Below are 57671 nucleotides of genomic sequence, written 5' to 3' on the forward strand. Positions count from 1 at the left end.
TCATGGGCGTCCTCGAATCGCTCGCGATGGGGATCACCCCGCTCGGTTTCGTGTCGTTCGGGTTATTGAGCGAATGGATGTCGGTCACGTCACTTTATGCGATTTGCATGGTATGCCTGCTTTCGATCACGCTGTTCGCGATGCATCGCATCCGTCACGATATCGCGGCTGAAAAAGCGACGGTACTGGCTGAAGTCGAAAGCGCGCCGACGCGTCAATGAACGAAAAAAAGACATCGAACGTTTTTCAGTTCGATGTCTTCTCTGTTGATGGAAGGACTCGTTTCTCTAACAAGAACGGTCCGAACGGGATGACCGAAGCCATGACCGCGAGGACTAACACTTTGAAGCCCCAGTTGAAGCGCCACGCCATGTAAACCGCTGCCGCCACGTAAGCGACGAACAGGAAACCATGGGCCGCACCGACGATGCTGACGGCTAGCGGCATGCCAGCCAAATACTTGAGCGGCATTGCGATCAACAATAAGAGCAGGAATGACATCCCCTCTGTATAACCGAGCCATTTGAATCGAGTTGCGTTCATATCCGTTCTCCTTTTTAATCGATGCTACGTTCATCGTAGCCGATAGAGGTGAAGTTTGTCACAGGGGAACGTTAGAAAGTCGTTAGGCTATTTGACGATTTGGTGAACGATGCGCAATTTTCGTTTCGACGAAGCGGCGAAGGAACAAGCCGTCGACGCCGATTTTGCCTGCGTTGTAGCCCGCGACGAGAATCAAGACCGACACGATCAACATCGTTGGGTTCGTGCTGACCGTTCCTGACAATAAGAACGCCATGTTCATGACGAGTCCGAAGAAAGCCGCGCTGCGTGTGAGGGCGCCAAGCAAGAGACCGAGACCGACCAAGAACTCACCATACGGAATTAAGATATCGAAAAGTGCTGCGTTTGGGATTGCGAAGTTTTCAAGGAAAGCTGCCCACCATCCGGCGACCGCCGGGTGATCTCCCGTCGCGAGTGAAGCTGCGTTTTGAAGGTAACCGCCTGATCCGAAGCCGCCCGTGATTTTACCCCATCCGGCTGTGAGCCATTGATAGCCGAGCCAGATCCGTAACACCGTCAAGATGCCGGTTGCGATGTTGTGGTTTTGCCAAAACTTTGTGAACATGATAATTCCTCCTTTTGAATGGTTGAATGATGGCTTATATGTGATTACATTCACAATATACCATCCATGTTCATGCTTTCACATAGCTTGAGATAATAGTTCACGTTTCGGTCATATGTGCGTCACAGGTCAGTCACTTTTTGGAAATTGTACCAAAAAAAGCAATGTCTGCTCGAGACATCGCTTCCATTGCTGTGAACTACTCACCACTTATTTGCTTCGCAACTTGAAGTGGGAGCTTCTTGGGAAGACCGTGCTTTGACCAGCCACGGTTGTGGACCAAGCTCGTCGGGCAGTCCCTGCCCTGGAGTGTTTCAGTCGGCGAGACCCAACAGGTTGAGGCTCGCGTTGACGTCGCGGTCATGGTGCGTGCCGCATACGGCGCATGTCCACTCGCGGACGTGCAGGTCCTTCTTGCCGCCGTTCCCGCCACAGGCCGAACAGACCTGGGTCGAGGCGAACCACGGGTCGGCCTGGATCAGTGTGCGGCCGTGGAACCTGCATTTGTAGGCGAGCTGGCGGACGAACTCGCCCCACCCGGCGTCCCCGATCGACTTTGCCAGGCGGCGGTCCTGCATCATCTCCCTCGGCTTCAGCGTCTCGACGACGACGACTTGGTTCTCGTCGACGATGCGTCGTGACAGCTTGTGGAGGAAGTCATGTCGGCGGTTCCGTACCTTTTCATGCTTTTTGGCCAATAGGAGCCGCGCCTTCTCGCGGTTCCGGCTGCCGGGCTTCTTGCGGGAGAGCGAGCGCTGCGCCCGTCTCAGCCGTTCCTCGGCCTCGCGCAGGTTGCGCGGGTTCGGGACCCACGGCTCGTCGGGCTGCTCGACGAGGAGCGACACGAAGAACTTGCCCGTCCGTGTCATCGACACGGTCGCCGACCGGATCTCGCCGTCGAAGATTCGGTGCTGTGTGAAGCGGATGAACCCGACCTTCGGGAGCCGGACCCGGTCTCCCTCGATGCGGATCGTGCCGTGCTGGTTGTTCGTCGTGTAGGAGGCGCGCGATTTCCGTCTCGACTTGAACACCGGGAAGCCGGCCGTCCCGGCGAAGAACTTCGCGAACGCCGTGTCGAGGTGCAGCTTCGCGTTGGCGAGCGCGAGGCTGTCCGCCTCGGCGAGGAACGGGAACAGGGGCTTGTACGAGGCCGGTGTCGGCAGTTTTCGCTTCGGGCCGGTCCCAGCCTTCGCCTCCTCGTGGAGGGCGATGCGGTCCTCGAGCAGCTTGTTGTAGATGAACCGGGCACAGCCGATCGTCCTGACCAGGAAATCGGCCTGTTCCGCCGTCGGGTGGAGCCTGTATTTGTAGCCCTTCAGCATGTCTCCCCCTCCTCTCGGCCGATGATCGTGATGAACGTCTTCCTCATCCGATACCCGCGGCGGGGGAAGGGAAATCTGACGGAATCACGAACTTATGTTCGTCATATCTGTCACAGGGGTGGCCAAGAGGTTTATGTACGGGCGATTCATCTCCCACCTACGCTGGGCCTCGCCCCAGACGCTTAGAGGTGGGAGAATTCTCGCTTAATTATGTTAAAGATCAACTTGTTGTGGCGGTTGGCCTTTTTTATTCATCACACGCATCGATTGCGGTGAGATTTTTAAAATGACGAGTTTTGGATCATCCGGGCCGTCGAACCAGCCCTCAAGTTTTTCGTTCCACACTTTTTCTTTCATCGACTCGTCATCAGACACCGACGTCTCTCCTAAAATCTCTAGGTACGTGTCGCCGACCCCGTCCCCGTCGTAGCCGATCAAGACGTGCGTATACGGATTGTTCTTCAACTCATCGACTTTATCCGTATCTTTCGAGGTTGCCGTATAGAGTGTCAGACCGTCATGGAAAAACGTCATGTATCGGCTGTGCGGCTTCCCTTTGTATACCGTGGCCATCGTTCCGACGTTGCTTGCATCTAAAATTTGTTGTGCCGTTGTTTTAGCATCCATTTAAAAAGCCCCCTTATCATAGTCACTCGTATAATCATTCCCTTGCGGCACTTGATTAAACACGAAGACACGAAAAAACCTGCTCGCCGAAGCGAGCAGGTTATAAAATTCCTTAGAAAGGAAGATTAGATTTTTTCAACGTTAGAAGCTTGTGGGCCACGAGCTCCGTCAGTGATTTCGAAAGTTACTGCTTGGCCTTCTTCAAGTGTCTTGAAGCCGTCGCCTTGGATTGCTGAGAAGTGTACGAATACGTCGTCTCCGCCTTCCATTTCGATGAAGCCGTAACCTTTTTCTGAGTTAAACCATTTTACTTTACCTGTGTTCATAATGAACCCTCCTGAAATAAACGCTGTGCGTTCTAGTAGTGCCTTACTAGAAAAAACTGACCAAAAAAAAGCACAAAACTTGTTGGATTATCTTTCATGAAAAATAATCCCAAGCGATTGTGAATTATGTTTCCAGCTATTCTTAATTAAGCACATATGTAATATACCATGGATAAATGCTTCTGTCTACTAAATACTTCGGTTTGCTAAAAATAATTTCAAAACGGGTACATCACATGTAGTGAACGTTAGGAGGACGACTCATATGATGAATCAAATTGACCGCACGCATATCGCTGCCACCATCGCCCGTCACGCGGCCTGGTCGACAGATGAGCTATTGACGGAGACGCTCGCTTGGCATCAAACGACGCGACACGACCATTATCCTGATCAATCGAAGTCGTACCGCTCCCACTTGCCGATGACGGAACGAATCACACCGGTGACGAGCGCGCTCCCGCTCGAGGTCGTCGACGATCTCGTCCGGCCCGTCTGGATGCGTCGTCTCGACGCGGAACATTTGAATTTACTGCAGACGACACGCCATCACGTCGACGTGACCGATTACGGGGCCGTCGGGGACGGCAAGACGGACTGCACGCTCGCATTCCGGCTCGCGCTTCGGTCGAACCGCCACGTCCACGTGCCGGCCGGTGTCTATATCGTCCGTGGCGTCCGGATCCCCTCGAACTGCGTACTCGAAGGTGCGAGACAGCAGGACACGGTATTACGCTTGGCCGACGGTACACCGAAGCATCGCCGGCTGCTGCGAAATGCGACACCGTTTTATGGGAACCATCACATCGAGGTCGCCCATCTGACGCTCGACTGGAACGTCGAGCGCCTTGGCGACGTCGATCGGACGTCGAGTGGAGACACGGCTTCGAGCGCGTTGACATTCGCCCACGTCAAATTCGCCTGGGTCCATCACGTCACCGCCAAAGGTGCCGGGCTGCACGCGTTCGATATCACCGCCCCTCACTACCATTACCTCGGGGACGGGTTGCGTGCCAAAAAAGGCAGCCGCTACATCTGGCTCGACCGCTGCGAGGCGACGAATTATGGGGACGACGGCATCACGACGCATCATAGCGACGCCATCTACATCACGAACTGCTACTGTCATCACCCGCACGGACGTACGCACGCCCACGGCTTCGCCAATTCAAACGGCATCGAGGTCGATGACGGTTCGCGTCACGTCGTGCTCGTCAACAATATGACGGAAGGTTGTTTTGGAGGCGTCGAGGTGAAAGCCCACGGTACGTCCTCAGCCGCCCATGACGTCCATATTTTTGGGCACGTCTCGTATCGTGATAATCGGTCCTTCAATTTTCGCCACATCGGACACCACTTGGCCGACGATCCCGAGTCGAAGACGGCGCGGTTCATCTCGGGGACGAATTTACTATCGATTGAACCGGTCCGCTCGAAGCTATACGCCAAGTCGTCGCCCCGTAGCCTCGTCATATCGGCGTATCAAGACGTATTGATTCATGGCTTTACGGCCATCGGTGACCCGTCCTATGATTATACAGGACATCCAGCGCTCGCCGTCCAGTATAAGTCTCGGAACGTTCAATTAAAACGAATTGCCACAAGCGGGTTCGTTTCCAGCCGCGCCGACATCGAACTGTTCGGCGGCGACAATCGGACCGATCACGTCACAATCGAAGATGTCACGTGCCGGAATTCGGCCCCGATCTCAGTTAAGATCGGCGGACAGCTCGCTAACGTCGTGCTAAAACACATCGAAGGCGAACAAAAAAGTGGAGATGTCCTCATCTCCACGAGTAGCCCGGTCGAAGCGCACGACTTATTCGCTTATGGTTTCTCAGATCGGGTGCGAAGTGACGCTTGAGCCGACTCGACGAGCTCATTCAACCGTGCTTCGTCCAAATTGAGCGAACTGACCGTCTGTTTGGCCATCATCCGGACGATGGCTTTGTCGAGGAAGCCCATCCGCTCAAAGTCATAGCCGCTACCGACGACTTCGACGAAATAGGCGTGTACTCGTAAATGTTCCCCGTACGCGCCTTCGAGCTCACGTTGCCGCTCCGCCGCGGTCGGCGTGCCGGCGCACAAGTACAATCCGAGCGGACGTTCGAGCAATTGGACTTCATTTTGCTTCAACCAGTCGGTCAGCTCGTCTTGGACTTTCCCCATCCGGATCGATCCCCCGACGATGACGTGGTCGACCGTTGCCCAATCGACGTCTGGCTCATCGACCAAGTTTTGAACGTGGACGTTTCCGGACAACCGTGCGGCCAAAAGATGGGCGACTTTCTCGCTCGTACCATATCGTGACGTATACGCAATCAACGTCTTCATCTCGTTTCCCCCTTTTAAGTCAGAGTCTACTCTTCCTATTCCCGAATGGTTTGGAGAATACTATACGCTTGAAAAAAACTCGCCGCTTGGGCGAGTTTTTTGTCATAGTTTGTACACTTGTGCCTCGTACGGACGAAGCGTGAACGGTTCGATCGGTTCCATGTTGCCGATGACGCGGTCTTTGACGTCATACGGCAACGTTCGTTCTTGGGCTTCTGCAGAGAAGTTACACAGCACGAGCCACGTCTCTCCTTCGAGCGTCCGCGTGAACGCGTAGACGGCTTCGTCTTCTGGGAGCAACAGCTCATACTTCCCGTAGACGACGACCGGATTCTGTTTCCGTAGCGCGATCAACTGACGGTAGTAATGGAAGAGTGAATTCGGATCAAGACGTGCCGCTTCCGCGTTCACGTCGACATAGTTTGGATTGACATCGATCCACGGCGTACCGGTCGTGAACCCACCTTGCGCGTCAGCCGACCATTGGACCGGCGTCCGCGAATTGTCGCGTCCGCGGGCGTGGATGCCGCGGAAGATCTCCTCGTGCGTCAACAAATCGTTCGATGTGTAATCGCGATACGCGTTGAGTGTCTCGATGTCACGGTACTTGTCGATCGAGTCGAACGCGACGTTCGTCATGCCGAACTCTTCGCCTTGATAAATGTACGGCGTCCCTTTCAACATGTGCAGGAGTGTCGCAAGCATCTTGCCAGAGACGACCCGGTACTCATCCGAATCGTTGCCGAATCGCGAGATCGCCCGCGGTTGGTCGTGGTTGCTCCAATATAGGCTGTTCCAGCCCTCTTCCTCGAGTCCTTCTTGCCAACGCGAGAAGATCGTCTTCAGCTCCGTCAGCTTCCAGTCGGTCGGATTCCACTTCCCAAAGCTGCCGTTGCCGACGTCGACGTGCTCGAAATGGAACACCATGTTGAGCTCGTCACGGTCTTCACCGGTGTAAAGCTTCGCCTCGTCGACGCTGACACCCGGCATCTCTCCGACCGTGATCGTATCGTACTTCGACAACACTTCACGATTCATCTCTTGCATGAACTCATGGATGCGCGGTCCGTTGAAGAAGAACGGCGTTCCGTCTCCGTAGCCCGTCCCGCGCGTCTTCCCGTCCGGATAGCTTTGGTCTTTCGAGATCATATTGATGACGTCCATCCGGAAACCGTCGACGCCTTTGTCGAGCCAGTAAGCCATCAAATCGTACACTTCGCGGCGCAGCGTCTCCGACTCCCAGTTCAAGTCGGGCTGTTTCTTACTGAACAAGTGCAGATAATATTCGTCGCTCGCTTCATCGTACGCCCACGCGCTGCCGCCAAAGAAAGCGCCCCAGTTCGTCGGTGGCTGACCGTTCTCGCCTTTTTTCCAAATGTAGTAGTCGCGGTACGGGCTGTCTTTCGAAGACCGAGACTCCATGAACCATTGGTGCTCATCGGAAGAATGGTTGACGACGAGGTCCATCATGATCTTGATGCCGTGACGGTGCGCCTCTTCGAGCATCGCATCGAAATCGTCCATCGTCCCGAACTCATCCATAATCGCACGGTAGTCGCGGATGTCATAGCCGTTGTCATCGTTCGGCGAATCGTACACCGGTGACAACCAGATGACGTCGATCCCGAGTTCAGCCAAATAGGACATCTTTTCCGTGATGCCCGGGATGTCCCCGATTCCGTCCCCGTTCGAGTCGTTAAAGCTGCGCGGATAAATCTGATAGACGACCGCTTCTTTCCACCATTGTTTCATAAAAGTCTCCTCCTCATCATCGGTTCAGATCTGACGTCATCATCGTACCTTGTCCCGCCGCCTGTGCCTATCCATGATATGATTAAAATATGCACAATCTTGCTATTATAAAGGAGTAATTCGATGGAAATCGGCTTTTGTGGCTATTCGTATCACACAGCAGCATATACTTTTCCGTTCGCCAACCGGTTGGACACGTACTTGATCCGCTTGCAGACTGAAGGGTCGGCCCGAATCCTCGTCAACGGGGAGACATACGTCGCGTACCCCGGCGATCTGTTGCTCGTCAAACCGGGTGACTACTATGAGTTGAATATCGATACCCCGGCGAGTGGCGACTATCATTTGTTCTGCGCTGGTCCGACGCTCGACACCTGGTGGTCGACGACTACCCGCTCACGGCTCACCACGATCTCGATTGACCCTCGCCTCCTCTCGCTTTGGCAACACGTCACGGAAGAGGCACGACGACCGACCGATGAACAGAGCACTGCGTTGATCGAGAAGTTGATCGAGGCGCTTCTGCTCATGCTCGACCGATCGATGCGAGACGTCCGGACGAATGTACGTCCCCCGGTCGTGTCTCGCATGATGCGTTATATAGAAGGAAACGTCACCGCCGACTTCAAAATTGCCGACGTCGCCGCTGCCGTCGGCTTGAGCATATCGCGGACCGTGCACCTCTTTAAGGAAGTGACCGGGATGACGATCATCGAGTACGCGCACACGATCCGGCTTCAGCTCGCCGAAGAGCAAATGCGGTATACACAACATTCGCTCGAACGGATCGCCGAGCTGTCCGGGTTTCGAACGTATCCTTATTTCCACCGGATTTTTAAACGGAAATATGGCGTCGCACCAGGGGTTTACCGCACACTTCAACAAAAAAACGAAAAAAAATAATCAAAAAGTGATCCATTTTTTGAATCGCTCCGTTAGATGGGTGTAAACAACGACAACCACTCACAAAAAAGGAGCGATTGAACATGAAGAAAAAAACAATGAACAAATTTGTAGCACCGGCACTGGCACTGGGGTTACTCGTACCATTGAACGCACAGGCAGCTGACCACTCTCCAACAGCGAGCACACCAGCTGGAGACCTTCGTGCCACGCTCGACCAATTACTATCTGAGCATTATGTCTTAGCCGTCACATCGATGATGAAAGCTTACGACGGGGCACCGGATGCCGAAGTCGCAATGAAAGCACTCGATCAAAACGCGCTTGACATGACGCCAGCCATCGCCTCAATCTACGGCGATGAAGGCGCGGCTCAGTTCGAAGACATCTTCGCCGGCCATAACGACTACTCGGCTGACTTCGTCGAAGCTGCCAAGTCAGACGACAAAGAACTTCGTGCCGATGCTGAAGCCGAAGTCGATGAGTTCGTCGAAGAGTTCTCGACATTCCTCGATGCTGCGACAGAAGGCAACTTACCGAAAGAAGCAGCCGCTGACGTCCTTGAACTTCACGAAGACCAAGTTCTCTCAGTGTTTGATAACTACGTCGCCGGTGACTACGAGTCGGCTTACATGACATACCGTGAAGGCTACAAGCTCATGTTCGACATCAGTAAAGCCCTCTCAGGAGCGGTCGTCACGCAAATGCCTGACAAATTCCCGACACCTGCTGACACGCCAGCTGTAGAGCTTCGTTCGACATTGAACAGTCTCGCCGGTGAACACTTCGCCCTCGCTGCGATCGGCATGCAAAAAGGCTACGACAAAGCGGAAGATTTCGACTACGTCAGCTGGGCTGAAGATCAAAACACGCTCGACTTTAAAGCAGCCATCGGTTCGGTCTACGGTGACGAAGGTGCGGCTCAGTTTGAAAAAGTATGGAACGGAAACCACATCACAGCACAAGGTGACATCGTCGCAGCAACACTTGAAGGCGACGAAGCTAAAATCGAAGAAGCACGCATGAAACTCGATCAGTTCGCTGTCGACTTCAGTACGTTCCTCGATGCGGCGACAGAAGGCAACTTGCCACAAGCGGCCGGTCAAGAAGCGATCATGCAACATGAGGCACTCGTGCTCCAAACGTTCGATCAATATGTAGCCGGTGACGCAGATGCAGCTTGGATGTCATTCCGTGAAGGATACGCGTTCATGTTCGGTGTTGGTGAAACACTCGGTAACGCGATCGTGACACAAATGCCTGACAAGTTCGCTGAAACAGCAATGCCGGAAGCGATGCCTGAAACAGGTCTCGGTGGTGCACAAGCACAATCAATGAATACTCTTTACGCTGGCCTTGCTATACTTGGCGGAATCATGCTCGCCTTTGTTACGCTTCGCAACCGTAAAGTATCAGAACAATAAACTAAAGGAGAGAGCCCAATGAACAAGCGCCATTTGTTTTTGGCGCTCTCTCTATTTTGTTTTGGCTTCTGGTCGTGGACGAGCGCTCAAGAATCATCGTCGCCACCTGTAGAAGAAAAACAAATAGAGGAGAGCCCAGATTTATCGGCTGAATTCTCACTTCTACAGGAAGAGGTGAAGAAACTTCGTTTAGCCGAGGAAGAGGAAAGCACTAAAGCCGCGACACCCGTCCGCATCCAAATTCCGAGCATCAATGTCGACACCGCGATTGAACAAGTTGGCGTGCTCGATAACGGACAGATGGGCGTACCCGTTGACGAGAATCAAGTCGGCTGGTTCGAACCCGGTGTCAAACCAGGCAGTAAAGGCAACGCCGTCGTCGCCGGACACGTTGATAGTAAGACGGGGCCCGCCGTCTTTTATGAACTCGATCAACTGAAGACAGGCGATGACGTGTCGATTATCGACGAGAACGGCAACACGCTGCGATTTCGTGTCACAAAAACAGAGAGTTATGACACGAAAAATGCCCCGATCGACGAGATTTTTGGCACCACGTCAAATCGCAACTTGAACTTGATCACGTGTTCCGGTACGTTCGGGGACGGCGGTTATGACCAACGTTTCGTCGTTTACACGGAGCTTGTCGATAGCGAGATCAAGTCGACAGTCGAACTCGACGCCCCGACGAACGTCACGTTAAGCGGTAACCTGCTCACATGGCACGCGGTCCGTGACGATGCCGTCATCGGCTACCGTGTCTATGAAGTCATCGACGGGAACGCGACACGTATCGAGAGCGTCCCGTCACACGCCCGGAAGAGTGTTGAAGTCACGAACGGGCAGGCAACGTATTACGTGACGGCGATCGACCGGCTTGGAAATGAGTCGAAGCCGTCTCAGACAGCGAAGTAGACACGAAACGCCCTTGGATAAAAAATCTAAGGGCATTTTTTCTGTTTTCCATATATAGTGAATGTAGCAAAAAATACATAGATTTAGGATAAGGAGTTTCAAGTCATGAGGACTCGACTTTCACAACCATTCGCAAATCAGTTAAAGAGAAGAATTCGCACCATTTGGGGTGTGAACGATTCGTATTATTGGTACCCTCTTTCCACTTCTCCTCGACTCGATGTGATTGCATTCGACAGCGATTATATTGAAGATGTTGATCAAAAAATCGAAGAAATCCGCCAATGGGTATGGGACCAAGGGACGGAGCTTATATTTGAACTGCATGAGGACCGTACACTATGGCAAATCGACACCGCTTCATTAGATCCTTGTTATGAAGGTCATTATTTAGAACGCTATTGGTTTGACCAAAAAATGAACTGGATCATTTATGCGTCCCACGAAAGTACAATTAGCTTTGGTGGGCATGGATTGATCACATCACTCCAGTCCTACTGGTCGGATTGGCAGGAGCATCTGTCCGTTTTAGACAATCGATTTTTTGAGTAATGAACTTCACAAAAAAAAGACGCACCCATTTTTGATCAATGAGTGCGCCGTACTTACACAAAGCAAGGAATCTGCGGGTTGAACGTCTTGTTGTTCTCCGTCATGACCTGCTTTTTAATTTTGCCTTCTCCGAGATAGACGATACGGTCGGCGAGCGCTTCCGCGTCTTCCTCGTCGTGCGTGACAAAGATCGTCGTCGTGCCCGTCTGTTTGAGGAGACGGCGCAAGTCGTCGCGGATCCGGTGTTGGAGCGACGTGTCCAAGTTACTGAACGGCTCGTCTAAGATCAAGAGGGACGGCTTCGGTGCGAGCGCACGCGCAAGCGCGACACGCTGCTGCTGACCGCCGCTCAGCTCATACGGGTAGCGATGCCGGAACTCAGATAAGTTCACGAGCGTGAGCATCTCCTCGACCCGTTCGTTCCGCTCCTTCCGGCTGAGCTTATGGAGGCCGAAGCGGATGTTCTTCTCAACGGTCATGTGCGGGAAGAGCGCATAGTCTTGAAACACCATGCCGACGCCGCGTTGTTCGGGCGGCATAAACTGGCAGTCGTCACAACAGACGCAATCGTTGACGACGACGACGCCTTGATTTGGCATCTCGAGACCGGCGATGAGGCGCAAGATCGTACTTTTCCCCGAACCGCTGTCGCCGAGGAGGGATACGATTTCGCCTTTCGAGATCGAGAGCGAGAACCCTTTGATCGTCTCTGCTTCTGCACCTTTATAGCTGAAGTGTAAATCGTTGATTTGAACAAACATTAGTCGGCCTCCTTATCAAGCACCTTATGGAACACAAAGATTAACAATCCGCTCATGAGAACGATGACGATCGACGCGAGCGCCGCTTCGTGAATCTTCTCATCACTGACATATTTGAACGCCTGCGTCGCAAGCGTCGAGAAGTTGAACGGCTGCAAGAACAGCGTCAGCGGCAACTCTTTCATAATATCGATGAAGACGAGGATGAACGCGCTCATGATCGCCCCTTTGATCATTGGGATATCGACCCGGAAGAACGTCTGCACCGTGCCCCAACCGAGCATACGTGACGCTTCCGTGAACGACTTCCCGACTTTCTCGAATCCGCTCTCGATCGAGTTGTAACCGATGGCGAGGAAACGGATGACGTAGGCGAAGATGAGCATGATGAGCGTCGTCCGGAACACGAATGTCTGTCCGACATCGAGCGCGAGCGCTACTTTTAGCACCCATTCGTCTAATAGTAAGAACAACGTGATGACAGCGATGGCGATGGCCGCTCCCGGGATCGAGTAGCCGAGCGTCGTCACTTTCGAGATGACGCGCGTCATGTTCGATGGGAACAACCGCGTATAGTTGGCGATAATGAGTGCGAATACGAGAATGATGATCGTCGCGATAAAGGCGACGCTCACCGTGTTCCAGACGAGGCGGAAAAATTCAGCCGTGAACACTTGCTCGAACGTCAAGAACGTCCAAGCGACGAGTTGGATGAACGGGATCGCGAAGGCGATGCCGAAGATCGTCGCCACGTAACCGAACACGGCGTAACGATGCCAGCCGTTCAACGGTCTTGGCTTGAGCGGCTTCACTTTTGTCGTCGCATAGCTGAACTGCTTGCGGCCTCGGACGAGTCGTTCCGCCATCAAGATGGCGATGACGATGATCATGAGCGTGCCGGCAAGTTTTAGCGCTGAAGACGTGTCCTTCATACCGAACCACGTGCTGAAGATGGCCGTACTGAACGTCTGGATCCCGAAGTATTTGACGACGCCGTAGTCGTTCAACACTTCCATCAAGACGAGACTGACACCGCCGATGATGGCGACGCGCGAGATCGGGATGACGACGGTGAAGAAGATATCCCACGACCCGCGTCCGAGGATGCGGGCGTTCTCGATCATCGACGACGACTGATTGTGTAGGAACGCGCGTGTGATCGTATAAATGTACGGATACAAGAACAACGTGAAGATGAAGATCGTCCCTTGGATCGTCATGATATTGAAGTACGTCTGATCCACGGTGATGCCAAACTCGTTGCGCAGCGTCGTCTGGATGACACCGGTGTAGTTCAAGATGCCATGATACGTGTAAGCACCGATATACGGCGGGATTGCGAGCGGCAAGATGAGCGCCCATTTGAAGAATCGCCGTAACGGGAAGTCATACACCGTAACGAACCAAGCGAGGCTCGTTCCGATGATGGTCGTCAAGAAACCGGTCACGAGCATGATGAACAACGTGTTCCTCACGTACGTCGGCAGCAGATATTCGCGGATGTGTTGCCAATTGTCATTGACCGGTGCGAACAGTTCTACTAAGACAACGATTCCTGGCAAGACGATAAACGACAACGCGATAAAGCTCAGGATGGACCATCCATTCAGTTGTCGTTTGATTGCATACCAGTTCATGTCTTACAGCTCCCGTTTCTTTCATTTACTTCCTGTCCCATCATATCAGTTTCATCGTCCCGGTCATACCTTTAGACTGTCAGGAAACGCAAAAACCTTCGGCCTGAACATGCGTTCAAGCCGAAGTCGTCTTATTTCCAACCGGCTTCGTTGAAGATGCGGATGGCTTCTTGCTGATTTTCACCGAGAACAGATAGGTTGATGTCTTGCTCTTTGAACTCACCCCATGATTTGAGGAGCTCGTTCGGCTCGACCGATTCGTTGACCGGGTACTCGTAGTTGGCGCTTGCGAACTGCTCTTGCGCTGACGGGTCAGACATGAACTCCATGAGTTTCTTCGCGTTGTCAGAGTTCTTCGACGCTTTCGTCATCGCGATTCCAGAGATGTTGACGTGCGTACCTGTCGTGTCTTGGTTCGGGAAGAAGACACCGAGCGCTTCAGCGACTTTCTTCTCTTCCGCGTCTTCTGAGTTCAGCATGAGACCCATGTAGTACGTGTTCATGATGGCCACATCACCTTCACCGGCGACGACGGCTTTCGCTTGGTCACGGTCGTTCCCTTGTGGGTCACGTGCCATGTTGTTGACCATGCCTTCTGCCCATTCTTTCGCTTGGTCGACGCCGTTCACTTCGATGAATGACGCGAGCAGCGAGATGTTGTACATGTTTTCAGATGGACGAACGAGTACTTTCCCATTCCACTGTTCTTCCGTGAGCGCTTCGTACGTCGACAAGTCTTCCGGCTTCACGCGATCTTTCGCGTAGACGATGACACGTGCACGCTTCGTGAGACCGAACCATTCTTTGTCCGTGTCACGGTATTTTTCTGGGATGTTCGACTCAAGCACATCGCTATCGACCGCTTGAAGATGCCCTGCTTCTTTTGCCTGGTGCAAGTTCCCGGCGTCAGCAGTAATAAAGAGATCCGCTTCCGTGTTCTCACCTTCTGTGTTCAAACGTTCAAGAAGTTCATCACCTTTTCCTTCGACGACGTTGACTTTCACGCCCGTCTCTTCTTCGAACTGTTTGTAGAGCTCTTTGTCGACATCGTAATGACGGCTCGAGTAGACGTTGACGACTTTTGATTCTTCTGCCGTCTCATTGTCCCCTGTAGTAGTCGTCTCTTCCGTGCTCGCGCAAGCCGCGAGCAGTGATGTCGTAAGTGCTGCCGAAAGTCCAAGTGCCATGTACTTTTTGTTCATTTATATTTCCCCCATGTTTTAGTCTCTTTGTTGGTAATGATAATTACTCTCAATCACTATAATCGATGATAATCATTCTCATGTCAACCTTTTTTTTGAAAACGTTACCATTAGTTATGTGTTTATAACTTAACAGTTTTGACGATATCATTTCTTGACTTCAAAATGATGAGGCGCCTATAGTTGAATTGAAAAGACCGTCTGGTCGGTACAGAAAGGAGTGAAGAAATGACAAACCGATCAACTATCACGAAACAAAAACTGTTAGATGCCGCGACCGAGATCATCATGGAGCACGGAGTGCACCAACTGACATTAGAGGAAGTCGCAAAGACCGCTGGTGTCTCAAAAGGTGGCCTGTTGTATCATTATCCGTCGAAAGAAGCGCTTTTGACCGCCATCGTCGAACGGCTTCAAACCGAACAAAACGATTTATACGAATCACTTCAGGCTGACGGCCACGGTCCGGTCGAGGCGTTCGTCCGCCTATTTGATGAGACGAAACTCTATCCGGAACGCTCGCCAATTCATATCGATGCCGAGAAGATGATCGCCTTCTTGACGTTATTCGCCGTCGATCAAGCGTATGCCGACCGTTGGAAGCATGACCTCGACACGTTCTTCGCCGAATTTCAACAGACGAGCGATCCCGTCGAGACGATGATCATCCGCTATGCCCTTGAAGGGATGATGATGTCCGAACACTTCAATGTCGGCGTCCCCCCTACCGCTTTAAAACAAGCCATTATCGCTCGACTCATCGAGCGCGCCCGACACATCGATTCGGGAAACTAGACTAATTTATTAGAGGAGAAATGAACCCCATGCAAAAGATCACGACCTTCTCCGTCAACAACAAGTTTGCCGTTTGGTTGATGACGATCATCTTAACGGCCGCCGGAATCTTTGCCGGCCTGACGATGAAACTAGAGACACTGCCTGACATCACGACACCGACCGTCTCGGTGACGACGATTTATCCCGGTGCTTCCCCTGAACAAGTGCTCGACGAAGTGAGCACCGTGCTCGAAGATCGCTTGAAGAGTTTGAACGGTGTCGAACAAGTCCGTTCGTCTTCGTTCCAAAACGCTTCGAACATTCAAATCGATTATGATTTCAGCACGGATATGGAAGCAGCCGAACAACAGGTCAAAGATGCACTCAGCAACGTCGAGCTGCCAGAGTCCGTCCAAGACCCGCAAGTGTCACGCCTCAGCTTCGACGCGTTCCCGGTCGTCGGTGCAGCCGTTTCAGATGAAAGCCTCGATTTGGCTGAGTTGACAAAACTTGTCGAAGACGAGCTCCAACCGGCCCTTGAAGGTGTCGAAGGTGCCCAGCTCGTCCAAATCGCCGGTCAAGAAGTCCGTCGCGTCGAGCTTCGCTTCGACGAGGCCGCACTTGCCGAATACAACTTGACAGAAGATACGGTCAAACAGTTGATTCAAGCAAACGATGCCCGTATCGCGCTCGGCTTGTACGAGCTCGGGGATACGGAACAGGCCGTCGTCATCGACGGGAAGTCGGAGACGCTCGAAGCGTTCCGCGACCTGCAAATCCCGTACTCACCAGCTCCAGCTGAACCGACCGTCCCAGGGGCGCCAAGCGGATTCCCGGCTGGTGAGACACCTGAGTTGCCAAGCGAAGTCCCTGGCACAGTCCCACCTGCGAATGTGCCGACAACAGTCCCGACCGTCGCTTTAAGCGAACTCGCGACAATCGAAGACCGCGGCATCGAAGAATCGATCTCGCGGTCGAACGGAGAACGTTCGATCGGGATTCAAGTGACGAAGACACAAGACGCGAACACCGTCGACGTCGTCAACGCCGTCAAAACGATTTTAGACGACTTTGAGGCTGAATATGATACGGCGAACGTCTCAATCACACTCGACCAAGGTCAGCCGATTGAAGAATCGGTCGAGACGATGGTATCGAAGGCGTTACTCGGCGGACTATTCGCCATTTTGATCATCTTAGTGTTCCTTCGTAACTTCCGTTCGACGATCATTGCTGTCATCTCGATCCCACTATCGCTCTTGATGGCGCTCATCGTCTTGAAGCAACTCGATATCACGCTCAATATCATGACGCTCGGGGCGATGACCGTCGCGATTGGACGCGTCGTCGATGACTCGATTGTCGTCATCGAAAACATTTATCGTCGACTCACTCGTCCGAACGAACCGTTACGCGGCAAAGCGTTGATCATCGCCGCGACGAAAGAAGTGTTCGTTCCGATCGCGTCATCGACAATCGTGACGATCGCCGTCTTCTTGCCGCTCGGTTTCGTGACCGGCTTCGTCGGCGAACTGTTCTTGCCGTTCGCCTTGACCGTCGTCTTCGCCTTGCTCGCTTCGCTCCTCGTCGCGATCACGGTCGTACCGATGATGGCCGATTCGTTCTTTAAAAACCGTGACAAGCTGAAGCCGGAAGAAGGACCCGGTAAACTTGCCGAATGGTACCGCGGTGTGCTCAACTGGTCGCTCAACCACAAGCTCGTCGTCTTCGGACTCGCGACACTTCTCTTGATCGGCAGTTTCGCCCTCGTCCCAGCCATCGGGGTCAACTTCTTGAACCAAGGTTCGGATAAGACGCTGTTCGTCACGTTCGACCCGGAACCGGGACAGACGCTTGACGACTCGATCGCGGCTGCTGAGATCGCCGAGACGTACTTTATGGAAGACCAGCCGAACGCGACCGACGTCCAGTTCACGGTCGGTGGCGAAAACCCGCTCAACCCGGGGAATAACAAGCAAGGGATCTTCATCGTCCAGTACGACCCGGACACAGAAGACTTTGCCGACGTCAAATTGGCAGACATCGAACAATTGAACGAACTTGCCTCAGGCGGAGAATGGAAAGAACAAAACTTCGCCGGCGGTGCCGGAACGAGCGGTGTGACGTATAACGTCTACGCCAACTCGCTCGAAGATCTTGAAGCGATTGTCCCGACATTCATCGAGACGATCGAAGAAGAGACGGACTACGTCCGCCAAGCGACGTCTGATCTTCGTGAGTCATACGTCCAGTACACGTTCAACGTCGATCAACAAGCAGCAGCTGAAGCTGGCGTCTCGGCCGCTCAACTCGCTCAAACGATCGGTCAGTTCCAAGCACAGGCCAGTCCGCTCGCCAGTGTGACGATTGATGACAAACAGCTCGACGTCATCATCCCGACGGAACAAGTCACGTATGACAGCATTGAAGACTTGCAAGCGCAAGAAGTGACGACGCCGTTCGGGCCGCGCCCAATCTCAGACTTCATCGAAGTCGAAGAAGGCACGACACCGGACACGCTCGTCCAGCGCGACGGCAAGCTCCTTGCTACCGTCAGCGTCGAACTTAGCACGGACAAGGCGACGGAAGCGTCGGCCGCCATCGAAGAACGTGTCTCTGACATCGATCTCCCGACGGGCGTCTCGTATGACGTCGGCGGCGTGACAGAACAGATTCAAGAATCGTTCACGCAGCTCGGCCTTGCGATGCTCGCAGCCATCGCCATCGTCTACTTGGTGCTCGTCGTCACGTTCGGCGGTGCCATTACCCCGTTCGTCGTATTGTTCTCGCTCCCTTATGCGATCATCGGCGGACTCGTCGCCCTCTTGATCACGGGAGAAACGATTTCCGTATCTGCTTTGATTGGTGCGCTCATGTTGATTGGGATCGTCGTCACAAATGCGATCGTCTTGATCGACCGCGTCATTCATAAAGAAGAAGCCGGTCTATCGACGCGTGAAGCGTTGCTCGAAGCAGCCGGTACGCGACTCCGTCCGATCCTTATGACGGCGCTCGCGACAATCGGTGCCTTATCACCACTCGCCCTCGGACTCGAAGGCGGCGCACTCATCTCGAAAGGTCTCGGTGTCACCGTCATCGGCGGACTCACAAGTTCGACGTTACTGACGTTGCTCATCGTCCCAATCGTCTATGAGTTCTTCGCTCGATTCCGCAAGAAACAACAAGCATAATTCAAAAAGAGATTTGACCGAGAGCCGGTCAAATCTCTTTTTGTTGTGTTCAGTAACATTGCATGATCATTTCGGTCTCCTCGAATCGTTTGGCCTGAAGCGCCTCTGTCGGAATCAAAAAGTAGAGGATCCCGACATCGCCGAACATGATATCGAGCTCTTCTGTCGAATCCATTTGGAAGAGCAGGAACGGCCGCTTGAAGCGGTCACCATATGTGTCCTGAACCTCTTCGAACACATCATTTTGAATAGCGTTCGGATGACCGCCGATTGCGTGAAATTCCTCATCGTCAATCAGCTCTTCGAACGCCTCGAACTGATCGTCATTCAATAGATAGGCGAGCACATCAACGTTCGGTGCGTATGATTCATCAAACGAGACTGCCCGTTCGTTCAGCGCCTCTCCGACTTTGACACGTTCAAGGTCTGTGTCTTCCGTGTACACAACACGCCAAAGATGACGTTCGTCCGTGTCACCCCACGGTTGTTCTTCCATATCGTAAAAGAAAGACAGCAGCCCTTTTTTTGGAAGCGCCTCGACCGACTCACAGCCGGCAAAGTCGCTTAAGCGAAATTGCGCCAAAAACGTCAAGTTCTCTCCCGGATGGTCCGACCCGATTGGTAAATCTGGATAACCGCCAAATTTCGAGTGGCCGATTGCAACCTCTTCTCGTGTCGTTCGAGGCACCATACTCAAATTGATTCGTTGTTGGAACGCGTTCAAGACGTCTGCCCCATGTTTGATTTGATGTTCTTGAATGAACCGTTCGACTGCCGTTTGTTCCATAAATACACCTCATTTGTTAGTAGTGAGCTCATTATACCACCCCGAACATACGTACCCATAATCTTTTTTGTCATAGCCTCCATCTTGACCTAGATGATAAAGTTTGAGAGAATTCATACGTTTTGAATGTATATGCGAAAGGATGAATCACATGCAACGTCTTATCAAATGGATTATCGGCCTTTCGCTCTTATTTGGCTTGAGCGCGCTCGGGAATTGGATCGTCGCCGTGCTCGCTTTAAAAGTGCCAGGGAGCGTCATCGGCATGGTCCTGTTACTGCTCTTATTGATGACCAAGATCATCCGCGTCGAATGGATCGAAGATAGCGCCGGCTTCTTGACGAAGCACCTCGCCTTTTTCTTCATCCCGATCGCGGTCGGGCTCATGTCGTATAGCTCGCTTTTAAAGGCAGAAGGCGTTCCGCTCTTCCTTGCCTTGATCATCAGCATGACGATCGGCCTCGTCGTGACGGCGCTCGTTTCCGGAAAACACGGTGAGGCGTCATGACCGTCTTCTGGATATTGATTACCATTGCCGTCTATATGTTGAGCCGGAAGCTGTCATTCAAATGGGCGTCCCCGTTCACGAACGTTGTTTTTTTGAGCACGCTCACGCTCATCTTGTTATTGCTCGTCTCTGGACAGACGTACGACACGTATGCGCCGGCGAAAGATGCGATCACGACACTGCTCGGGCCGGCGACAGTGGCGCTCGGTTTGCCGCTCTATCGCAACTTGCCGATCCTGCTCGCTCGGGCTAAACGAGCGCTCGGTGCCATCGTGCTCGGGACGTTATCAACGATTTTCGTCGCTGTCGGTCTCGGGACCGCACTCAAGTTGACGGATCACGTCTTGCTCGCCTTGTCCGTCAAATCGGTGACCTCGCCGATTGCGCTCGAGCTGGCACGACAGTTACAAGGTGACGCCGCGCTCGCCGCTTCGGTCGCCGTCGCCTGCGGCATCCTTGGCGCCATGCTCGGCCCAGTGATTTTATCTATGTTCAACGTGACCGACCCGTTCACGCGCGGACTCGCCCTCGGGACGATCAGCCACGGCATCGGGACAGCCCAAGCCGCGACCGAACATCCGCTCTCAGGCGCGACCGGTGGTGCCGCAATGGGACTGACCGCCATCTTCACGTCGTTTTTGTTGCCGTTGTTGCTCCCTATCCTTTTCTAATGCCAATCGTTCAAAATATTTCATAATATGTGACATCTCATATTATAAGTGAACTACTCACCACTTATTTGCTTCGCAACTTGAAGTGGGAGCTTCTTGGGAAGACCATGCTTTTACCAGCCACGGTTGTGGACCAAGCGCGTCGGGCAGTCCCTGCCCTGAAGGTTTTCAGTCGGCAAGGCGCAACAGGTTGAGGCTCGCGTTGACGTCGCGGTCATGGAGCGCCCCGCATGCGGCGCATGTCCATTCGCGGACGTCTAGCTCCTTCCTGCCGCCGTTCTCGCCGCAGGCCGAACAGACTTGGGTCGAGGCGAACCACGGGTCGGCCTGGATGAGTGTCCGTCCATAGAACCTAGCCTTATATTCCAATTGGCGGACGAACTCCCCCCATCCGGCGTCCCCGATCGACTTCGAAAGGCGGCGGTCCTGCATCATCTCCCTCGGCTTCAGCGTCTCGACCACGACGACTTGGTTCTCGTCGACGATGCGTCGCGACAGCTTGTGGAGGAAGTCGTGCCGTCGGTTCTTGACCTGCTCGTGCTTCTTGGCCAATAGGAGCCGTGCCTTCTCGCGGTTCCTGCTGCCGGGCTTCTTGCGGGACAGCGCGCGCTGCGCACGTTTGAGCCGCGCCTCGGCCTCGCGCAGGTTGCGCGGGTTCGGGATCTTCTCCGTGACGAGCGCGTCGTTCGTCATGACGGCGAAGTGCCCGAGGCCGAGGTCGATCCCGATTTTGTGCTCGGCGGGGACCCACGGCTCGTCGTCCTGCTCGACGAGGAGCGACACGAAGAACTTGCCCGTCTTGGTCATCGACACGGTCGCCGACCGGATCTCGCCGTCGAAGATTCGGTGCTGTGTGAAGCGGATGAATCCGACCTTCGGGAGCCGGACATGGCCCCCTTCGATGCGGATCGTGCCGTGCTGGTTGTTCGTCGTGTAGGACGCGCGCGCCTTCCGTTTCGACTTGAACACCGGGAAGCCGGCCGTCCCGGCGAAGAACTTCGCGAACGCCGCGTCGAGGTGAAGCTTCGCGTTCGCGAGCGCGAGGCTGTCCGCCTCGCAGAGGAACGGGAACAGCGGCTTGTAGGAGGCCGGCGTCGGCGGCTTCCGCTTCGGCCTGCCGTTCGCCTTCGCCTCCTCGTGGAGGGCGATGCGGTCCTCGAGCAGCTTGTTGTAGACGAACCGGGCGCAGCCGATCGTCCTGACCAGGAACTCGGCCTGTGCCGCCGTCGGGTGGAGCCGGTATTTATAGCCCTTCAGCATGTCTGTCCCTCCTTCACACCCGGCGTCAGGATGATTCTCTTCCCATTCCGATACCCGCGGCGGGGGAAGGGAAATCTGACGGAATCAAGAACTTATGTTCGTAATTATGTCACAGGGGTGCCCAAGAGGTTTATGTACGGGCGATTCATCTCCCACCTACGTTGGGCCTCGCCCCAGACGCTTAGAGGTGGGAGAATTCTCGCTTAATGATGTTAAATAGAACAGCCCTGAACCAATCGTCTCGTTCAATTCGAGTGGCGATTTGATTACCGATACAGGTCCCAAAGCCGTGCTGCTTGATCTCGCATCATCTCACGCAATTCGATCGGTGCCACGACCTCGACTTCTGCCCCGGCTGCGAGCAATTGCCGCGACAAGAAGGAAAGCTCCGTTTCCGGCACGACCCACTCATTCTTTTCCGCGATATCCGGTAATACGTCTTCAAGCAGACGTTGGCCAAGCAGGGTCATGTTGAGCCGGACAGTGACGCCGGAACGTTCATTACTTGCTTGCAGCAGCGTTTCTAAGTCGTCCGAGTCGAACGTCGTATCGAGTAGGCGCAGCGCTTCGATCCGGTCGATCCGATATTGACGCAGTCCGTAATCCGAGAGGCCGTACACATACCATTTCAAATCGAGAAGTGCCATCCCGACCGGCGCGATGGTGAACGTGCGGCTTCCTTTCGTCGTCGCGTATGTCATCTCTATGTTCTGTCGTTGTTCGACGGCACGATAGACGTCTTTCGTGAACAGGGCCGGTGGGACGGTCTTATTCCCGAGCCAAAGGATGTTCTTTTCAAGCCGTGCGATTTTCGTCTCAAGGTCGTGTGGCAACTCGTTCACGTACCAGTCGGATAGCGTGTCGCGCATGTCGCCGAACGGCACGTCCGGAATCTGTTCCATCCATTTGAGCGTGAGGTAGAGCGCGACCGCTTCTTGCTCCCGGAGTTGGAGCGGCGGCAGTAACCGATTCGGCAGCATCTCATAGCCTCCGCCCGTGCCGGGTACACTCCAAATCGGATAGCCTAGCTCCTCGAGTGTCTGCATGTCGCGCTGAATCGTCCGGACCGAGGCGCCCGTCTCATGGGCGAGTTCGTCCGCCTTGAACCGTCGTCCCCGGTTCAATAGTCGAATCAAGTGAAGATGTCGTTTTTTCATCTCATCAATTCCCGTCATGTTTTGTCGTGTTTATCATGTAAGCTGAATGTATCACGAATCAAGGAGGAATTCATTATGGCAAACGTCGTTTTATATATCGCGGCGAGTTTAGATGGAAAAATCGCCCGTACGAACAACCAACTCGATTGGTTGTTCGCGGTCGAGGGGGAAGGGAATAACGGCTACACCGATTTCTTCAAGACAGTCGGCGCGGTCATCATGGGACGGAAGACGTACGAGGAAGTGCTCAGGCTCGAGGACAATCATTATCCATATGCGAACATCCCGAACTATATTCTCACACGCAGTCCGGACCGGGAAGCCGAGCACGTCACGTTCACGGATGAACCGATTGAACAGCTCATCGAACGCTTGAAGCAAGACATCGACGGGGACATTTGGATTGTCGGGGGCGGCGAGGTCATCAAAGCAGCGATGGAGCACGACCTGATCGACAGCTATGAGATCGCCATCGCCCCGGTCATCCTAGGAGAAGGCATCCCGCTATTCCCGGAAGGCACGAAGGAGACGAAGTTGAGACTGACGAGTCAGCGTGAGTCCGGACAGTTTGTCATGGTGACGTACGAGTGAAATAGGTCGATTTTTCGAAGATATCTATAGAAAAACAGAACTTCTACGTACTAGAAGTTCTGTTCGCTTGGTTATCTTTTTCTTTTTTGAAAATGCCAACTAACAGCAGAGTCAGTCCGATTAAGAAAATAATGGGGAAGATAAGCCACATGATTAATCCGGCCCAACCATTTTCGACACTAATTGCATAAGAGAGCCCGATTGAAAATGCTAAAGCGGGCGAAATGGGAAGCATCAGAGCGATGCCCCATATTTTATATTTTTTCTTTCTCGATTCTCCCGTACTAAACCAATAAGCCACAAATGCACCTATACATGCAATGATATATCCGACAGCAATGGCCACTGAATCAATCCCTTCTCCTGATGATCATCCTTTTCATTCACTAAAACTTATAACCCTTCCAAGAGCAGTGTAGACACTTTTAACCCTATCGTTATTTTCCATATATGTAATTGAATATCCTTTCGTAATCCTGTCATTCATTCGAATGATCGTATTCTGACGATGAATAGACTCTAGCACCTCCAACTGGATCCATCAAAAAACCGAGCCCTTGAAGGACTCGGCTTTTCTCATACATGCTTCCGCTGAAACGCAGCAATCGCTTCATACTCTTCCGCGAAATGACGCGATAAGCGAATATAGATCGGGAGCAGTTCCCGGTAGATTGTCGTCGCCTCTACGTCCGGAATGTGCTCATGCGTCACTTGCGGTACCGCCGTGAAGTCGTCGATGTCACCGAACGCATACTCGCCGAGCATGACCGCACCTAAGCACGAACTCTCATGACTTTCCGGCACGACGACCGGCGTGTCGAAGATGTCGGCCATCATCTGGCGCCATAGCTTCGACTGGGCGAAACCGCCCGTCGCATGGATCCGGTTCGGTGCGCCCGTCAGTTCGTCGAGTGCGAGCATGACCGTATACAAGTTGAAGATGACGCCTTCTAAGACGGCACGGATGAAGTGCTCACGCTTATGATGGATGCTTAGGCCGAAGAATGAGCCGCGCGCGTTCGAGTCCCAGAGCGGGGCCCGTTCGCCCATCAAGTACGGATGGAACAGGAGTCCGTCCGAGCCCGGCTTGACCGTTTCAGCGATACGCGTCAGTACATCATACGCATCCATGCCGAGCCGTTTCGCCGTCTCGACCTCGCTCGCTGCGAACTCGTCTCGGAGCCAACGCAAGATGATGCCGCCGTTGTTGACCGGTCCACCGATGACCCAATGCTTGTCGGTCAAGGCGTAACAGAAGATCCGGCCTTTCGGGTCCTCGACCGGCTCACGGACGACCGTCCGGATGGCACCGCTCGTCCCGATCGTGACGGCGACGACGCCCGGTTCGAACGCCCCAACACCGAGGTTCGACAGCACGCCGTCGCTTGCCCCGATAACGAGCGGGAAGTCCCAGCCGAGCGTCTCACGCACGTCTTGCTTCAATTGAATGATCTCGGTCGTCGGCACGAGTTCGGACAGTTGGTCCGGTGTGACGCCGGCGATATGTAACGCCTCCGCGTCCCAGTCGCACGTCTTCAAATTGAACAGACCGGTCGCCGAGGCGATCGAATGGTCGACGACGAAGCGTCCGGTCAGGCGATAGAAGACGTACTCTTTGATCGAGACGAACTTGGCGGCACGCTTGAACACGTCCGCATGTTCCGCTTTTAACCAACGCAGTTTCGACAGCGGCGCCATCGGATGGACCGGTGTGCCGGTGCGCATATGGAGCGCACTCGCGTCAAAGTCGCGTTTGATCTCCTGCGTGTACGGGTTGGCCCGGCTATCGGCCCAGGTGATACTGTTCGTGAGCGGACGCCCTGACACATCGAGTGCGATCAAGCTGTGCATCGCCGAGCTGAACGAGACGAAGCGGATCGGCCCGTCGGCTTGCGCCCGGACGGCACTGACTGCTTCAAGCACCGCCCCGTAGATGACGACCGGGTCTTGCTCGGCCGTCTCCGTGTCCGGGGTGAGGAGCGGATACAGCACGTTATGTACCGCGAGTTGTTGGTGATTCTGAAACAGGACGGCTTTTGTACTCGTCGTCCCAATGTCGACGCCAATGGTGTACACACAATCACTTCCTTTGTTAAATGATGAATAGGCTGATCAAGAAGACGACCGCAAATCCGGTCAGTCCGATAATCGTCTCCATGACGGTCCACGATTTGAGCGTGTCTTTCACGTCTAGACCGAAGTAGCGGTTGACGAGCCAGAAGCCCGAGTCGTTGACGTGTGAGAGGACAGTCGCACCGGAAGCGATGGCGATGACGATCAAGCCGAGCGCGGCCCCAGTGATGTTTTGAATCTCAAGAAGCGGCGTGATGAGTCCTGCCGCCGTGACCATTGATACGGTCGCTGAACCTTGGGCGACGCGGACGACGGTCGCAATCAAGAAGGCGAGCACGATCGCCGGAAGCGGTGACCCGGCCATCATCTCCCCAAGGACGTCACCGACACCTGAGTCGATCAAGATTTGTTTGAACACGCCGCCGGCACCGGTGACAAGGATGATGATCCCGGCCGGTTCGAGCGCTTTCGTCGCAATCTCTTGCACTTCGTCACGTGTGTAACCACGGCGCGTGCCGAGGAAGATGAACGTGAGGAGCGTCGCGATCGTCAAAGCGACGAACGGATGACCCATGAACGTCAAGAACGTACGAATCGTATTTCCTTCATCTAACAGTACCGCAGACAACGTATTCGCAAGAATCAACACGAGCGGGATCGAGATGAGCGAGATGATCATTTTGAAACTTGGCAGTTCTTTCGATGTGTCGATCTCTTCAAATTCCATATAGTCCGGGATGGTGACGTGAATCTTGTTCGCGATGTACTTCCCGAAAATTGGACCGGCGAGAATCGCTGCCGGAATCCCGGCGATCACTCCGAACAAGATGACCCAACCGAGCTCAGCACCGATGAGGTTTGCGACCGCAATCGGACCTGGTGTCGGCGGGATGAAGCTATGTGTGACGGCGAGGCCGGCGAGGAGCGGGATGCCGTAGTAGAGCAGCGAGCGACCCGTCCGCTTGGCGAGGCCATAAACGATCGGAACGAGAATGATGAAGCCGACGTCGAAGAAGACCGGGACGGCGACGATGAAACCGGTGATGGCGAGTGCCCATTGTGCCTTGTCCTCACCGAACTTGTTGACGAGTGTCTGCGCGAGACGTTCCGCGCCACCTGATACTTCTAACATTTTACCAAACATGGCACCGAGTCCGACGACGACGGCGACGAAGCCTAGCGTCCCGCCCATCCCGTTCTGAATCGAGGTAATGACGTCCCCGAGCGGCATTCCGGCCGCGATCCCGACGAGCAAGCTGACGAGCAAGAGCGAGACGAACGCATGAAGTTTCGTCCGCATGACCAAAAATAAGAGCAAGAAGATGCCGGCGACGGCGATCAAGATAAGTGTAGAGCCTGCCATATGTAGTTCCCCCTTTACCGTATGTGTAACCGTTTACAAATTTTTACAAAGGAAAAGGCCACCCCTGACCTTCTCCCGAACATTATTTTTTGACGACCGCGTGGCCTCCGAACTCGTTGCGGAGTGCGGCGACGACTTTACCTGAGAACGTGTCGTCCTCGAGCGAGCGATAGCGCATCATGAGTGACATGGCGATGACCGGGGCCGCCGCCTGCAGTTCGAGCGCCGTCTCGACCGTCCATTTTCCTTCCCCTGAGGAATGCATGACGCCACGGATCTCATCGAGCTTGGCGTCTTTTTTGAACGCGTTCTCGGTCAGTTCCATCAGCCATGACCGGACGACCGAGCCGTGGTTCCAGACGCGGGCCACTTGTTCGTAGTCGTAGTCGAACGGACTCTTCTCTAAAATATCAAACCCTTCGGCAATGGCTTGCATCATGCCGTATTCGATGCCGTTGTGGATCATCTTGAGGAAGTGGCCGCTGCCGGCCGGTCCCGTATACAAGTAGCCGTTCTCGACCGAGAGGTCCTTGAAGATCGGCTCGATGGTTGGCCACGCCTTTGCGTCACCGCCGACCATCGTGCAGGCTCCGTTGCGTGCACCGTCCGTCCCGCCGCTCGTCCCGCAGTCGAAGAACGAGATGTTCTTCTCTGCGAACTGCTCGGCGCGTGCGACCGACAATTTATAGTTCGAGTTGCCGCCGTCAATGACGATGTCACCAGGTTCGAGTCGCTCGAAGAGTTCAGTGAGCACTGTCTCCGTGATGTCACCAGCCGGGACCATCGCCCAGACGACACGGGGCGCCTCAAGCTTGTCGACGACGTCCTTGAGTGTCGGGACAATCTCAAACGCTGTCGTCGCCTCGACGCTCGACGCGTCCGTACCGATGACCGTGTGGCCGTGGTCGCTCAAATTGAGCGCCAAGTTGTAACCCATTTTACCTAATCCAATCAAACCGATTTTCATAACGTCACCTCAAAAAAGAATTTTTTTCCGTCTCTAGTCCATAATATCAAATAAAATTCGATTTTCAATTTAATTTTTGAAATTTATTTCGATTTTTTTATTTGGCCGGTTTCTGACTTGACAATCCTACTCAAGCAGTTCTATAAATAGTAATGATTACGATTAAGGGATAGGAGTGGTCGAATGATTACCGTCATCGGAGCCGGACCCTCGGGCGTTGGAATGTCCATTTTATTGAAGAAGTTAGGATTACCTTTCGTCTTGGTCGACCGAGACGAAGTTGGGGCCAGTTTAGCGAAGTGGCCGGAAGAGACGACGTTTTTGACCCCGTCCTTCACGGCGCATGGTTTTGGCGCCCTCGATTTGAATGCAGTCGCACCGAATACGTCACCAGCGTATTCGCTCCATAAAGAGCGTTTCACCGGATTGGAGTATCAACGCTACTTAAAGAGTCTCGTTGCGTTTTATGAAATTCCGTTCGAGAAGCGAGGCATTTACAAAATTAAAAAACAAGGTGATGCGTTTAAGCTGAGCCACTCTGACGGGACTAGCCTGAGCGATTTTGTCATCGTGGCGACGGGTGAGTACGGTGCGCCGATCCAGCCGTTTGAGGCCGGCAAACACGTCTCGACCGTGACGGCGTATGACGAAGAGTCGACGAGTGTCATCATCGGCGGCGGTGAGTCGGCGGCAGATGCCGCCATCCATTTGGCCAAGCATCGCGACGTCCTCGTCCTAATGAAAGAACAATGGGGGACGCAGCATCATGACCCGTCGACGACGCTCTCACCTTACACGAGACAACGTTTGTTCCCGTTGCTCTCGGACGGGAGCGTCAAGACGCGTTTCGTGACCGTTCAAGCGATCACCGAACAAGATGGCATCTATTCGATCAAGACGGACGGCGGAACGGTCAAGACGGATCACGTCCCAATCGTCGCCACCGGCTATAAACCGAACCTCGGTCCGTTCCGCGAATGGTTCGAATGGGACGCCTCCGGTATGCCGGTCTTGAACGACCGAGACGGCTCGACGATTGACGAGCGTCTATTTTTAATCGGACCGAGTGTCCGGCAACGTAACGTCATCTTCTGTTTCCTTTATAAATATCGTCAGCGCTTCGCCGTCGTCGCCGAGACGATGTTGACACTGTCGGACCAGCAGGTGGACAAGGACCAGGCCGACGTCTTCAACGACTATATTGACAACGATATGTTTTTGGACGACTTGTCCTGCTGCGACGCCGGATGTGACTGCTGATGGACGTCGCACTGATCGGACTCGAATCGTCCGGCAAATCGAGCCTCCTCTATCGGCTGAGTCAGTACAAGACGGCCCGTGGCTTGAACCAGCGTGGGTCGACGACCGATGTCGTCTCGTTCGAGGCGAACGGACTGACGTTTCATGACATGCCGGGGCTGCGGCACGACACCGATTTCGAGCGCTATCGCCATGTGACGGACGAAGCGGACGTCCATGTCGTCTTTGCTCGGGCTCATCAGTTGATTCGTGAGTGGAAGCGGCTTGAACGGGTCCTCACGTCGGGCAAACGGATTTTGCTCGTCATCTCACACATCGACCGACTTGATGAGGATTCGCTGCGCCGAGTCGAGCACCAGTTGAAGAAGCGGCAAATTCCCCACGTCATGCTGCAGACGCCCGGCAGCACGTGGAAGACACAATCGTTTTTCAAACAGTTGACCGAGGCACGGGCACTGTCCTTAGCAGATGTCTCGGCCTTGACGAGTCTATACGTCAAGCAGACGGACCCGGTCAATCTGTTCTTGAAGCACCCTGTCGGCGGGGTCGTCGCAGCGGTGCTCACGATTATCCTGTTGTACGGGCTCCCGGTCGCCCTCGCCTATCAAGTGGCGAGCAGGCTCGAGCCGTTCATCGAGCGCTTCGTTGACGTCGGGTCGACGTTTATCGACGGGGCCTTTTTAACGACGATGCTGTTCGGCGATTTCGGTTTGCTGTCGCTCGGCCTCTATTCGTTCGTCTGGGCGTTCCCGGTCGTCGTCTTGCTCGGCGTGATGGTCGGTGTGACTGATGACACCGGACTGAAGGACAAGCTTGCGGACGCACTCGATCCGGTCATGCGCAAGCTCGGCTTGAGTGGCCAGGACTTGATTCCGTTCCTTGGTGGCTTCGGTTGCAACGTGACGGCGCTCGATCAGACGAAAGGGTGTCATGCGTGCACACAGAAGAACTGCGCCTCGCTCATCTCGATCGGTTCGGCGTGCAGCTATCAGATGGGGGCGACACTGTCCGTGTTCGGCGCCATCGGGAAGCCGATGCTCGTGTTCCCGTACGTGTTCAGCCTGCTCGTCATCTCGCTCGTGCACTTGAAGCTGTTTGCCCGTAAAGAAGTGCCGCTGTTCTGGCGGCATGAGACGTTCTTGCAGCCGGCCCAGGCCGCGAACGTGCTGCGCCACGTCCGCGACGTCGTCGGTCAATTCATGACGCAGGCGATGCCGCTCTTCTTGCTCATCTGTCTGGTCGCGGCGCTGCTCGATTGGACTGGGCTGATCGCGCTGCTCGAGTCGGCGATGACACCGATCCTGTCGCTCTTACAATTGCCGGCTGTCGGTGCGACCGCCTTGTTCGCGAGCATCATCCGAAAAGATGGGATTTTATTATTGAACGAATCGGCATCAGCCATGGCGACCGTCGACGTGTTCTTACTCGTCTTGTTCGCCTCGGTGGCGACGTCGTGTCTCGTCACGATGACAAAACTCGGCAAACTGTTCGGTTGGCGCCAGGCGACGCGGACGATCGCGCTTCAGTTCGCGACGGCGTTCGGCGCCGTCTTTATTTTGTCGCACCTATTATAAAAGGAGGAATACATGATGAACAAAATTCCAGTTACCGTCCTGTCGGGTTACCTCGGCGCGGGCAAGACAACCGTATTGAACCATTGGCTCAACAACCGCGAGGGCAAGCGTCTCGCCGTCATCGTCAACGATATGAGCGAGGTCAATATCGACGCCGCCTTGATCGACCAGGGCGGATTTGCGCGGACGGAAGAGAAGCTCGTCGAACTGTCGAACGGTTGCATTTGTTGCACGCTCCGCGACGACTTGTTGATTGAAGTCGAGCGCCTCGTCAAAGAAGGAGACTACGACGGGATCGTCATCGAGTCGAGTGGGATCTCGGAGCCGGTACCGGTCGCCCAGACGTTCACGTTCGCCGATGAAGAGAACGGGATCGACTTGTCGCGCTATACGAAAATCAACGCGATGGTGACCGTCGTCGATGCGTATGGATTCATGCAGGACGTCCGTTCGCGTGACGCACTCCTTGACCGTGACCAGGCCGTCGGTGACGAAGACGACCGGACGATCGCCGATCTGTTGATCGAGCAGGTCGAGTTCGCCAACGTCATCGTCTTGAACAAAGTGGACCGGATGACCCCTGATACGCTGAAAGAAGTCAGACAGACGCTGAAGGCGCTCAATCCGGGCGCGCTCGTCATCGAGTCGACGTTCGGTCAAGTGTCGACCGACATTTTAACGCTCGACTTGTTCGATTTCGAAGAAGCGCAGTTGAACGCCGGTTGGGTGCGCGAGCTTCAAGGCGGACATCATCACCATACCCCGGAGACCGAAGCGTACGGCATCTCGAGCTTCGTCTATCGGGCGAACCGTCCGTTCCACCCTGAGCGCTTCGCCGCCTTTTTAGACAAGTGGCCAATCGAGGTCGTCCGGGCGAAAGGGTTCCTCTGGATCGCCTCACGACATAACCTCGTCAGCGAGTTCAGCCGGGCCGGCTTCCATCATTCGCTCGAGCACGTCAGCCGCTGGGTCGCGACGCTGCCGATGCTCGACCAAGACTATTACTTACGGGAGATGCCGGGCTTGTCAGAGCGTTGGGACACGGAGCATGGTGACCGCTCGACCGAACTCGTCATGATCGGCATCGGTTTTGACCAGGCGGCATTGACGGCCGAACTCGATGCATGTCTCGCGACGCGTTCAGAGCTTGAGACGAACTTGAAGGCAGTCGACCGCTTACCGAGTCGGGACGCGTACGAGCGGATGATTCATGCGCTCGGGTTGGAGGCGTGACCATGATTTTATCCCGACAATCGATTGAGCGGGGCATGCAGTCAGGTTCGATTCGGGTCGACGGAGCGGATGCACTTCAGCTTCAACCGGCGTCTGTCGATTTGCGTGTCGGCCGGCACTACCTGCAAGTCGACCCGAGCCAGACTTCGATGTTGACGCTGGATGCGACTGCGGCGTATCTCGAATTCGAGACGGACAAGATGGTCATCCCGCCGAAGACGTTCGTGCTCGCGACGACGATGGAGTACGTGTCGATCCCGAACGACATGACCGCTTTTGTCGAAGGAAGGAGCTCGATCGGCCGGCTCGGTCTGTTCATTCAAAACGCAGGCTGGGTCGACCCAGGCTTTGAAGGGCGAATCACGCTCGAACTGTTCAATGCCAACCAAGTCCCGATTGAGATCGAGACTGGGCGACGGATCTGTCAGCTCGTGTTCGCGAAGCTCGATGAGGCGACTGCGCCGTATGCCGGCAAATATCGGGGACAGCCGAGTGTCACGGCGAGTCGTGTCGCGGCTGACTTTGAAGTGACGCCTTGAGAATCGTCCCTTTTCAGATTTCGTTCTAACTGTACATAAACAAACCTCCGTCACGGTTGACGGAGGTTTGTTTATTCGAGTAATCGGTCGAGCGCTTGCCACGTCATCTTCTCGTTTGAAGCCTTCTCCGGTGAATATGCGAGCGACTTTGGCCGCATAGTCCTTGTCCCGAAGAAGTGAAGCGACAAACGCAGGAACATCGTCTCGTCATTGCGGAATTTTTTTCGGAAAGGTATCGTTAAGAGAGACGAAAGGGTGATAGATGATGGAATCGATGAATGGACTGGCCCGTATCCGCGGTGCCTATTCGACACTCAGCAAAAAGGAACAACGAATTGCCGACTATATGTTGAAACAACCGGAACTGATCATTCACCATACGATCAATCAAGTGGCCGACGACTTAGATGTCGCCGAGTCGACCGTGTTCCGTTTCTGTCAACGCGTCGGCTTCAAAGGGTATCAGGCGCTAAAGATCGCGCTCGCCTCGGATATCGTCGCACCGCTCCAAGATATCCATGAAGACATCACGCAAGACGATACGCCACTTCAAATCGCTGAAAAAATTTTCGCGACGAACGTCAAGACGATCGAGTCGACCCGCCAAATCTTAGAGGAGGCGACGATGCAGCAGGCGGTCGACTTGTTGCTGTCGGCCCGCCGCATCGAGTTTTTCGGGAGTGGTGGTTCGGCTGTGATTGCACTTGACGCGTACCATAAATTCGTCCGTAGCGGCCTGCTCGTTACGGCGAATTTAGAATCACATATGCAGCTCATGTCGGCGTCACAGCTGACGACAGACGACGTCGCCGTCCTCATCTCGCATTCGGGTGCCTCGAAAGAGACGCTCGACGTCGCGCACGTCTGTCGGGATCGCGGCGTGCCGATTATCGCCATCACGAACTACGCCAAGTCACCGCTCTCGAAACTCGCCGACGTCGCCTTGTATACCGTGTCGCAAGAGACCGAGTTCCGTTCCGAGGCGCTCGCTTCGCGTATCGCCGAGCTCAGTTTAATTGACGCTCTGTTCACGGTCGTCATGATGCAACGTGGAGAGACGGGACGGGATGCGCTCCGTCAGATGCGGGAAGCCATCTCACGCCGTCGTATGTGAAAACAGCTCCGACCCAGGACGTTACGGGTCGGAGCTGTTTCATCGTTCACCCGACGTGGTATCGGATAAGGACAACCGAACGCTACGGGAGGAGAGAGGACGATGTCGCTCAACACGACGATGCTGGTCGTACTGCTCATATTGATGGTGCTTTTGATTTCGATGCCGTTCCTGCTGCTGTTCTACTTATGGATGAAAGACCGCAATCAGCGCGAGCACGCCGTCCTCCGCAACTTCCCGCTCCTCGGTAAGGTCCGCTACATACTCGAGATGATCGGCCCCGAGCTGCGCCAGTACTTGTTTTTGAACGACAACGAGGCGACGCCGTTCTCGCGGAACGAGTACGAGTCGGCCGTCATTTCCGGGAAATATAAGTCGCGGCTCATCGGTTTCGGCTCGGAACGGGACTTCGACGCGAACGGCTTCTACGTCCAGAACGCCTTGTTCCCGACGCAACGAACTGATTTGAAGATCGCTCGTGACGAGACGGTGACGACGCATATGTATCATCTCGACGCCGACAATCTGTTCACGCGAAAAGAGCACATCGTCGAGCAAAAGGTGTCGCCGTATTTGTTGCCGCTTGCAGATGCACCCGTCATCGGCAAAGACACATGCCGGGAGCCGTTCCAAGTGCGCGGCCTCATCGGTCAGTCGGCGATGAGCTTCGGCTCGCTCGGCGAGAACGCCATCAGCGCGCTCTCGATCGGTCTCGGCCGGGCGAAAGGGACATGGATGAACACCGGGGAAGGCGGCTTGTCCGACTATCACTTGAAAGGGGACGTCGACCTCGTCTATCAGATCGGACCGGCGCTGTTCGGTGTCCGGACCGAGGACGGGGCGTTCTCCTGGGAGGCGTTCCAGGAGAAGAGCGCCATCAAACAAGTGCGCGCCTTCGAGCTGAAGCTCGCCCAAGGTGCGAAGACGCGGGGCGGCCACATCGAAGGTACGAAAGTGACGCCGGAGATCGCCAAGATCCGCAACGTCAAAGTCGGCATCAGCATCGACAGCCCGAACCGGTTCAACGAGTTCCATACGAACACGGAGATGCTCACCTTCATCGAACGGTTGCGCGACGTCGGGGGCAAGCCGGTCGGCATCAAGCTCGTCGTCGGTCGGCTCGATGACCTCCATGACCTGATCGCTGCCATGGAAGCGTCCGATCGATATCCGGACTTCATCACCGTCGACGGCGGGGAAGGCGGGACCGGGGCGACGTACCAAGAGCTCGCGGACGCGGTCGGACTGCCGCTTCACGCCGCGTTGCCGTACGTCCATCGTCTCCTCATCGAGCATGGACTGCGCGACAAGATCAAACTGTTCGCCTCCGGCAAGCTCGTGACGGCCGATAAAGTCGCCATCGCCTTAGGGCTCGGTGCGGACTTCGTCAACATCGCCCGTGGCCTCATGTTCAACGTCGGTTGCATCCAGGCACAAGTGTGTCATACGAACCGGTGCCCGGTCGGTGTCGCGACGACGGACCCGAAGCTGCAACGGGCGCTCGTCGTCGACGAGAAGAGCTTCCGGGTGACGAACTATATCATCTCGCTCCGCGAAGGGCTGTACAACTTGACGGCCGCGGCCGGGCTCACGATACCGACCGAGTTTTCAGCCGAGCACATCATCTACAAATACGATGATGGACGGGTGAAGCCGGGGACCGAACTGTTCGGGACGAGCGACGGCTGAGGGGCTGCCGCTTTTTTTGTCGTCGCGAAATGTAAAGATTGCGGAATAGGCTGCGGATAGGGTTACGTTTTGACAAAGCGTGGAAATGATACATATCTAGCGAAATACGGATAGAGAGGCTGAACACTATGAACAACATTGACTTCTTGTCGGCTGACCACTATCGCGTGTTCAAACAAATGGCACGGCGGTTAGAAGACCCAGGGGCGGCGGGGAAAGAATATTTCTCGGCGCTGTACGTGATCGCGGGGAACGAGCGGGTGCGTGACATCCTGCTGCCGTACGTCAACCTCGAGACAGGGAGAATCAACACATCGACGATCATCGACGACAATACGTTCGAGAAGGGCGAGCTCGTCCTCGTCAAACTTGTCATCCATCTGTACAACCATAAAGAATGGGTGCTGCCGACGGAACTGATCAGCCTGCCGCAAGAGGACTATCAGCTCGCGATGCAAGCGATCACGCTCTGTCGCGACGAACAGTTCGATAAAATAACCATTCCGGACGATGAAGAAGCCTGACATGGGCTTCTTTTTCGTTGTCGTCAAACCATCTTTAAGTTCATAATGTGAAATGTTTTGTGCCCGTCTGAAAGGGGATTTATAAGTATATACATAGAGAGAGAATGAACGTTATGTCGTGAAATAAGCTATTCGAAAAGGGGATAGGGGCATGAATGGATTGAATCGATTCATTTTGGTCATCACGGGCATTGTCGGGCTGGTCAGTGTTGGGGTGCTGTTGCTCGGAGTCTATGACGTCCCACGACTCAGTTCCTATCTAGAACGGTGGCAAAATCAAGACGAGTACGTATACACCATCCTCGCGATCTCCATTTTCCTTGGCATTGTGTTTATCTTGATGCTTCTGACCGGACTCATCGCCAAATCGAAATCGGAACGATATACGATCGAGACAGGGGAAGGACGAATCACCATCTCGACCGAGAAAATCGAGAAGATGGTGTACGAATCGTTGAAGACGTTCCAAGGCGTTCGGACGCCGGACGTCAAAGTCGACATCGATTCGAAGAAAGAGAGCGTCCACGTCCATATCGATTGTTCGGTCTTCAATCGTGACGGGCTGCCGACGCTCGGGAAAGAGATTCAGACGCACGTGAAAGAGCGGCTTGAAGCGTTGCTTGAATTGCCGGTGACTGACGTGTCACTCCATATTCAAGATACGAAACGTCAAACGTCAGAACGAGTCGTATAAGGAGGTGCTGTGATGGATGTGAAAACGATGTTGTTCCCTTACCGATTCCGTCTGCTCGGAGTCATTGTCGGGATTGTCATTGCGGTACTGTTCCTGACAATCGGCTTCGGCCAGACGCTTCTCATCGTGTCGCTGGCGTTCGTTGGATTTTTACTCGGCAAGTGGGCGGACGGTGTGCTTCGGGTAGACGAATGGGTGTCATTTTTCACGCGGAAGTAAACGGAACGAGTCAGTTCGAGGGTTAGAAAGGGGAGAAGGGCCATGCAAAGCGAAAACACGAATGTCCAGACGAGCGTGTCAGACGAACCGGTGCGTCAAAACAAGTTGACGTTTGAAGACCAAGTCATCAAAAAGATTGCGGGACTTGCGACTGGTGAGGTCCAAGGCATCTTGTCGATGAGCGGTGGCTTCATGAGCGGGTTCGCAGACCGGTTCCGGAGTACAGAGGACATCACGAAAGGCATCGACGCCGAAGTCGGCGAACATCAAGTCGCGCTCGATTTACGGGTCATCGTCGAATACGGAAAGAGTATACCGGGCATCTTTAATGAGACCGTCACCAAAATCAAGAAGGCGATGCATGACATGACCGGCCTTGATGTCGTCGAAGTGAATATGCATGTCGAGGACGTCATGACGCGGGCGGAGTTCGATGCGAAAAGTAAATCGATTGAGGAAGGAGCCGAGCCGAGCCGTGATCTTGTTTGACGAGGAACACGTAGGTGATGCTTCCAGTGGAAAAACTTTAAATACTTTGAACAGGGTAGTGTCGTCCCGCATGGGATGACACTACCCTGTTTTCTTTTTATAGTCTAGCTACGTGTAACCTGTCCAAAACAGGATACGGGCAAGGAAAAAGGATGCTCGGACAAAACGGAGGTTGTTCAGTGCTCTCGACTGATCACAAAGGGCTTTTCGGGACTTGAGTGTTTTGTTGAAGCGTCATCATGACACGGTGCGATTCACTCGTATCGAGATAGCTCGCCTCGTATTCGAACAAGCCGCTTTCGAGCTCGGTCACACGGACGAGTCGGACGAGGATATCTGTCTTGTCACCGACTTGTGGCAAGAGGATCTTCAATTCGATGGCCTCTGTGACCGGCAGGCGAACCCGGGCGTAAAAATGCAGGCTTTGTAGCCCGCTCTTCGTCACGAGAATCGGGGTCGAGCCGATCGACAGTTCCCGGTCGTGGAACTTGTGGATCGTCACGCTCGCCTCGAGCGAGAACGCTTGTCGCGTGACGGCTGGGCCGACCGTCTCCGTCGTTGCTAGGAAGCGGTCCTCGAGCGCCCGTTCGAACTGCTCGGCGCCGAGCGGACGGCTGAACAAGTAGCCTTGGACGATGCGGCAGTTGAGGCGTCGGACGACATCGAGTTGTTCGAGCGTCTCGACGCCTTCGATGACGACGTCCATCGCAAACTCCTCGGCCATGAACAGGATCGTCCGCACGATCGCCTGTGACTTCTTGTTCTCATGCAAGTCAGCGGCGAACTGTTGATCGATCTTGATCGTCTTGATCGGGTACTGCTGCAAATAAGATAACGACGAGTAGCCGGTCCCGAAGTCGTCGAGGGCGACACGGATATTGGCGGCGTCGAGCTGTTCGAGCGTGTCGTGAATCTTCCGATTATCGCTCAAGACATCGGTCTCTAATATCTCGATCTCGAGCAGCGACGGTGTGAGCGTATAGCGGCGGAGCGCCCGCGTGACCGTCTCGGCATAGTGCCCATGCAACAGTCGTTTCGGTGACACGTTGATCGACACCGGGACGACGGGGAGGTCTTTGTCCTGCCAGTCGCGGAGATGGGCGCACGTATGATGGAGCACCCAATCGGCGAGTTGGATGTGGAGGTCGCTCTCTTCAGACAACGGGATGAAGTCGTTCGGCGGAATCCGTCCCCATTCGGGATGTTGCCAGCGGACGAGCGCCTCGGCCCCGACGATCCGGCCCGACCAGGCGTCGACTTTCGGTTGGAATTCAAGGAAGAGTTCGTCCTCTTCGATGGCGCGACGCAGATCGTTGCCGAGCTGATGTCGCCGATACGAGTCGATATTGAAGCTCGAGGCGTAAAAGACGAACCGGTCCATACCCGGCAAGTTCGTCCGGCCGAGTGCCGTGTTGGCGTACTGCAGCAGCTCTTCGGCGACTGTCGAATCATGCGGATAGCGGCTGACCCCGATCGAGACGGGTGGTCGCCATTCGTACGGGCCGACTTGGATATGCTTCTCCCCGAGTTTGAGCAAAGACTGGCAGCTCATGATCAACGAGGGCTCATCCGTGACATCTGGCAAGAGCAACATGAATTCGTCACCCCCGAGATGACCGACGAAGCTGCCGTTCGGCAAACGATGGAGCAGGGCCGACGTGGCCGCGACGATCCAGTCATCTCCGACGGCGTAGCCGAAGTCGTGATTGATCCGGTGAATCGAGTTGAAGCTGATCGTCAGGACCGCGATATGCTCGTGCTGCTCCATCCGTTCGCCCAGCTCATAGAGAAAAAGGCTCCGGTTCGGCAGACTGGTGAGCGAATCGTGCATGGCGAGCTGCCAGATCTGTTCTTCTTGCGTCTTCAGACGGGTGATATCGTGGGCGATACTGATGACGGCCATGACCGTGCCGTCGTCGTCAAACTTCGGGATGAGGCGTTCCTCGACCCATTTGACGCTGTCGGTAAAGCTTGTCCGGTAGAGGACGGTCGTTTCCTGCCCCGCTTCGACACTTGCATGGGCGGCCCGGACTTTGGCCAAGTCGTTCCGATGGATCGCGTGATGGCAAGATGTCGGGTCCTCACCCATCGCTTGCGGTGCCGTCTGGAACAACGTCTCAAATCCGGCGGTATAAAACTCGAGCTTCCCCGTTCGTAAATCTTTTCGGTAGATGGACGCCTCAATGTGCTTGTATAAGTCGCGAAGCCGTCCCACCTCGTCTTTTAAGTGGTCGTCTTGCGTGATGTCCCGGGCGATCCCGTACACACCGACGATCAAGTGGTTGTCATAGGCAGGGATGTTGGTGATTTGCAGCTTCAACATGCGGCCGTCCTTCTGTTTCGCCATGCATGTGTACGTCTCTTCAGTTCCTGACAGGGCGCTTGCGAAATACGTTTGGATCCGTTCGGCGTCCGCTTCGGTCGTGAAGCGGGCGAAGTGCGTGAACAGCTCACGCTTCGTGTAGCCGAGCAAGAGCGACAATTTCTCGTTGGAATCGACGATGTTCCCGTGAATGTCGAGCAAGAAGACTGGGTCGAGGTGTCCTTCGATGAAGTGGCGGTCGTTCGTGACGTCAGCGAGTGCGATCGGTAAGTCAGTGGCAGCCAATCGAGATTTGAGCGGATTGATCCAGTTGAACCGAGTCATAGTTTCCTCCTTAATCTGAATATATCGAGTCAGGAACGGTAAAGCATTCCAGGTTTTCATTTCCAATCATTACAAAAACAGCAGCGTTTACAAATATACGCATAATTTGACGAGTAGTAAATATGTTTGAGTGAAGAGTCAATAAAACGGGAAAATAGACCTAAAACGTCGCGACATTAGAAGAATCGGGCGATCGTTTATATGTATGCACCAATATGAATGAAATCACACTATATATTTTTTGTGTATATTATTTCCATATAATGATAGCGGGGGGTGATCGTAGCGAGACTGTGATTCGAAGCGCTGAACGTGTCAGCCGACAGGCCAGCATACCCGTAATATGAAAACGAGCGAATCATGCGTCTCAAAGTATACACCTATTTCAAGGAACGGTCATAACATTCGTAAAAGCGATGTGCCGTCACATGATCGACGACTCGGCTCGCGCGGTGACATGCATGCCACGGACGAAACGTGAGGATAAATCGACCTTGTCCCTTGAGCTCGGGACAACTTGTGCTCGCAGACGAGGGAGAGGCCGAGCTTCGCCCGTTGCTTGACCAGATGAAAGATATGGTGCCGGAAAGCACCATCCAAGAAGACAGGCGGTTCATTCTTAGACGGTTAGAAGGTGCAGTCTGGTGAACAAATCAATGATCAGCTATGTCGCTGCCTTATTTTCGCTACTCTTGGTCGGAATTCTATTTGTCCAGTTGCTTAGACTCGACTATGGCCACCGGTTGATCCCGACCAAAGCCCATGAAGCGAGAGAGTTCAAAACGCTAGCGGGTGAGAGCAGAGAACTTGAAGGAGAGCCGATCAATATCTACATTCATCAAAATGAGGATGAATTGTCCGAGGCGATTTTGACGAACTTCAAATACGCGCTCGACTACGCCAAACTCCCATACACATCGATCACGGCTGCACAAATCGAGGAGCTCGACCCGTCACCGCATAACGTGCTCGTCTTGAGCGGGGAAAACACGGAGCAGTGGCCGTACGAGACGATTAAACAGTTCGTCGAACAAGGGGGGCGTCTCTATATCGCTGGACGTTTCATCGATGCGAAGTGGGCCGACCTCGTTGGTGTCAGCGATTTCGGGGACTTTCTGGATGGGGTCAACGGGCTTATCTTTGAACGAGAACTCTTCCCGGGCTATGTCGATCTGCCGCTAGACTCTGAATTGTTTATCCATTGGGTATAAATACCCAAAGGGGGTGAATATCATGTTGAAGCATAAGGCTTACAAATTCCGAATATATCCGACAAAGGAGCAGGAAATCCTGATTGCCAAGACAATCGGTTGTTCACGTTTCGTCTTCAACCACTTCTTAGCGAAGTGGGAAGAAACCTACAAGACGACAGGAAAAGGCTTGTCCTACGGTTCCTGTTCGAAAGAAATTCCTACCTTGAAGCAACAGTTTGACTGGCTAAAAGAAGTCGATAGCACATCTGTCCAGACCAGCGTCAAACATCTAGCCGAGGCGTATGACCGCTTCTTCAAGAAGCAGAACGAACGGCCACGGTTCAAATCGAAGCGGAACCCCGTCCAATCCTATAAGACGAACATCCAAGGCAAGTCTCAACTTCCTGAGGTGTCGATCGTCGGCAACAAGCTCAAACTTCCGAAGTTGAAGTGGGTCCGGTTCGCCAACTCGAAGCAGGTCGAGGGCCGCATCTTGAACGCCACGATCCGACGTAACGCCTCAGGTAAATACTTCGTCTCCCTCCTCGTCGAGCAGGAAATCAACGAACTGCCGAAGACCGGCTCAACCGTCGGCGTCGACGTCGGACTCAAGAACTTCGCTATCCTGTCCGACGGCACGGTGTACCAAAACGACCGCTATTTCCGCACGCTTGAGAAGAGACTGGCGCGCGAGCAGCGCAAGCTCTCCCGCCGTCAGCTCATTGCCTTGGACAAGAACATCAAGCTGTCCGAGGCGAGAAACTATCAGAAACAAAAACGCAAGGTCGCCCGCATCCATGAGAAGATCGCCAACAAGCGTACCGACTTCCTGCACAAGGTATCGACCGAGATCGTCAAAAACCACGACGTCATCGGCATCGAGACCTTGCAGGTGAAGAACATGCAGAAGAACCGCAAGTTGGGCAAGTCCATCTCCGAAGTCAGTTGGTCGGAGTTCTTCCGCATGCTCGAATACAAGGCGGACTGGTACGGGAAGACCGTCGTGAAGGTCGGCAAGACCTTTGCCTCGAGCCAGCTCTGTTCGAGTTGTGGCCATCAACACAAAGACGTGAAGCATCTTGGTCTGCGTGAGTGGACATGCCCGGGCTGCGGGATCCACCACGACCGCGATGTGAACGCAGGACTGAACTTGAAACGAGAGGCTGAACGAATCTTGGCCTCTTCAACCGTCGGGACGACGGGGCTAGCCTGATCAGGTTCCGGTCGTTAGACCGGATGACTCAGGAATCCTCCACCTCTAAGCGAAGCGTAGGTGGGGGTAGTTCAATGGGTGGTCGCTGTCGCCTTGAAGGAACGACGATAAAAATCTTCGAATCTAATTTCATTACGAAGCAGCGTTCGACCAGTCATACAGACGCGCGTGACGTTTTGACTTCGGTCACTCGGAGTGACGAAGTAATCGTCCGGATAACGTGTCAAAATGGCGCAGACGAGGAAACGCATGACGGAATCATCATCCGTTATCCAGCCGTCGTTGTCCCAATCGATATTATCGAGCGACAGGCGAATCCGGTCCTCATTCCGGTCGAATCGGTTGAAGGCGATGCGTCTTGTCTCCGGTCCTTCGAATGGACGGAACTCATGGGTCACACCGTCTGGAGAAATCGTCCCGATGACGTAACCTGTTGTCCAAGCCTTGCCGCTTCCGTCCCAGACGGAGAAGACATGGCCCGGGTAGACGAACGGGACACCGCCACGAGTAAATGGCTGTTTATACTCATGCAAATGACCTAACGCATAGTAGTCGTAGCCGAGCGAGGCGACAACGTCTTTAGGGAAGTCGGTACGATTGCCGTGGGTCAGAAACAGATTCGGATAAGCGTCTCGTCGCTGTGGCACAGTTACAAAGGATTCAGACAATCCAATTCGTCTAGCTTCACAACTAAGACCATATATACCGGCACCGAGTCGTACATCGAAGACGTAGTCGGGTTCCAAGAAACAATGGACGTGCTCAACCGTCTCCCATACATCCGTATAGACTGAACGATGTACATCGTGGTCACCGAAGATGATGTATACGGATGCACCGAGTCTTGTCCAGTCTCGTAAATATGGAAGGAAGTCATTCGGATCGCTCACTTCGATGTCACCGGCGACGAGAACTGCCTGGATGCTTTCGGTATGGATGACGTGAGCCAACTGATTGAGTTTGTCTCGCTGAATATCAAAACTTGAATGTTCTACAAGGATGTTCGTGTCGTCATATCTTGCGTGATGGATATCGGCGATGTGAATGAAACGGGTCATGGCTCAGCCTCCTCTAAGTCTCGTCTACATTGCCCGATTCCAAAGCTACGTGTCGATCACGCGTTTCCGGAAAGAGCAGCGTGGTGGAGCGACATCGTTGTTCGTACTTGCAACATTTATATATCCCAAGTGCGTCAACCACTGACGAGACGAGGCCGAATGGACAAATGTCACAACGCAAAAGACCGACCCAAAACGGATCGGTCTGGCCGTTCATTTCTTCTCGACCGCATGCCCACCGAACTCGTTTCTTAGCGCGGCGACGACCTTGCCGGAGAACGTGTCCTCCTCGAGCGAGCGTTGGCGCATCATGAGCGACATGGCGATGACTGGTGCCGGGACGCCGTATTCGAGCGCCGTCTCGACCGTCCACTTGCCTTCACCCGACGCATGCATGACACCTTTGATCTCGTCGAGCTTCGCGTCCTTGTGGAACGCGCTCTCGGTCAACTCCATCAACCAGGAGCGGACGACCGAGCCGTGGTTCCAGACACGGGCGACTTGTTCGTGGTCGTAATCGAACGGGCTCTTCTCGAGGATCTCGAACCCTTCGGCGATCGCCTGCATCATGCCGTACTCGATGCCGTTATGGATCATCTTGAGGAAATGTCCGCTGCCACTCGGACCGGCGTACAAGTAGCCGTTGTCCGTCGACACGTCTTGGAACAATTCCTCGATCTTGCCGAACGCCTCGATATCGCCGCCGATCATCGTGCAGGCGCCGTTGCGTGCGCCTTCCATGCCGCCACTCGTCCCGACGTCGAAGAAGTAGATCAGTTTGTCGTTGAAGTGCTCGGCCCGCCGCATCGACTCCTTATAGTTCGAGTTGCCGCCGTCGATGACGATATCCCCTGGAGACAACAACGCGTGCAAATCGTTCAATACACGCTCGGTCACGTCACCGGCTGGTACCATCACCCAGACGACGCGCGGCGCTTTCAACCCGTCCACGACCGCTTCGAGCGAATCGAGCGTCTCGAACTGGCTCGTCGACACGTTGCCCGGGTCGTAACCGAGCACGCGGTGGCCTCCATCCGTCAAATTGAGCGCCAGGTTGAGTCCCATCTTGCCAAGTCCAATCATTCCTAGTTCCATATTCGTTCCCCCAATCGATTGGTTTAGTCTTTATAAGGGTTACCCGAAATGGGGAGGATTCAAAAGAGAGGATTTATATCATCGATCCGGTAGGCGAGGATCGACCCGATTCGGATCTTCTGTCCATCACTCGCCTCGATGAAGTCGTTGAGCGGATTGGCCAACTGGAGCGTCTGGTTAAATGTCCGTTCGGCCTGGTGCCTCGAACTCCCGTAAATAATGAATGAAAACGGCTCTTTTTTCTCGATAAAACACGTGACGACGAAACGCATCCGTCTATCCCCTTCGCAAAATAATTGGATTTCAATTACATTTACATGATTTCTTATACAAATATTACAAAAAATAATGCGTTTGTACTATAAGGCTTTTTAGAAATAAGGAAACGGACCTAAAAAAACAATTGATTGAGGACGTCCCCGATCGGTTTCGTAAGAATTGGAACTGCGTGTTGCGACCTTGTGCCCATGGTGATCGGAATGGTAGCGGTTTCGGTTTTTGGAGCTCAGGGTAGGAATAAAAAAAGATATGCCAGAAAAGCTAAACCTTTTTTCAAAACCGGCCGATAAAAATAAGCGAGTGAATGATTCGACAACAATCGGCAACCATTTACCTCTTTTATAAAAAATAGGAATATTAAAATAAGGTGCATGCTAAAATAAAACCTATGTGAAATTGACTACAGGTTCGAGGAAAGGTGCAATGTCATGGAAGAGCAAAAGAAAAAGAGAGTCAAGAAACGTCGTAGGAAGAAAACGCCCGCAAAACGCATCGCGTTGATTGTGGGGATCGTCGTCGGACTGTTCCTGCTCATCGGAGTCGGGGTGGCAGCTTATTTGTATAACCAAGTGGACTCGACGGTCAGTCGTTTGAACGAGTCGGCCGGGCTCAGCCCGGAACGGATGAACAAGCAGACGATCAACGACAAGAAACCGGTATCGGTCCTGTTGCTTGGTGTCGACCGCCGTGCCGACGAGCAAGGCCGCAGCGACTCGATCATCGTCATGACACTCAACCCGAATACGGATGCGAGCGCGATGCTCAGCATACCGCGCGACACGAAGACGGAGATCGTCGGCAAAGGCACGACCGATAAGATCAACCACGCCTATGCGTTCGGCGGTGCCGAGATGGCGCTCGCGACGGTCGAGAACTTACTCGGCATCCCGATCGATTACGTCGCCGAAGTCGATATGAAAGGGTTCCAAGACACGGTCGACCTTCTCGGCGGCGTCGAAGTGACGAACAAGCTCGCCTTCACGTCGGGCGACTATTCGTTCGAGCCGGGCACGATCAACTTGTCAGGCCCCGAAGCGCTCGCGTACACGCGGATGCGCTACGACGACCCGAATGGTGACTTCGGTCGCCAAGAGCGTCAGCGTGACGTCATCACGGCGCTCGTCAACGAAGGCAAAGACGATTTCTCGATCTCGAAATTCAACAATATGCTCGACGTCTTAGGCAATAACGCGAAGACGAACATGACATTCAAAGACATCCGGACACTGTCGGCCGACTATATGGCCGCCTTCAAAAACCAGGACGTCCTTCGACTCGAAGGCACTGGCGGCAAGGCTGACGACGGCATCTATTATTGGAACCCGGATGCGGCCTCACTTGAAGACGTGAAGTCGTATCTCGGCGAATTGATGGAACAATGACAATGGCGCCTCATCCAAAGCGGATGGGGCGTTTTAATTTGTGCGATAATGAAAAGAAAAGGGGTGACCCGTGTGCTCGACCGACTGATCCGTCTCATCATCGACGTCCGCCATCGCTTCAAAGACCATCACATCAACGACTATAGCGCCACGCTCGCCTTCTTCTGGTTTCTCGCCATCTTCCCGACGTTCGTCCTGTTGTTCGCCGTCATGGCATGGCTCGGGATCGACGACGCCCTGTTGATCGAGCAGATCGAGATCTTAATCCCGGGCGCGAGTGTGCGTGACATGCTGTCGGTCGTCTATGACGTCAGCGGCGACATCAACGCCGGGCTCATCTCGGTCGGTGCCGTCATCGCCGTCTGGTCGGCCTCGAACGGGGCGGCCCGGCTCGTCAAGCTGACCGTGTTCGCCTACGGCGAGACCGAGGCGCGCAGCTACATCGTCCGTCGGCTCATCGGGTTGTTGACGCTCGTCGCCTTCAGCGTCGGCGCCGTCATCTTGATCGTGTTCCACATCTTCGGCCGCGAGTTCGTCGAGCTCATGTACGCGTGGTTCCCGATGCTCGAGGAGTTTGAACGGTTGGCGACGCTCGCCCGGTATACCGTCTCGACCGTCATCCTCATCTTCGCGTTCTCGCTGTTTTATAAGTTCGCGCCCCAGCAACACGTCACATTCACGGAGACGCTCCCAGGCGCCACTTTCGCCGTCATCTCGTGGCAGCTGTTGTCGACCGGCTACAGCATCTACGTCGACCAGTTCTCGCTGTTCGGCGACACGTACGGGACGATCGGAATCGTCATCTTGCTGCAGATCTGGCTCTACTTGACGGCGGCGACGATGCTGCTCGGGGCGGAGATCAACGCGGCTTGGCCCGGTCATACGCGACGCCGGCCACAGCGCACACATTTCCCATAAAAATCCGAAAGAAATCGTTAGCATTTTTTGGCAACGTGCTATAATACTACACGGTAAGCGGGAATTATTCATACTATAGATTTAATGAAAGCAGGTGGTCTGATGGCGAGACATCGCAAGAAATCATCATGGAAGAAATGGGTATTGCTCACAGTGGGCGTCATGACCGTCATCCTCATCGCCGGCGGACTGTTCGTCTGGTCGATGTACCGGGACGTCAATGAGACGGTGACACGGGTGAACGATAATTTAGAAATCTCTGAAGAACGCAAACAAGTACAGACGATCGAAGAGAAGCGGTCCGTGTCGGTCCTCCTCCTCGGCGTCGACCGCCGCGGCACCGAGCAAGGGCGGAGCGACTCGATCATCGTCATGACGCTCAACCCGGAGACGGACGAAGGGGCGATGCTCAGCATCCCGCGGGATACCAAGACGGAGATCGTCGGGCGCGGGATGCGTGACAAGATCAACCACGCCTACGCGTTCGGCGGGGCCGAGATGGCGATGGATACGGTCGAAGGACTCTTAGACATCCCGATCGACTACGTCGTCGAGACGGACATGGAGGCGTTCACCGAGGTCGTCGACGCGCTCGGCGGCATCACGGTGACGAACAACTTCGCGTTCGCGTCGGACGGTTACTCGTATCCGGTCGGTGAAGTGGAGTTGACGGGTGAGTCGGCATTATCGTATACGCGCATGCGTTACGACGACCCGAACGGGGACTTCGGCCGCCAAGAGCGGCAACGCGCCGTTGTCGCGGCCATCGTCGAGAAAGGGCGTTCTGACTTCTCGGTCGATAAAGTGACGAAACTGTTGGACGTCGCCGGCAACCGTGCCAAGACGAACATCGAGTTCAACGAGCTCGTCGGTCTGTCGACGGACTACATGCAGGCGTTCCGTAACGCCAGCACGCTCCGGATCGAAGGGGCGGGCGGGCTAGAGTCAGACGGTATTTATTACTGGAACCCAAATCCGGACTCGCTCGCAAGCGTCCAGACCGAACTGAAGCGTTTGATGGACTGAAGCCGCCCTCGGGTGGCTTTTTTCGTGAGTTTGAAACGGGCGCATCGGTGGGACTGTTAATAGAGACAGTACTAGGAGGGATCACATGATTTGGGACAAACTTGAACCGATAATCAACCGACTCGAAGACGATCATACAGCCGACGACTGGCGCCGTCTGTTCGACAAGTGGGCCGGCCACACGTGGCACGACCACGAAGCGCCGAGCGAGCTGACGAGCGTCCTCATCGTCGACGCGAACGCCGTCACGACCGACGGGACGCAAGACCTCGACGCGCTGCACACGCTATTGAAAGACCACGTCCGATCGTCGATCAGCGACTTGTATCTCGTGTCGCTGTTCCCGCATCAAGTGAAGCCGACCGACACGGCCGTCAACCCGCGCATCCGTCTGTTCGAGGACCTCGGGCGCTTCCACGACGAGTTCGATCTCATGTATGAGATGACGCCGGACGTCTATAACGAGCTACAAGTCGATTTGCTCGACGAGACCGACGCGTTCATCGAACGGCTCGCGCAAGGGGCGACGAAAGTCCGCGTCCACGTCCAATCGTTCCGGGGCATGCCCGAGGAGCGGATCAAGCACGTGCTCGAACTATGGCAATTGATTCTCCACCACTATAAACCGCACGGGCAGCTCGTCCTCGCCTATGAAGGGGACGCCGACCGGACCGGTTCCTACTTCGAAGTCGCCGACGTCATCTGTCACTTCGACTTGGCGTCCCATACGCTGCTCGCTTTCGCCCAAGGCAACGCCAAAGGGCTGACCGACTGGGCCGACAACATCGAGGCACCCGAGGACGGCAAGACGTACTTCAACTTCTTGTCGACGCCGGAGCGGGACCCGTTCGAGAAGAACTTGCTCGAGCCGTCGGTCGACATGTTGCTCGCTGCCCATAGCGTCCTGTTCTCGCTCCAAGGCATCCCGGCCGTCGATTATCGGACGCTGCTCGGGGTGACGACGCCGGTCGAGCGGGCCGCGCTCGTCCAAGAGTTGAAGACGGACCCGTACCGCCTGCAAGTGTTCTCCGGCATCTTGAGCCAGCTGAACGTCAAGCGGACGCACCCGGCCTTCTCACCGTATGCCGAGCAGCGCATCATCGCGACGGACAAACGCGTGTTCACGGTCGAGCGGAGCGGGGGAGGCGAGACGCTTCTACTCTATACGAACGTGTCGGACGAACGGGTCGTCATCGCTGCGAGCGGGACGAACTTGTTCACGGGAGAATGGGTCGAGGCGGTCGTGCTCGAGGCGTACGACTTCATGTGGCTCGAACGAGAATAGGGCTTTTGAACCAAAAGTCATTTTTGATGAATAGTCGTATTGACGCATTCGGTGTTTAGGTAGAAAATGGAATAGAAGGAAGTTCTATGACATACACGACCATACACCGAAGGAGCGGATTTCCATGAATCAACCTTTATTCGCGTATTTGTTCGGCTTGACGCTGCAGTCGTTTCTCTATTGGATGTTTGCCACGCTGTTCATCGCCTTGGTCGGCTACGTCGCCCTCTACGTATGGGACCGTGACGTCGCCAATCAGTACCGATCGCTTTGGCGCAAGGGCTATTACCTGACGTTCGGCGCCTTCGTCTTGTTCGGCTTCATCGTCGGCGAGTTCGCCATCGACGCCGCTTGGACGCTCGCCGGGATCGCCATCTTGATCGTCGTCCTCGACTACGGCGTGCTCGGGGCGCGGGAGCGACAAGACGTGATAGAAGAAGACCTGATAGAAGAAGACATGACAAAACCCCTTACGGAAGAACGATAACTCGTTCTCGCGTAAAGGGTTTTTCTTATGCCCGGTAACCGTTCGGGTTGTTCGCTTGCCAGTTCCAGGCGTCGCGGCACATGGCGCGGACGTCGTGTTTCGCTTCCCAGCCGAGCGCGTCTTTCGATTTTGTCGGGTCGGCGTAGCAGCTGCCGATGTCGCCCGGGCGACGCGGCGTCACTTTATACGGGACAGTTTTTCCACTCTCCGCCTCGAAAGCCTTGACGAGGTCGAGCACGCTGTAGCCCGTGCCGGTCCCGAGGTTGAACGCCTCGGCGCCGGTGTGGTCCATGACGTAGTCGAGCGCCTTCAAGTGGCCTTCAGCCAAGTCGACGACGTGGATGTAGTCGCGGACGCCGGTGCCGTCCGGTGTGTCGTAATCGTCACCGAACACGCTCAGTTCGCTCAAGCGGCCGACGGCGACTTGCGTGATGTACGGCATCAAGTTGTTCGGTACGTCGAACGGGTCCTCACCGATCTGGCCTGACTCATGGGCGCCAATCGGGTTGAAGTAGCGGAGGAGCGCGATGCTCCACGCCGGGTCGGCGACGGCCAAGTCGCGCATGATGTCTTCGATCATCAGTTTTGTGCGGCCGTACGGGTTCGTCGCGCTGAGCGGGAACGATTCGTCGATCGGTGTCCGTTCCGGCATCCCGTACACGGTCGCAGAAGAAGAAAAGACGATCCGTTTCACGTCGAACGCGTTCATCACGTCGAGCAGGACGGTCGTCCCGACGACGTTGTTCTCGTAATAGCGGAGCGGCTCGTTCACCGATTCGCCGACAGCTTTCAGTCCGGCGAAATGGATGACGGCGTCGATCGTATGTTTCAAGAAGATCTGTTCCAATAACTCCCGGTCGAGGATGTCGCCGAGGTAAAACTCGACCGTTTTGCCGGTCAGCGCCTCGACGCGGTCGAGCGCCTCACGGCGGCTGTTCGACAAGTTGTCGAGGACGATGACGTCGTGTCCGGTCTCAAGTAGTTGGAGGACGGTGTGGGTGCCGATGTAGCCGGCACCACCTGTAACTAAAATCGTAGTCATAGGGGTTACTCCTTCCGAAGAAAACTATTATTTTTCTGTCAAACGCACGCGGGTCTGTCCGTTCGTGCCGATAAATAAGCGGAGCGAGTACGTCTCGCTCTCATAGACGAGCGCGTCGCTCGTCTCGATGACGGGTTCACCGAGCGCGTCGAACGCCTCGCGCGCGAGTTGCGTGTTCGTCCAGTCGATGGCGTGGACTTGGTCGTCTTGGATGACGAAGAAGCCACCGTTGTAGAACGCATAGGCGTTCAAGGCGTCGGTCTCACGACCGTACGGTGCGCCGATCGTCTCGGTGAGCGCGGCCTCGTTCATCGCGAAGAAATCAGGGAGCGCTTCACCAAGCCAAGCGTTGTCTAGGTTCGTCTCGGCCCAGTCGAGCAGCGTACTGTCAGTCAGATCGCGTGACGGCCAGTCGGTCGTGACGGCATCGAGCGCGACCCAAGCCGTCGTGCCGTCGAGGTCGACTTCGACATGATCGTCTTGTTCGTTCACAATCTCGTAGCGATCGCCGATATCTCCTATATAGGTGACTGTCGTGCCGTTCGGTTCGCTGACGAGGTTGACGTTTTTCGTCGCCAGCCAGACGTAGTTCGTCTCCGGTGCTTCGACGACAGGTTCCGGTTCAGGCGCCGGGGCTTCGACTTCCGTTGTCTCGCTCGGTTCAAATAGCGCCGCTACATATGGATACCCGATATAACCGCCGCCTAATAAGACTGCGACGAGCAACAGGCCACCGAGCCATTTGCCTTTCTTTTTACGAGGGCGGGCCGGTTCAATTCGCTTGGCCCGTTCGGCGCGTGACGGGACCGAAGTCTCCGGTACGTAACGTGGCTTCTGAGTCTGTGCTGCTGATTGTGGCGTTTTTTCTGATGCGGCGTCGGCAGTTGTCTCGTTGACGACTGTCTTGTCAACTTTGATCGGTTGCGGCACCGTCGCTTCTTTGTTCAGCACCCGATCATGCTTCTCGAGTAAAGACACATAATATGGAAGGAACGTGGCATCTTTCTTCCCGCCTTTGATCCAAGCCGTGAAGTCGGCCGCTGATTTTTCGTCGGTCGGGAGTGAGGCTTTCGTCGCACCGGTCAGTTCTTCAAAAGAAACGGTCAACGATTTGCCGTCCCCCAGATTTTGTTTGATTAAAGTTTGCAATTTTGTACGTGTCGACGCATCGACATCGGCATATAGCTGGAGTAGGCGCTCACTAACGTGCACTATTGTCTCCCCCTTTTGTAAAGTTATTCCTTTCAAAGTTTAGCAGATTTGCATGCCAAAAAACCCAATTTTTAAAAAATGGGTCATCACGGGAGAGAATTTTTGCTATAATGTTTTGGTATTGTCAGTAAAAATATTATTTGCGGAAATTTTCCAGTCGTGATTTTACAGAATAGAGGAGAGAAAACACGAATATGAATGAAGAAACGATTTCCCTTGGAGAACTGTTCTCCATCTTGAAGCGGAGCAAATGGCTCATCGCAAGTTTAGCACTCATCGCGGCACTCATCGCCTTTCTCGTCAGCTCGTACGTCATCCAACCGACGTATGAGGCGTCGACACAAGTGCTCGTCGCACCGAAAGAGACACAAAACAACATGATCGACACCGGCCAAGTCCAGTCGTCAGTCGCGCTCGTCAACACGTACCGCGTCATCATCCAAAGCCCGGCCATCTTAGAGCCGGTCCAAGAGAACGTCGTCGGTGCCCCGGAAGGCATCAGTAACTTGATCACCGTCAACAGCGAACAAAACTCACAAGTCATCAACATTGCGGTCCAACATACGAACCCGGTGCTCGCAACGGATATCGCCAACGAGATCAGCACTGTGTTCTCGAAAGAAGTGAAAGAACTAATGAGCGGCGTCGACAACGTCAAAGTGTTGTCGGATGCGTCCGTGCCGATGTTCCCGGTCAGCCCGAACATCTTGCTCAATACGGCGATCGCGACCGTACTCGGTTTAATGATCGGAGTCGCTATCGCCTTCCTCAGAGTCGTGCTCGACCGTCGCATCAAGACGGAGCAAGACGTCGAGACGATTTTAGAACTCCCGGTATTAGGGTCGATCCCGGTCATTGACCGTGTCGAGATGCAGCAACAACGCCAAGCGAAAGTGAAAGGTGAAGAAGTCCATGTTTAATTTCGGGAAAAAGAAGCACAAACATATCAAATACGACAAGACCGGACGCGACTTGATCACGGTCCATAAACCGAAGTCGCCGATCTCCGAACAATACCGGACGATTCGGACGAACCTCGAGTTCACGGCCGTCGATGACGACTTACAGACGATGGTCATCACATCGGCCTCGTCAGGAGAGGGCAAGTCGACGACATCGTCGAACCTCGCCGTCGTCTACGCCCAGCAAGGCAAGCGCGTCTTACTCGTCGACTGCGACATGCGCCGCCCGACGGCCCACTTCACGTTCCGTCTATCGAACGGGATCGGACTGTCGACCGTCCTTGCCAAAAAGACGACGATCGAGAAAGCGACGCATTCGACACAAGTCGAGAACTTGGACTTGATGGCGGCGGGACCGATTCCACCGAACCCTTCTGAGTTATTGTCGTCGAAGACGATGGACCGCGTGCTCGAAGAGTTGAAGACGAATTACGACATCATCATTTTAGACGCCCCGCCGATGATGCAAGTCGCCGACACACGCGTCCTCGCCCGTAAAGTAGACGGCGTCGTCCTCGTCGTCGGCTGCGACAAGTCGGACCGCCAGATGGTCGTCAAAGCGAAAGAACAGTTGACGCTCGCCGAGGCTCATATCCTCGGTGTCGTCTTGAACAAGCGTGAGCCGCAAGGCAGCGATGATTACTATTACTACTACGCGTACGAGTAAAAAGGAGACAACGCCATGATCGATATCCATTGTCACTTACTCCCGGCCGTCGATGACGGACCGGAGACGGTCGAACAAGCGGTAGAAATGGCGAAACGCGCGGCAAGCGAAGGGGTGACCGCAATCGTGGTCACCCCCCACGCGTTTCACCCCCAGTTCGAGACGGACGAGTTGAACGTCCAAAACGCCGTCGCCAAGCTTCAAGACGTGTTGCGCCATGAGGGCATCACGCTCGACCTGTACGCCGGGCAAGAGATTCGCGTATTCGGCGAGCTAGTCGAGGCGCTCGAGCAAGGCCAGGCGCTGTCGCTCGCCGGCTCGCGTTACGTCCTCGTCGAATTTCCGAGCGACTCTGTCCCGGCCTACGCCGAGCAACTGTTCTTCGGACTGCAGACGGAAGGCTACACCCCGGTCATCGCCCATCCCGAGCGCAACAAAGAGTTCGCGACGAACCCGAAACGCTTGATGGACTTCGTGTCGTCGGGGGCGTTGTCGCAAATCACGACAGGCAGCCTGACAGGCGAGTTCGGACAAAACGTGCAAGACCTCGCTTTCACGTTCCTTCGTAACGGACTGAGCCACTTGATTGCCTCGGACGCCCATAGCACCGGGCGCCGCACGTTCTACTGGGATGATGCCAAAGATGCCATCACAAAAGAACTCGGTGCCGACAAATGGGACACGTACGTCGGCAACGCCGAGGCGGTCATGAAAGACGAGTTCGTCTTCATCGATCCCCCGATTCTTCCAATTAAAAATTGGAGAGGGAAATGGAAGAAATAATTTCCCTTTATTAACAATAAACGGTTGACAACTAGGTTATCATTATGATTTTTGTCGACATCTGTCGAACGATTTTATGTTTTAATTTCCTTTCCTTGGTTTTTTACATGAATAGAACGTGATAACCTTAATTTATAATTTTTTTAAAAGGATGGTAGATACATCCTTTTTTCTATGGATTAGACATAATAGATATAACCATCCAGGAGGAGTGGAATAGATGACAATTAAACGAGTGAAAAAGGCCGTCATTCCGGCAGCCGGTCTCGGGACACGTTTCTTACCGGCGACAAAAGCGATGCCGAAAGAGATGTTACCGATCGTCGACAAACCGACGATCCAATACATCATTGAAGAAGCGGTCGAATCAGGCATTGAAGACATCTTGATCGTAACTGGTAAAGGCAAGCGAGCCATCGAGGATCATTTCGACTCAGTGCCGGAGCTCGAGCAACAACTGATTGAAAAAGGGAAATCAGAGTTTTTGAAGCTCGTCGAAGAGACGACGAACATTAACATCCACTTCATCCGTCAATCAAAGCCGCGAGGACTCGGTCACGCCGTGCTTCAAGCGAAAGCGTTCGTTGGCGACGAGCCGTTCGTCGTCATGCTTGGTGATGATATCGTGCAAGCGGATGTACCTTGTACACGTCAATTGATTGAACAGTACAACAGGACAGAAAGTTCGATTATCGGTGTCCAACCGGTATCTCGTGACGTGACACACCGTTATGGCATCGTTGACCTTCAGTCATCGCTTGAAGGCGGGTTACATAAAGTCGAGTCGTTCGTCGAGAAACCGGCACCAGGCACAGAGCCGTCGAACTTGGCAATTCTCGGTCGTTACTTGTTCACGCCGCAAATCTTTAAGTTTTTAGAGACGCAAGCGCCAGGCGCGGGTGGCGAGATCCAGTTGACGGATGCGATCACACGATTGAATGAAGTCCAACCCGTATTTGCTTTTGAATTCACAGGCAAGCGCTATGACGTCGGTGAAAAGCTAGGTTTTATCCAGACGACGCTAGAATTCGCGTTGGCACGTGAAGACTTACGGGAAGATGTTTTAAAGATAATGACGCAATTAGTAGAAGAACAGTCTTCTATGAACGCGGTCAATTAAGAGGGAGGGAAAATGATTGTCCATTCCTGAACTAGGTCGAAAGTCGTTACGGACGAGTATATTGGTCATCCTTGATATGGCAGCAATCTTATCGTCGATGGTCGTCACTTATTTTTTCTTATATCCAGTCGAATTCCTTCGAAATATTGATCAAAATCATTTTATTGAGTCAGCCATTTTATATAGTGCGTTATTTATCGTCATGGCTGGCGTCAGCCGGCTATACCGTGTCGCTTGGCGCTTTGCCAGTATGTCGGAGGCAATCCGTCTCGCAATGACGCTTTTATTGAGTACAATCACTCTTTATATTATTCAGTTTGCCGTGTACGGCGAAGCGATGGAGCGGATGTTGTTCCTCAGTTTTTGCTTATCACTTCTATTATTAGGTGGCATTCGTTTAGGGTCACGTATTTACGTGACGTGGAAACACGATCAGCTTTCAATCTTGCGTGGTCGTAAAGTGAAGCGACGCAAAGATGAAAAGCGGACGCTCATCATTGGTGCTGGGCAGGCCGGACGCATGCTTGTCCGTCAAATGAACCAGTCGGATAACCACCGAATGAATCCGGTTGGTTTTTTGGATGATAATCGACACTTGCAGACTCTTACTGTCAACGGCGTGAAAGTCGTTGGGGCGGTCGATGAGTTAGAAAATATCGTTGAGAAGGAAGCAGTCGATAAAATTGTCTTCGCCATTCCGTCGATGAAGTACCAAGAACGATTAGCCATCATCAAACGGGCGAAAGCGATTTGTACGAATGTGCATACGTTGCCGATGATTGAAGAAGTCGCAGCCGGTAAAGTCGCCGTCAATCAGATGCGTCAAGTATCGATTGAAGATTTACTCGGTCGCGAGCCGGTCGAACTCGATATCTCGGGTATTCAATCCGAGGTCGAAGGCAAAACGGTACTCGTCACCGGAGCTGGCGGCTCAATCGGATCCGAAATCTGCCGCCAAATCTTAAAATTTAAACCAGAGCGCTTGTTACTGCTCGGTCACGGTGAAAACAGTATTTACTTGATTGAGCGTGAATTAAGAGAGTTAAACTTAGAGGTAGAACTCATTCCCGTCATCGCCGACGTCCAAGACGTCGAACGGCTACGCGATGTCTTCATGACCCACTCACCACATCTTGTCTTCCACGCGGCAGCACACAAGCATGTGCCGTTAATGGAAGCGAACCCGCACGAAGCGGTGAAAAATAATATTTATGGCACGAAAAACGTCGCCGAGATGGCGGATGAATATGGGGCGGCCCGCTTCGTGATGATCTCGACGGACAAAGCGGTCAATCCGACGAACGTCATGGGATCGACGAAACGAGTCGCCGAGATGATTATTCAAAACTTGGCGAAAACGAGTCAGACAAAATACGCCGTAGTTCGGTTTGGCAATGTATTAGGTAGCCGCGGATCGGTTATTCCGTTATTCAAGACACAGATTGAAAAAGGCGGTCCGGTCACAGTGACGCACCCTGATATGACGCGTTACTTCATGACGATTCCTGAAGCGAGTCGTCTCGTCATTCAAGCTGGTACTCTCGCTGACGGTGGCGAAGTGTTCGTCCTCGATATGGGGGAACCGGTAAAAATCGTCGACCTCGCCCGTAACATGATCAAGCTGAGTGGGTTTACAGAAGAACAAATCCCGATTGCCTTTAGCGGGATTCGTCCTGGTGAGAAGATGTTCGAGGAGTTGCTGAAAGAAGGAGAAGTTCATCCGGAGGCAGTATATCCG

At 54.1% G+C, this 57671-nt stretch carries 57 protein-coding genes (2 of these 57 only partly in view); 34 read left to right on the forward strand and 23 right to left on the reverse strand.

Features of this window, described 5'->3' with window-relative positions:
• Positions 1–221, forward strand: partial view of an MFS transporter gene (locus BJU60_RS07930; RefSeq protein WP_070328355.1) — the final stretch only. 1045 nt of this gene lie to the left of the window's left edge; the window shows 221 of its 1266 coding nt (coding positions 1046–1266); its start codon lies beyond the left edge, outside the window; the stop codon is at positions 219–221.
• A gap of 25 nt (positions 222–246) precedes the next feature.
• Here the strand turns inward: BJU60_RS07930 and BJU60_RS07935 are convergent, their stop codons facing one another.
• The 5 genes from BJU60_RS07935 to BJU60_RS07955 all read right to left on the reverse strand — a co-directional run bounded on the left by BJU60_RS07935 (position 247) and on the right by BJU60_RS07955 (position 3404).
• Complete coding sequence (locus BJU60_RS07935) at positions 247–543, reverse strand: DUF3817 domain-containing protein (RefSeq protein WP_021068057.1); 297 nt, start codon at positions 541–543, stop codon at positions 247–249.
• A gap of 82 nt (positions 544–625) precedes the next feature.
• Positions 626–1129 (reverse strand): DoxX family membrane protein, encoded by a 504-nt coding sequence (locus BJU60_RS07940; protein ID WP_070328356.1) that lies wholly within the window; start codon positions 1127–1129, stop codon positions 626–628.
• Between the two features lie 314 nt (positions 1130–1443).
• Positions 1444–2451 carry an RNA-guided endonuclease TnpB family protein gene (locus BJU60_RS07945; RefSeq protein WP_070328357.1) on the reverse strand — a complete coding sequence of 336 codons (1008 nt, stop codon included), beginning with the start codon at positions 2449–2451 and terminating at the stop codon, positions 1444–1446.
• Between the two features lie 213 nt (positions 2452–2664).
• On the reverse strand, positions 2665–3078 hold the full coding sequence (locus BJU60_RS07950) for a pyridoxamine 5'-phosphate oxidase family protein (RefSeq protein WP_070328358.1): 414 nt from the start codon (positions 3076–3078) through the stop codon (positions 2665–2667).
• Between the two features lie 125 nt (positions 3079–3203).
• A complete protein-coding gene (locus tag BJU60_RS07955) occupies positions 3204–3404 on the reverse strand; it encodes a cold-shock protein (RefSeq protein WP_016507985.1) in 201 nt (66 codons plus the stop codon).
• 265 nt (positions 3405–3669) lie between these two features.
• On the opposite strand from BJU60_RS07955, the gene BJU60_RS07960 reads away from it, so the two are divergent.
• A complete protein-coding gene (locus BJU60_RS07960; protein ID WP_070328359.1) occupies positions 3670–5268 on the forward strand; it encodes a glycoside hydrolase family 55 protein in 1599 nt (532 codons plus the stop codon).
• Here the strand turns inward: BJU60_RS07960 and BJU60_RS07965 are convergent.
• Positions 5232–5738, reverse strand: coding sequence for a flavodoxin domain-containing protein (locus BJU60_RS07965; protein WP_070328360.1), 507 nt, complete (start codon positions 5736–5738; stop codon positions 5232–5234). The two genes, BJU60_RS07960 and BJU60_RS07965, sit on opposite strands and share 37 nt — an antisense overlap.
• A 102-nt stretch (positions 5739–5840) precedes the next feature.
• Positions 5841–7490, reverse strand: a complete 1650-nt coding sequence (locus tag BJU60_RS07970; RefSeq protein WP_070328361.1) for a glycoside hydrolase family 13 protein — start codon at positions 7488–7490, stop codon at positions 5841–5843.
• A gap of 123 nt (positions 7491–7613) precedes the next feature.
• Here BJU60_RS07970 and BJU60_RS07975 point away from each other — a divergent pair, with 123 nt between their 5' ends.
• The 4 genes from BJU60_RS07975 (at position 7614) to BJU60_RS07990 (ending at position 11284) form a co-directional block, all read left to right on the forward strand.
• Positions 7614–8393: an AraC family transcriptional regulator gene (locus BJU60_RS07975; protein ID WP_070328362.1), complete on the forward strand. Its 780-nt coding sequence runs from the start codon at positions 7614–7616 to the stop codon at positions 8391–8393.
• Between the two features lie 83 nt (positions 8394–8476).
• Entirely contained in the window at positions 8477–9817 is a 1341-nt protein-coding gene (locus BJU60_RS07980; RefSeq protein ID WP_070328363.1) for a copper amine oxidase, read from the forward strand.
• 18 nt (positions 9818–9835) lie between these two features.
• Positions 9836–10732, forward strand: coding sequence for a class F sortase (locus BJU60_RS07985; RefSeq protein WP_070328364.1), 897 nt, complete (start codon positions 9836–9838; stop codon positions 10730–10732).
• A gap of 105 nt (positions 10733–10837) precedes the next feature.
• On the forward strand, positions 10838–11284 hold the full coding sequence (locus BJU60_RS07990; RefSeq protein ID WP_070328365.1) for a hypothetical protein: 447 nt from the start codon (positions 10838–10840) through the stop codon (positions 11282–11284).
• Between the two features lie 53 nt (positions 11285–11337).
• On the opposite strand, the gene BJU60_RS07995 is transcribed toward BJU60_RS07990, so the two are convergent.
• The 3 genes from BJU60_RS07995 to BJU60_RS08005 form a co-directional block, all read right to left on the reverse strand.
• Positions 11338–12045, reverse strand: a complete 708-nt coding sequence (locus BJU60_RS07995) for an ABC transporter ATP-binding protein (RefSeq protein ID WP_070328366.1) — start codon at positions 12043–12045, stop codon at positions 11338–11340.
• A complete protein-coding gene (locus BJU60_RS08000) occupies positions 12045–13682 on the reverse strand; it encodes an ABC transporter permease (protein ID WP_070328367.1) in 1638 nt (545 codons plus the stop codon). Before BJU60_RS08000 ends, BJU60_RS07995 begins: the two co-directional genes overlap by 1 nt.
• A gap of 131 nt (positions 13683–13813) precedes the next feature.
• Positions 13814–14884 carry a Fe(3+) ABC transporter substrate-binding protein gene (locus BJU60_RS08005; RefSeq protein ID WP_070328368.1) on the reverse strand — a complete coding sequence of 357 codons (1071 nt, stop codon included), beginning with the start codon at positions 14882–14884 and terminating at the stop codon, positions 13814–13816.
• A 228-nt stretch (positions 14885–15112) separates the two neighbouring features.
• Between BJU60_RS08005 and BJU60_RS08010 the strand changes: the two genes are divergently transcribed.
• Together BJU60_RS08010 and BJU60_RS08015 are read left to right on the forward strand one after the other, a co-directional pair.
• On the forward strand, positions 15113–15679 hold the full coding sequence (locus BJU60_RS08010) for a TetR/AcrR family transcriptional regulator (RefSeq protein ID WP_070328369.1): 567 nt from the start codon (positions 15113–15115) through the stop codon (positions 15677–15679).
• 29 nt (positions 15680–15708) lie between these two features.
• Positions 15709–18852 carry an efflux RND transporter permease subunit gene (locus BJU60_RS08015; RefSeq protein ID WP_070328370.1) on the forward strand — a complete coding sequence of 1048 codons (3144 nt, stop codon included), beginning with the start codon at positions 15709–15711 and terminating at the stop codon, positions 18850–18852.
• A 49-nt stretch (positions 18853–18901) separates the two neighbouring features.
• Here the strand turns inward: BJU60_RS08015 and BJU60_RS08020 are convergent, their stop codons facing one another.
• A complete protein-coding gene (locus BJU60_RS08020) occupies positions 18902–19639 on the reverse strand; it encodes a YwqG family protein (RefSeq protein ID WP_070328371.1) in 738 nt (245 codons plus the stop codon).
• Between the two features lie 151 nt (positions 19640–19790).
• Here BJU60_RS08020 and BJU60_RS08025 point away from each other — a divergent pair, with 151 nt between their 5' ends.
• Both BJU60_RS08025 and BJU60_RS08030 read left to right on the forward strand, forming a co-directional pair.
• Entirely contained in the window at positions 19791–20147 is a 357-nt protein-coding gene (locus BJU60_RS08025; protein ID WP_070328372.1) for a CidA/LrgA family protein, read from the forward strand.
• A 14-nt stretch (positions 20148–20161) separates the two neighbouring features.
• Entirely contained in the window at positions 20162–20818 is a 657-nt protein-coding gene (locus tag BJU60_RS08030; RefSeq protein WP_254281672.1) for an LrgB family protein, read from the forward strand.
• Between the two features lie 168 nt (positions 20819–20986).
• On the opposite strand, the gene BJU60_RS08035 is transcribed toward BJU60_RS08030, so the two are convergent.
• A complete protein-coding gene (locus BJU60_RS08035) occupies positions 20987–22078 on the reverse strand; it encodes an RNA-guided endonuclease TnpB family protein (RefSeq protein ID WP_070328374.1) in 1092 nt (363 codons plus the stop codon).
• A gap of 266 nt (positions 22079–22344) precedes the next feature.
• Positions 22345–23235: a helix-turn-helix transcriptional regulator gene (locus BJU60_RS08040; RefSeq protein ID WP_070328375.1), complete on the reverse strand. Its 891-nt coding sequence runs from the start codon at positions 23233–23235 to the stop codon at positions 22345–22347.
• Between the two features lie 75 nt (positions 23236–23310).
• Here BJU60_RS08040 and BJU60_RS08045 point away from each other — a divergent pair, with 75 nt between their 5' ends.
• Positions 23311–23826 carry a dihydrofolate reductase family protein gene (locus BJU60_RS08045; RefSeq protein ID WP_070328376.1) on the forward strand — a complete coding sequence of 172 codons (516 nt, stop codon included), beginning with the start codon at positions 23311–23313 and terminating at the stop codon, positions 23824–23826.
• A gap of 43 nt (positions 23827–23869) precedes the next feature.
• Here BJU60_RS08045 and BJU60_RS08050 read toward each other — a convergent pair whose 3' ends face one another.
• From BJU60_RS08050 to gnd (BJU60_RS08065), 4 genes are all read right to left on the reverse strand, one after another.
• The gene (locus BJU60_RS08050; RefSeq protein ID WP_070328377.1) at positions 23870–24172 is read right to left on the reverse strand and encodes a hypothetical protein; all 303 of its coding nucleotides are present in this window, start codon (positions 24170–24172) and stop codon (positions 23870–23872) included.
• A gap of 230 nt (positions 24173–24402) precedes the next feature.
• Positions 24403–25902 (reverse strand): gluconokinase, encoded by a 1500-nt coding sequence (gntK, locus tag BJU60_RS08055; protein WP_070328378.1) that lies wholly within the window; start codon positions 25900–25902, stop codon positions 24403–24405.
• A gap of 16 nt (positions 25903–25918) precedes the next feature.
• Complete coding sequence (locus tag BJU60_RS08060) at positions 25919–27262, reverse strand: GntT/GntP/DsdX family permease (RefSeq protein ID WP_070328379.1); 1344 nt, start codon at positions 27260–27262, stop codon at positions 25919–25921.
• Positions 27263–27344: 82 nt separating this feature from the next.
• Entirely contained in the window at positions 27345–28229 is an 885-nt protein-coding gene (gene gnd / locus BJU60_RS08065; protein WP_070328380.1) for a phosphogluconate dehydrogenase (NAD(+)-dependent, decarboxylating), read from the reverse strand.
• 183 nt (positions 28230–28412) lie between these two features.
• Here gnd (BJU60_RS08065) and BJU60_RS08070 point away from each other — a divergent pair, with 183 nt between their 5' ends.
• The 10 genes from BJU60_RS08070 to BJU60_RS08115 all read left to right on the forward strand — a co-directional run bounded on the left by BJU60_RS08070 (position 28413) and on the right by BJU60_RS08115 (position 37564).
• A complete protein-coding gene (locus tag BJU60_RS08070) occupies positions 28413–29489 on the forward strand; it encodes an NAD(P)/FAD-dependent oxidoreductase (protein WP_070328381.1) in 1077 nt (358 codons plus the stop codon).
• Positions 29489–31063, forward strand: coding sequence for a nucleoside recognition domain-containing protein (locus BJU60_RS08075; protein ID WP_070328382.1), 1575 nt, complete (start codon positions 29489–29491; stop codon positions 31061–31063). Before BJU60_RS08070 ends, BJU60_RS08075 begins: the two co-directional genes overlap by 1 nt.
• 15 nt (positions 31064–31078) lie before the next feature.
• Positions 31079–32296 (forward strand): GTP-binding protein, encoded by a 1218-nt coding sequence (locus BJU60_RS08080; RefSeq protein ID WP_167615687.1) that lies wholly within the window; start codon positions 31079–31081, stop codon positions 32294–32296.
• A gap of 2 nt (positions 32297–32298) precedes the next feature.
• Positions 32299–32835 (forward strand): dCTP deaminase, encoded by a 537-nt coding sequence (dcd, locus tag BJU60_RS08085; RefSeq protein WP_070328384.1) that lies wholly within the window; start codon positions 32299–32301, stop codon positions 32833–32835.
• 265 nt (positions 32836–33100) lie between these two features.
• Complete coding sequence (locus BJU60_RS08090) at positions 33101–33949, forward strand: MurR/RpiR family transcriptional regulator (protein ID WP_070328385.1); 849 nt, start codon at positions 33101–33103, stop codon at positions 33947–33949.
• Between the two features lie 102 nt (positions 33950–34051).
• Entirely contained in the window at positions 34052–35638 is a 1587-nt protein-coding gene (locus tag BJU60_RS08095) for an FMN-binding glutamate synthase family protein (RefSeq protein ID WP_070328386.1), read from the forward strand.
• A 128-nt stretch (positions 35639–35766) separates the two neighbouring features.
• Positions 35767–36162 (forward strand): hypothetical protein, encoded by a 396-nt coding sequence (locus BJU60_RS08100; RefSeq protein ID WP_070328387.1) that lies wholly within the window; start codon positions 35767–35769, stop codon positions 36160–36162.
• A gap of 151 nt (positions 36163–36313) precedes the next feature.
• Positions 36314–36856 (forward strand): alkaline shock response membrane anchor protein AmaP, encoded by a 543-nt coding sequence (amaP, locus tag BJU60_RS08105; RefSeq protein WP_070328388.1) that lies wholly within the window; start codon positions 36314–36316, stop codon positions 36854–36856.
• A gap of 12 nt (positions 36857–36868) precedes the next feature.
• Positions 36869–37075 carry a DUF2273 domain-containing protein gene (locus BJU60_RS08110; protein ID WP_070328389.1) on the forward strand — a complete coding sequence of 69 codons (207 nt, stop codon included), beginning with the start codon at positions 36869–36871 and terminating at the stop codon, positions 37073–37075.
• A 42-nt stretch (positions 37076–37117) separates the two neighbouring features.
• The gene (locus tag BJU60_RS08115) at positions 37118–37564 is read left to right on the forward strand and encodes an Asp23/Gls24 family envelope stress response protein (protein WP_070328390.1); all 447 of its coding nucleotides are present in this window, start codon (positions 37118–37120) and stop codon (positions 37562–37564) included.
• A 193-nt stretch (positions 37565–37757) separates the two neighbouring features.
• Here the strand turns inward: BJU60_RS08115 and BJU60_RS08120 are convergent, their stop codons facing one another.
• Positions 37758–40211 carry a sensor domain-containing protein gene (locus tag BJU60_RS08120; RefSeq protein WP_167615690.1) on the reverse strand — a complete coding sequence of 818 codons (2454 nt, stop codon included), beginning with the start codon at positions 40209–40211 and terminating at the stop codon, positions 37758–37760.
• Between the two features lie 501 nt (positions 40212–40712).
• On the opposite strand from BJU60_RS08120, the gene BJU60_RS15330 reads away from it, so the two are divergent.
• Genes BJU60_RS15330 through tnpB form a run of 3 tightly spaced genes read left to right on the forward strand, consistent with a single transcriptional unit; the run spans position 40713 to position 42617 of the window.
• Positions 40713–40859: a hypothetical protein gene (locus BJU60_RS15330; protein WP_217265640.1), complete on the forward strand. Its 147-nt coding sequence runs from the start codon at positions 40713–40715 to the stop codon at positions 40857–40859.
• Positions 40856–41422, forward strand: a complete 567-nt coding sequence (locus tag BJU60_RS08125; RefSeq protein ID WP_070328391.1) for a hypothetical protein — start codon at positions 40856–40858, stop codon at positions 41420–41422. The genes BJU60_RS15330 and BJU60_RS08125 overlap by 4 nt, the downstream gene beginning before the upstream one ends.
• A gap of 22 nt (positions 41423–41444) precedes the next feature.
• A complete protein-coding gene (gene tnpB / locus BJU60_RS08130) occupies positions 41445–42617 on the forward strand; it encodes an IS200/IS605 family element RNA-guided endonuclease TnpB (RefSeq protein ID WP_070328392.1) in 1173 nt (390 codons plus the stop codon).
• A gap of 71 nt (positions 42618–42688) precedes the next feature.
• On the opposite strand, the gene BJU60_RS08135 is transcribed toward tnpB, so the two are convergent.
• The 3 genes from BJU60_RS08135 to BJU60_RS08145 form a co-directional block, all read right to left on the reverse strand.
• The gene (locus tag BJU60_RS08135) at positions 42689–43675 is read right to left on the reverse strand and encodes a metallophosphoesterase family protein (RefSeq protein WP_070328393.1); all 987 of its coding nucleotides are present in this window, start codon (positions 43673–43675) and stop codon (positions 42689–42691) included.
• Positions 43676–43888: 213 nt separating this feature from the next.
• Complete coding sequence (gene gnd, locus BJU60_RS08140) at positions 43889–44770, reverse strand: phosphogluconate dehydrogenase (NAD(+)-dependent, decarboxylating) (protein WP_070328394.1); 882 nt, start codon at positions 44768–44770, stop codon at positions 43889–43891.
• A 59-nt stretch (positions 44771–44829) separates the two neighbouring features.
• Positions 44830–45042, reverse strand: a complete 213-nt coding sequence (locus BJU60_RS08145) for a hypothetical protein (RefSeq protein ID WP_070328395.1) — start codon at positions 45040–45042, stop codon at positions 44830–44832.
• 510 nt (positions 45043–45552) lie between these two features.
• Here BJU60_RS08145 and BJU60_RS08150 point away from each other — a divergent pair.
• The 5 genes from BJU60_RS08150 to BJU60_RS08170 all read left to right on the forward strand — a co-directional run bounded on the left by BJU60_RS08150 (position 45553) and on the right by BJU60_RS08170 (position 50147).
• On the forward strand, positions 45553–46431 hold the full coding sequence (locus tag BJU60_RS08150; RefSeq protein ID WP_254281682.1) for an LCP family glycopolymer transferase: 879 nt from the start codon (positions 45553–45555) through the stop codon (positions 46429–46431).
• Between the two features lie 48 nt (positions 46432–46479).
• Positions 46480–47349, forward strand: coding sequence for a YihY/virulence factor BrkB family protein (locus BJU60_RS08155; RefSeq protein ID WP_141737233.1), 870 nt, complete (start codon positions 46480–46482; stop codon positions 47347–47349).
• A 102-nt stretch (positions 47350–47451) separates the two neighbouring features.
• Entirely contained in the window at positions 47452–48375 is a 924-nt protein-coding gene (locus tag BJU60_RS08160; RefSeq protein WP_070328398.1) for an LCP family glycopolymer transferase, read from the forward strand.
• An 85-nt stretch (positions 48376–48460) separates the two neighbouring features.
• On the forward strand, positions 48461–49660 hold the full coding sequence (locus tag BJU60_RS08165; RefSeq protein ID WP_070328399.1) for a hypothetical protein: 1200 nt from the start codon (positions 48461–48463) through the stop codon (positions 49658–49660).
• Positions 49661–49784: 124 nt separating this feature from the next.
• Complete coding sequence (locus BJU60_RS08170; protein ID WP_070328400.1) at positions 49785–50147, forward strand: hypothetical protein; 363 nt, start codon at positions 49785–49787, stop codon at positions 50145–50147.
• A gap of 25 nt (positions 50148–50172) precedes the next feature.
• On the opposite strand, the gene galE is transcribed toward BJU60_RS08170, so the two are convergent.
• Both galE and BJU60_RS08180 read right to left on the reverse strand, forming a co-directional pair.
• Positions 50173–51189 carry a UDP-glucose 4-epimerase GalE gene (galE, locus tag BJU60_RS08175; RefSeq protein ID WP_070328401.1) on the reverse strand — a complete coding sequence of 339 codons (1017 nt, stop codon included), beginning with the start codon at positions 51187–51189 and terminating at the stop codon, positions 50173–50175.
• Positions 51190–51216: 27 nt separating this feature from the next.
• Positions 51217–52401, reverse strand: a complete 1185-nt coding sequence (locus BJU60_RS08180) for a hypothetical protein (RefSeq protein ID WP_070328402.1) — start codon at positions 52399–52401, stop codon at positions 51217–51219.
• Positions 52402–52595: 194 nt separating this feature from the next.
• On the opposite strand from BJU60_RS08180, the gene BJU60_RS08185 reads away from it, so the two are divergent.
• The 5 genes from BJU60_RS08185 to BJU60_RS08205 all read left to right on the forward strand — a co-directional run.
• Positions 52596–53321 carry a YveK family protein gene (locus BJU60_RS08185; protein WP_070328403.1) on the forward strand — a complete coding sequence of 242 codons (726 nt, stop codon included), beginning with the start codon at positions 52596–52598 and terminating at the stop codon, positions 53319–53321.
• Complete coding sequence (locus BJU60_RS08190) at positions 53314–54030, forward strand: CpsD/CapB family tyrosine-protein kinase (RefSeq protein ID WP_070328404.1); 717 nt, start codon at positions 53314–53316, stop codon at positions 54028–54030. The genes BJU60_RS08185 and BJU60_RS08190 overlap by 8 nt, the downstream gene beginning before the upstream one ends.
• 15 nt (positions 54031–54045) lie before the next feature.
• Positions 54046–54813: a tyrosine-protein phosphatase gene (locus BJU60_RS08195; protein WP_070328405.1), complete on the forward strand. Its 768-nt coding sequence runs from the start codon at positions 54046–54048 to the stop codon at positions 54811–54813.
• Positions 54814–55033: 220 nt separating this feature from the next.
• Positions 55034–55933 carry a UTP--glucose-1-phosphate uridylyltransferase GalU gene (gene galU, locus BJU60_RS08200; protein WP_070328406.1) on the forward strand — a complete coding sequence of 300 codons (900 nt, stop codon included), beginning with the start codon at positions 55034–55036 and terminating at the stop codon, positions 55931–55933.
• Between the two features lie 76 nt (positions 55934–56009).
• Positions 56010–57671, forward strand: partial view of a nucleoside-diphosphate sugar epimerase/dehydratase gene (locus BJU60_RS08205; RefSeq protein ID WP_070328572.1) — the 5' portion only. The gene runs 171 nt beyond the window's last position; only the first 1662 of its 1833 coding nucleotides appear in the window; it begins with the start codon at positions 56010–56012; the stop codon falls past the right edge of the window.

This window comes from Exiguobacterium aurantiacum (assembly GCF_001766415.1).
Taxonomy (GTDB): Bacteria; Bacillota; Bacilli; order Exiguobacteriales; family Exiguobacteriaceae; genus Exiguobacterium; species Exiguobacterium aurantiacum_A.

Bases quoted from the DNA above. Each gene is read 5' to 3' on its own strand.
- BJU60_RS08110 (WP_070328389.1), top strand. From the start codon at position 36,869: ATGGATGTGAAAACGATGTTGTTCCCTTACCGATTCCGTCTGCTCGGA.
- BJU60_RS08185 (WP_070328403.1), top strand. From the start codon at position 52,596: ATGAATGAAGAAACGATTTCCCTTGGAGAACTGTTCTCCATCTTGAAG.
- BJU60_RS07935 (WP_021068057.1), bottom strand. From the start codon at position 543: ATGAACGCAACTCGATTCAAATGGCTCGGTTATACAGAGGGGATGTCA.
- BJU60_RS07975 (WP_070328362.1), top strand. From the start codon at position 7,614: ATGGAAATCGGCTTTTGTGGCTATTCGTATCACACAGCAGCATATACT.
- BJU60_RS08075 (WP_070328382.1), top strand. From the start codon at position 29,489: ATGGACGTCGCACTGATCGGACTCGAATCGTCCGGCAAATCGAGCCTC.
- BJU60_RS07960 (WP_070328359.1), top strand. From the start codon at position 3,670: ATGATGAATCAAATTGACCGCACGCATATCGCTGCCACCATCGCCCGT.
- amaP (WP_070328388.1), top strand. From the start codon at position 36,314: ATGAATGGATTGAATCGATTCATTTTGGTCATCACGGGCATTGTCGGG.
- BJU60_RS07940 (WP_070328356.1), bottom strand. From the start codon at position 1,129: ATGTTCACAAAGTTTTGGCAAAACCACAACATCGCAACCGGCATCTTG.
- BJU60_RS08090 (WP_070328385.1), top strand. From the start codon at position 33,101: ATGGAATCGATGAATGGACTGGCCCGTATCCGCGGTGCCTATTCGACA.
- BJU60_RS08195 (WP_070328405.1), top strand. From the start codon at position 54,046: ATGATCGATATCCATTGTCACTTACTCCCGGCCGTCGATGACGGACCG.
- BJU60_RS08120 (WP_167615690.1), bottom strand. From the start codon at position 40,211: ATGACTCGGTTCAACTGGATCAATCCGCTCAAATCTCGATTGGCTGCC.
- BJU60_RS08005 (WP_070328368.1), bottom strand. From the start codon at position 14,884: ATGAACAAAAAGTACATGGCACTTGGACTTTCGGCAGCACTTACGACA.
- BJU60_RS07945 (WP_070328357.1), bottom strand. From the start codon at position 2,451: ATGCTGAAGGGCTACAAATACAGGCTCCACCCGACGGCGGAACAGGCC.
- BJU60_RS08190 (WP_070328404.1), top strand. From the start codon at position 53,314: ATGTTTAATTTCGGGAAAAAGAAGCACAAACATATCAAATACGACAAG.
- gnd (WP_070328394.1), bottom strand. From the start codon at position 44,770: ATGGAACTAGGAATGATTGGACTTGGCAAGATGGGACTCAACCTGGCG.
- BJU60_RS08165 (WP_070328399.1), top strand. From the start codon at position 48,461: ATGATTTGGGACAAACTTGAACCGATAATCAACCGACTCGAAGACGAT.
- BJU60_RS08080 (WP_167615687.1), top strand. From the start codon at position 31,079: ATGAACAAAATTCCAGTTACCGTCCTGTCGGGTTACCTCGGCGCGGGC.
- BJU60_RS08170 (WP_070328400.1), top strand. From the start codon at position 49,785: ATGAATCAACCTTTATTCGCGTATTTGTTCGGCTTGACGCTGCAGTCG.
- BJU60_RS08000 (WP_070328367.1), bottom strand. From the start codon at position 13,682: ATGAACTGGTATGCAATCAAACGACAACTGAATGGATGGTCCATCCTG.
- BJU60_RS08025 (WP_070328372.1), top strand. From the start codon at position 19,791: ATGCAACGTCTTATCAAATGGATTATCGGCCTTTCGCTCTTATTTGGC.
- BJU60_RS07955 (WP_016507985.1), bottom strand. From the start codon at position 3,404: ATGAACACAGGTAAAGTAAAATGGTTTAACTCAGAAAAAGGTTACGGC.
- BJU60_RS08095 (WP_070328386.1), top strand. From the start codon at position 34,052: ATGTCGCTCAACACGACGATGCTGGTCGTACTGCTCATATTGATGGTG.
- BJU60_RS07980 (WP_070328363.1), top strand. From the start codon at position 8,477: ATGAAGAAAAAAACAATGAACAAATTTGTAGCACCGGCACTGGCACTG.
- BJU60_RS07950 (WP_070328358.1), bottom strand. From the start codon at position 3,078: ATGGATGCTAAAACAACGGCACAACAAATTTTAGATGCAAGCAACGTC.
- BJU60_RS08100 (WP_070328387.1), top strand. From the start codon at position 35,767: ATGAACAACATTGACTTCTTGTCGGCTGACCACTATCGCGTGTTCAAA.
- BJU60_RS07970 (WP_070328361.1), bottom strand. From the start codon at position 7,490: ATGAAACAATGGTGGAAAGAAGCGGTCGTCTATCAGATTTATCCGCGC.
- dcd (WP_070328384.1), top strand. From the start codon at position 32,299: ATGATTTTATCCCGACAATCGATTGAGCGGGGCATGCAGTCAGGTTCG.
- BJU60_RS07995 (WP_070328366.1), bottom strand. From the start codon at position 12,045: ATGTTTGTTCAAATCAACGATTTACACTTCAGCTATAAAGGTGCAGAA.
- BJU60_RS08155 (WP_141737233.1), top strand. From the start codon at position 46,480: ATGAAAAGAAAAGGGGTGACCCGTGTGCTCGACCGACTGATCCGTCTC.
- BJU60_RS07990 (WP_070328365.1), top strand. From the start codon at position 10,838: ATGAGGACTCGACTTTCACAACCATTCGCAAATCAGTTAAAGAGAAGA.
- BJU60_RS08045 (WP_070328376.1), top strand. From the start codon at position 23,311: ATGGCAAACGTCGTTTTATATATCGCGGCGAGTTTAGATGGAAAAATC.
- BJU60_RS08060 (WP_070328379.1), bottom strand. From the start codon at position 27,262: ATGGCAGGCTCTACACTTATCTTGATCGCCGTCGCCGGCATCTTCTTG.
- BJU60_RS08015 (WP_070328370.1), top strand. From the start codon at position 15,709: ATGCAAAAGATCACGACCTTCTCCGTCAACAACAAGTTTGCCGTTTGG.
- BJU60_RS08135 (WP_070328393.1), bottom strand. From the start codon at position 43,675: ATGACCCGTTTCATTCACATCGCCGATATCCATCACGCAAGATATGAC.
- BJU60_RS08040 (WP_070328375.1), bottom strand. From the start codon at position 23,235: ATGAAAAAACGACATCTTCACTTGATTCGACTATTGAACCGGGGACGA.
- BJU60_RS08070 (WP_070328381.1), top strand. From the start codon at position 28,413: ATGATTACCGTCATCGGAGCCGGACCCTCGGGCGTTGGAATGTCCATT.
- gnd (WP_070328380.1), bottom strand. From the start codon at position 28,229: ATGAAAATCGGTTTGATTGGATTAGGTAAAATGGGTTACAACTTGGCG.
- BJU60_RS07965 (WP_070328360.1), bottom strand. From the start codon at position 5,738: ATGAAGACGTTGATTGCGTATACGTCACGATATGGTACGAGCGAGAAA.
- galE (WP_070328401.1), bottom strand. From the start codon at position 51,189: ATGACTACGATTTTAGTTACAGGTGGTGCCGGCTACATCGGCACCCAC.
- BJU60_RS08035 (WP_070328374.1), bottom strand. From the start codon at position 22,078: ATGCTGAAGGGCTATAAATACCGGCTCCACCCGACGGCGGCACAGGCC.
- tnpB (WP_070328392.1), top strand. From the start codon at position 41,445: ATGTTGAAGCATAAGGCTTACAAATTCCGAATATATCCGACAAAGGAG.
- BJU60_RS08160 (WP_070328398.1), top strand. From the start codon at position 47,452: ATGGCGAGACATCGCAAGAAATCATCATGGAAGAAATGGGTATTGCTC.
- BJU60_RS08020 (WP_070328371.1), bottom strand. From the start codon at position 19,639: ATGGAACAAACGGCAGTCGAACGGTTCATTCAAGAACATCAAATCAAA.
- BJU60_RS08010 (WP_070328369.1), top strand. From the start codon at position 15,113: ATGACAAACCGATCAACTATCACGAAACAAAAACTGTTAGATGCCGCG.
- BJU60_RS07985 (WP_070328364.1), top strand. From the start codon at position 9,836: ATGAACAAGCGCCATTTGTTTTTGGCGCTCTCTCTATTTTGTTTTGGC.
- BJU60_RS08145 (WP_070328395.1), bottom strand. From the start codon at position 45,042: ATGCGTTTCGTCGTCACGTGTTTTATCGAGAAAAAAGAGCCGTTTTCA.
- BJU60_RS08115 (WP_070328390.1), top strand. From the start codon at position 37,118: ATGCAAAGCGAAAACACGAATGTCCAGACGAGCGTGTCAGACGAACCG.
- galU (WP_070328406.1), top strand. From the start codon at position 55,034: ATGACAATTAAACGAGTGAAAAAGGCCGTCATTCCGGCAGCCGGTCTC.